The 57671-nt window shown below is 63.8% G+C and carries 48 protein-coding genes and 1 pseudogene (1 of these 49 cut by a window edge); 21 read left to right on the forward strand and 28 right to left on the reverse strand.

Annotated elements, in window-relative coordinates; genetic code table 11:
- Positions 1-136: 136 nt before the first annotated feature.
- On the reverse strand, positions 137-493 hold the full coding sequence (gene queD / locus IN820_RS21245; protein WP_193682880.1) for a 6-carboxytetrahydropterin synthase QueD: 357 nt from the start codon (positions 491-493) through the stop codon (positions 137-139).
- Positions 494-845: 352 nt separating this feature from the next.
- On the opposite strand from queD, the gene IN820_RS21250 reads away from it, so the two are divergent.
- Both IN820_RS21250 and IN820_RS21255 read left to right on the forward strand, forming a co-directional pair.
- On the forward strand, positions 846-2162 hold the full coding sequence (locus tag IN820_RS21250; protein ID WP_193682881.1) for a Na+/H+ antiporter family protein: 1317 nt from the start codon (positions 846-848) through the stop codon (positions 2160-2162).
- Between the two features lie 121 nt (positions 2163-2283).
- Positions 2284-3339, forward strand: a complete 1056-nt coding sequence (locus IN820_RS21255; RefSeq protein WP_193682882.1) for an AI-2E family transporter — start codon at positions 2284-2286, stop codon at positions 3337-3339.
- Positions 3340-3587: 248 nt separating this feature from the next.
- Here IN820_RS21255 and IN820_RS21260 read toward each other — a convergent pair whose 3' ends face one another.
- The 6 genes from IN820_RS21260 to purB all read right to left on the reverse strand — a co-directional run bounded on the left by IN820_RS21260 (position 3588) and on the right by purB (position 10134).
- Positions 3588-5183 carry an isocitrate lyase gene (locus IN820_RS21260; protein ID WP_193682883.1) on the reverse strand — a complete coding sequence of 532 codons (1596 nt, stop codon included), beginning with the start codon at positions 5181-5183 and terminating at the stop codon, positions 3588-3590.
- Positions 5184-5659: 476 nt separating this feature from the next.
- Positions 5660-6469, reverse strand: coding sequence for a secretin N-terminal domain-containing protein (locus tag IN820_RS21265; protein ID WP_193682884.1), 810 nt, complete (start codon positions 6467-6469; stop codon positions 5660-5662).
- Entirely contained in the window at positions 6466-7095 is a 630-nt protein-coding gene (locus IN820_RS21270; RefSeq protein WP_193682885.1) for a DUF7931 domain-containing protein, read from the reverse strand. Before IN820_RS21270 ends, IN820_RS21265 begins: the two co-directional genes overlap by 4 nt.
- 7 nt (positions 7096-7102) lie before the next feature.
- Positions 7103-7528, reverse strand: a complete 426-nt coding sequence (locus tag IN820_RS21275) for a GNAT family N-acetyltransferase (protein ID WP_193682886.1) — start codon at positions 7526-7528, stop codon at positions 7103-7105.
- Positions 7521-8687: a ribosomal protein uL16 3-hydroxylase gene (locus tag IN820_RS21280; protein ID WP_193682887.1), complete on the reverse strand. Its 1167-nt coding sequence runs from the start codon at positions 8685-8687 to the stop codon at positions 7521-7523. Before IN820_RS21280 ends, IN820_RS21275 begins: the two co-directional genes overlap by 8 nt.
- 76 nt (positions 8688-8763) lie before the next feature.
- Positions 8764-10134 carry an adenylosuccinate lyase gene (gene purB / locus IN820_RS21285; RefSeq protein WP_193682888.1) on the reverse strand — a complete coding sequence of 457 codons (1371 nt, stop codon included), beginning with the start codon at positions 10132-10134 and terminating at the stop codon, positions 8764-8766.
- A 272-nt stretch (positions 10135-10406) separates the two neighbouring features.
- On the opposite strand from purB, the gene IN820_RS21290 reads away from it, so the two are divergent.
- From IN820_RS21290 to IN820_RS21300, 3 genes are read left to right on the forward strand one after another with little or no spacing between them, the layout of a single operon-like run.
- Positions 10407-11117: an ABC transporter ATP-binding protein gene (locus tag IN820_RS21290; RefSeq protein WP_193682889.1), complete on the forward strand. Its 711-nt coding sequence runs from the start codon at positions 10407-10409 to the stop codon at positions 11115-11117.
- A 10-nt stretch (positions 11118-11127) separates the two neighbouring features.
- Positions 11128-13491: an ABC transporter permease gene (locus IN820_RS21295; RefSeq protein ID WP_193682890.1), complete on the forward strand. Its 2364-nt coding sequence runs from the start codon at positions 11128-11130 to the stop codon at positions 13489-13491.
- Positions 13492-13498: 7 nt separating this feature from the next.
- Entirely contained in the window at positions 13499-14707 is a 1209-nt protein-coding gene (locus IN820_RS21300) for an efflux RND transporter periplasmic adaptor subunit (RefSeq protein ID WP_193682891.1), read from the forward strand.
- Positions 14708-14723: 16 nt separating this feature from the next.
- On the opposite strand, the gene hflD is transcribed toward IN820_RS21300, so the two are convergent.
- The 4 genes from hflD to IN820_RS21320 form a co-directional block, all read right to left on the reverse strand.
- On the reverse strand, positions 14724-15362 hold the full coding sequence (hflD, locus tag IN820_RS21305; RefSeq protein WP_193682892.1) for a high frequency lysogenization protein HflD: 639 nt from the start codon (positions 15360-15362) through the stop codon (positions 14724-14726).
- The gene (mnmA, locus tag IN820_RS21310; RefSeq protein ID WP_193682893.1) at positions 15359-16486 is read right to left on the reverse strand and encodes a tRNA 2-thiouridine(34) synthase MnmA; all 1128 of its coding nucleotides are present in this window, start codon (positions 16484-16486) and stop codon (positions 15359-15361) included. Before mnmA ends, hflD begins: the two co-directional genes overlap by 4 nt.
- A gap of 69 nt (positions 16487-16555) precedes the next feature.
- On the reverse strand, positions 16556-16996 hold the full coding sequence (locus IN820_RS21315) for an NUDIX hydrolase (RefSeq protein ID WP_193682894.1): 441 nt from the start codon (positions 16994-16996) through the stop codon (positions 16556-16558).
- Between the two features lie 113 nt (positions 16997-17109).
- A complete protein-coding gene (locus IN820_RS21320) occupies positions 17110-19338 on the reverse strand; it encodes an NADP-dependent isocitrate dehydrogenase (RefSeq protein WP_193682895.1) in 2229 nt (742 codons plus the stop codon).
- 353 nt (positions 19339-19691) lie between these two features.
- On the opposite strand from IN820_RS21320, the gene icd reads away from it, so the two are divergent.
- Entirely contained in the window at positions 19692-20948 is a 1257-nt protein-coding gene (icd, locus tag IN820_RS21325; protein ID WP_193682896.1) for an NADP-dependent isocitrate dehydrogenase, read from the forward strand.
- A 61-nt stretch (positions 20949-21009) separates the two neighbouring features.
- Here icd and cspD read toward each other — a convergent pair whose 3' ends face one another.
- Complete coding sequence (cspD, locus tag IN820_RS21330; RefSeq protein ID WP_193682897.1) at positions 21010-21270, reverse strand: cold shock domain-containing protein CspD; 261 nt, start codon at positions 21268-21270, stop codon at positions 21010-21012.
- A 219-nt stretch (positions 21271-21489) separates the two neighbouring features.
- Here cspD and clpS point away from each other — a divergent pair, with 219 nt between their 5' ends.
- Both clpS and clpA read left to right on the forward strand, forming a co-directional pair.
- Positions 21490-21852: an ATP-dependent Clp protease adapter ClpS gene (clpS, locus tag IN820_RS21335; protein ID WP_193683007.1), complete on the forward strand. Its 363-nt coding sequence runs from the start codon at positions 21490-21492 to the stop codon at positions 21850-21852.
- Positions 21853-21881: 29 nt separating this feature from the next.
- Positions 21882-24152, forward strand: coding sequence for an ATP-dependent Clp protease ATP-binding subunit ClpA (clpA, locus tag IN820_RS21340; RefSeq protein ID WP_193682898.1), 2271 nt, complete (start codon positions 21882-21884; stop codon positions 24150-24152).
- A gap of 132 nt (positions 24153-24284) precedes the next feature.
- Here the strand turns inward: clpA and infA are convergent, their stop codons facing one another.
- From infA to trxB, 4 genes are all read right to left on the reverse strand, one after another.
- Positions 24285-24503, reverse strand: a complete 219-nt coding sequence (infA, locus tag IN820_RS21345; protein WP_002553999.1) for a translation initiation factor IF-1 — start codon at positions 24501-24503, stop codon at positions 24285-24287.
- Positions 24504-24603: 100 nt separating this feature from the next.
- On the reverse strand, positions 24604-25311 hold the full coding sequence (locus IN820_RS21350; RefSeq protein ID WP_193682899.1) for an arginyltransferase: 708 nt from the start codon (positions 25309-25311) through the stop codon (positions 24604-24606).
- A gap of 52 nt (positions 25312-25363) precedes the next feature.
- Positions 25364-26044, reverse strand: a complete 681-nt coding sequence (aat, locus tag IN820_RS21355; protein ID WP_193682900.1) for a leucyl/phenylalanyl-tRNA--protein transferase — start codon at positions 26042-26044, stop codon at positions 25364-25366.
- A gap of 48 nt (positions 26045-26092) precedes the next feature.
- A complete protein-coding gene (trxB, locus tag IN820_RS21360) occupies positions 26093-27040 on the reverse strand; it encodes a thioredoxin-disulfide reductase (protein ID WP_193682901.1) in 948 nt (315 codons plus the stop codon).
- Between the two features lie 175 nt (positions 27041-27215).
- Here trxB and ftsK point away from each other — a divergent pair, with 175 nt between their 5' ends.
- The 6 genes from ftsK (at position 27216) to cysG (ending at position 34936) form a co-directional block, all read left to right on the forward strand.
- Positions 27216-29654, forward strand: coding sequence for a DNA translocase FtsK (gene ftsK, locus IN820_RS21365; protein WP_193683008.1), 2439 nt, complete (start codon positions 27216-27218; stop codon positions 29652-29654).
- 17 nt (positions 29655-29671) lie between these two features.
- Positions 29672-30298, forward strand: a complete 627-nt coding sequence (lolA, locus tag IN820_RS21370) for an outer membrane lipoprotein chaperone LolA (protein ID WP_193682902.1) — start codon at positions 29672-29674, stop codon at positions 30296-30298.
- Positions 30299-30368: 70 nt separating this feature from the next.
- Positions 30369-31694, forward strand: coding sequence for a replication-associated recombination protein A (locus tag IN820_RS21375; RefSeq protein WP_193682903.1), 1326 nt, complete (start codon positions 30369-30371; stop codon positions 31692-31694).
- On the forward strand, positions 31691-32065 hold the full coding sequence (gene crcB, locus IN820_RS21380; protein ID WP_193682904.1) for a fluoride efflux transporter CrcB: 375 nt from the start codon (positions 31691-31693) through the stop codon (positions 32063-32065). Before IN820_RS21375 ends, crcB begins: the two co-directional genes overlap by 4 nt.
- Positions 32066-32137: 72 nt before the next feature.
- On the forward strand, positions 32138-33418 hold the full coding sequence (gene serS, locus IN820_RS21385) for a serine--tRNA ligase (RefSeq protein WP_193682905.1): 1281 nt from the start codon (positions 32138-32140) through the stop codon (positions 33416-33418).
- A gap of 123 nt (positions 33419-33541) precedes the next feature.
- Complete coding sequence (gene cysG, locus IN820_RS21390) at positions 33542-34936, forward strand: siroheme synthase CysG (protein ID WP_193682906.1); 1395 nt, start codon at positions 33542-33544, stop codon at positions 34934-34936.
- A 15-nt stretch (positions 34937-34951) separates the two neighbouring features.
- Here cysG and IN820_RS21395 read toward each other — a convergent pair whose 3' ends face one another.
- Both IN820_RS21395 and IN820_RS21400 read right to left on the reverse strand, forming a co-directional pair.
- The gene (locus tag IN820_RS21395; protein WP_193682907.1) at positions 34952-35617 is read right to left on the reverse strand and encodes a response regulator transcription factor; all 666 of its coding nucleotides are present in this window, start codon (positions 35615-35617) and stop codon (positions 34952-34954) included.
- 39 nt (positions 35618-35656) lie between these two features.
- The gene (locus IN820_RS21400) at positions 35657-36220 is read right to left on the reverse strand and encodes a PQQ-dependent catabolism-associated CXXCW motif protein (RefSeq protein WP_193682908.1); all 564 of its coding nucleotides are present in this window, start codon (positions 36218-36220) and stop codon (positions 35657-35659) included.
- Between the two features lie 300 nt (positions 36221-36520).
- Between IN820_RS21400 and IN820_RS21405 the strand changes: the two are divergent.
- The 3 genes and pseudogenes from IN820_RS21405 to IN820_RS21415 form a co-directional block, all read left to right on the forward strand.
- Positions 36521-37204, forward strand: a pseudogene (locus tag IN820_RS21405) (sensor histidine kinase); the annotation flags it as partial.
- Positions 37201-37863 (forward strand): response regulator, encoded by a 663-nt coding sequence (locus IN820_RS21410; RefSeq protein WP_193682910.1) that lies wholly within the window; start codon positions 37201-37203, stop codon positions 37861-37863. The pseudogene IN820_RS21405 and the gene IN820_RS21410, both read left to right, overlap by 4 nt.
- 205 nt (positions 37864-38068) lie before the next feature.
- Positions 38069-39238: an MFS transporter gene (locus IN820_RS21415; RefSeq protein WP_193682911.1), complete on the forward strand. Its 1170-nt coding sequence runs from the start codon at positions 38069-38071 to the stop codon at positions 39236-39238.
- A gap of 38 nt (positions 39239-39276) precedes the next feature.
- On the opposite strand, the gene IN820_RS21420 is transcribed toward IN820_RS21415, so the two are convergent.
- The 4 genes from IN820_RS21420 to exaA form a co-directional block, all read right to left on the reverse strand.
- On the reverse strand, positions 39277-39912 hold the full coding sequence (locus IN820_RS21420) for a 3'-5' exonuclease (RefSeq protein ID WP_193682912.1): 636 nt from the start codon (positions 39910-39912) through the stop codon (positions 39277-39279).
- A gap of 118 nt (positions 39913-40030) precedes the next feature.
- On the reverse strand, positions 40031-41347 hold the full coding sequence (locus IN820_RS21425) for a methyl-accepting chemotaxis protein (protein ID WP_193682913.1): 1317 nt from the start codon (positions 41345-41347) through the stop codon (positions 40031-40033).
- A 150-nt stretch (positions 41348-41497) separates the two neighbouring features.
- Complete coding sequence (locus IN820_RS21430) at positions 41498-42145, reverse strand: pentapeptide repeat-containing protein (RefSeq protein ID WP_193682914.1); 648 nt, start codon at positions 42143-42145, stop codon at positions 41498-41500.
- 161 nt (positions 42146-42306) lie between these two features.
- A complete protein-coding gene (gene exaA / locus IN820_RS21435; RefSeq protein WP_193682915.1) occupies positions 42307-44178 on the reverse strand; it encodes a quinoprotein ethanol dehydrogenase in 1872 nt (623 codons plus the stop codon).
- A gap of 322 nt (positions 44179-44500) precedes the next feature.
- On the opposite strand from exaA, the gene pedF reads away from it, so the two are divergent.
- The 3 genes from pedF (at position 44501) to IN820_RS21450 (ending at position 46737) form a co-directional block, all read left to right on the forward strand.
- Positions 44501-44938 carry a cytochrome c-550 PedF gene (gene pedF / locus IN820_RS21440; RefSeq protein WP_193682916.1) on the forward strand — a complete coding sequence of 146 codons (438 nt, stop codon included), beginning with the start codon at positions 44501-44503 and terminating at the stop codon, positions 44936-44938.
- A 91-nt stretch (positions 44939-45029) separates the two neighbouring features.
- Complete coding sequence (locus IN820_RS21445; protein WP_193682917.1) at positions 45030-45779, forward strand: quinoprotein dehydrogenase-associated SoxYZ-like carrier; 750 nt, start codon at positions 45030-45032, stop codon at positions 45777-45779.
- Between the two features lie 28 nt (positions 45780-45807).
- Positions 45808-46737 carry a quinoprotein relay system zinc metallohydrolase 1 gene (locus IN820_RS21450; RefSeq protein ID WP_193682918.1) on the forward strand — a complete coding sequence of 310 codons (930 nt, stop codon included), beginning with the start codon at positions 45808-45810 and terminating at the stop codon, positions 46735-46737.
- Positions 46738-46871: 134 nt separating this feature from the next.
- Here IN820_RS21450 and IN820_RS21455 read toward each other — a convergent pair whose 3' ends face one another.
- The 6 genes from IN820_RS21455 to IN820_RS21480 all read right to left on the reverse strand — a co-directional run bounded on the left by IN820_RS21455 (position 46872) and on the right by IN820_RS21480 (position 57203).
- Positions 46872-47864 carry a TRAP transporter substrate-binding protein gene (locus IN820_RS21455; RefSeq protein WP_193682919.1) on the reverse strand — a complete coding sequence of 331 codons (993 nt, stop codon included), beginning with the start codon at positions 47862-47864 and terminating at the stop codon, positions 46872-46874.
- A gap of 226 nt (positions 47865-48090) precedes the next feature.
- On the reverse strand, positions 48091-49479 hold the full coding sequence (locus tag IN820_RS21460) for an efflux transporter outer membrane subunit (RefSeq protein WP_193682920.1): 1389 nt from the start codon (positions 49477-49479) through the stop codon (positions 48091-48093).
- Positions 49476-52646 (reverse strand): efflux RND transporter permease subunit, encoded by a 3171-nt coding sequence (locus tag IN820_RS21465; RefSeq protein ID WP_193682921.1) that lies wholly within the window; start codon positions 52644-52646, stop codon positions 49476-49478. The genes IN820_RS21460 and IN820_RS21465 overlap by 4 nt, the downstream gene beginning before the upstream one ends.
- A 151-nt stretch (positions 52647-52797) precedes the next feature.
- Positions 52798-54027: a multidrug efflux RND transporter periplasmic adaptor subunit MexE gene (mexE, locus tag IN820_RS21470; protein ID WP_193682922.1), complete on the reverse strand. Its 1230-nt coding sequence runs from the start codon at positions 54025-54027 to the stop codon at positions 52798-52800.
- A 345-nt stretch (positions 54028-54372) separates the two neighbouring features.
- Positions 54373-55917: a Fic family protein gene (locus IN820_RS21475; protein WP_193682923.1), complete on the reverse strand. Its 1545-nt coding sequence runs from the start codon at positions 55915-55917 to the stop codon at positions 54373-54375.
- A 368-nt stretch (positions 55918-56285) separates the two neighbouring features.
- The gene (locus IN820_RS21480; RefSeq protein WP_235989220.1) at positions 56286-57203 is read right to left on the reverse strand and encodes a LysR substrate-binding domain-containing protein; all 918 of its coding nucleotides are present in this window, start codon (positions 57201-57203) and stop codon (positions 56286-56288) included.
- Between the two features lie 264 nt (positions 57204-57467).
- Between IN820_RS21480 and IN820_RS21485 the strand changes: the two genes are divergently transcribed.
- A protein-coding gene (locus IN820_RS21485) for a zinc-dependent alcohol dehydrogenase family protein (RefSeq protein WP_193682924.1) crosses the window boundary here: on the forward strand, positions 57468-57671 show its 5' portion. 813 nt of this gene lie beyond the right edge of the window; only the first 204 of its 1017 coding nucleotides appear in the window; it begins with the start codon at positions 57468-57470; its stop codon lies beyond the right edge, outside the window.

Raw genomic sequence — 57671 nt, forward strand, 5'->3', positions numbered from 1 at the left:
CGCTGCAGATGCATGACCGAGCGCGGTCGGTGAGCGGCGAAAACGATGTGCCCAGCCGCGGGCTGAAGGGTATGGAATGGAGGCGGGAGAGCGAAGCCGACCTGCCGGAGCGGCTTCGTGCTGCGTTTCGGGTTGCTTAGTTGCCCCGGTACTCGCAGCCGCTCGTACAGGTTTCATGGATACGGATGCGAGATAGCTCCGGGAGCAGAGGCTTGAGCTCTTTCCAGATCCATTTCGCCAGATTCTCGCTGGTCGGGTTTTCCAGGCCGGGCAGGTCATTCAGATAGTTGTGATCGAGCCGCTCATAGAGAGGCTTGAAAATGGCCTTGATCTCGCCGAAGTCGCGAATCCAGCCGGTGTGAGGATCGATTTCTCCGCTGATGTACAGGGCAACGCGGAAAGAGTGGCCATGCAAGCGTGCGCATTTATGTCCTTCCGGGACATTCGGCAGCCGGTGTGCTGACTCGAAAGTGAATTCTTTGAATATTTCCACTGAATGGACTCGCAATTTGGTTTTCTAGAATCAAGGGGTGATTTTACGCTCTTTGCCAGGTCGGTACATCGCGGGAAAGTTTTCCTTTCGATAACCAACTCAGTAGTGTGGCTGCGCAATACAGAGCATTGGTGCATAACGCTAGCGCCCCTGATATGAATGCGAAATGAATGGCAGCTCGGGCCGACGTTCTGACTGTCATCGAAGCGGAATCCATTCATTGCGGGGTCGCCTCCAAAGCCTGCGCATTCTCCCCGAGGATCTATCATCCTGAGCTTTGACACCAAGACGTCCTTGCTGCAGAGTACGGCGCTTTTCAAAGCGGCTTCGGTCCGTTTACATGGGAGTTCAAATGAACGCAGTTGTTGCAGCGGTTGGCATCATGCTGATCCTCAGTCTTTGCCGCGTGCACGTCGTTGTCGCGCTTATTGCTGGCGCCATGGCCGGCGGATTGATTGGTGGGCTGGGAGTTGAAGGGAGCCTGGCTGCTTTCAATAAAGGCCTGGGAGGCGGCGCGACGGTAGCTCTTTCGTACGCGTTGCTGGGGGCATTCGCGGTTGCCATCGGCAAGAGTGGCCTGGCTCATGCTCTGGCGGACAAGGCCCTGGCCTTGGTCGGCAAGCAAGGGGCTCAGGGTGGCGAAGCGGTGAAGTGGATGATGATTGCTCTATTGCTCGCGGTGGCGATTTCTTCTCAGAACATCCTGCCAATCCATATTGCCTTCATCCCGCTTCTGGTACCGCCATTGTTATACGTCTTGTCCAGGTTGAAGATCGATCGACGCTTGATCGCCTGCGTACTGGCCTTCGGACTGATTACGCCCTATATGTTTCTTCCGATAGGGTTCGGCAATATTTTTCTGAATGAAATCCTGTTGGCCAATGTCGCCAAAAGCGGAGTCGATGTCACGGGCATCAGCATCACGCATGCCATGTTCATTCCCGCTCTGGGTATGCTTGCCGGGCTGCTGTTCGCCTTCTACAGCTATCGGAAGCCGCGCGAATATGATCTGGCTTTGATCGAACAGGTCGAGAGGGTCGATACCGGCTACAGTCCTCTTACCCTGCTGGTCGCCGGGTTGGCAGTGGCCGCCGCGTTCGTGATTCAGCTATGGCTGGATTCGATGATCATCGGGGCGCTTTCGGGATTTGTGATCTTCTCGGTGTCGGGTGTGGTGCGCTGGCGCGAGGCGGATGATCTCTTCACCGAAGGGATGAAGATGATGGCCATGATCGGCTTCATCATGATCGCTGCCGCGGGCTTTGCCGAGGTCATGCGCGAAACGGGCGAAGTGAAGATGCTGGTGGATGCGTCGGTCCAGTGGATCGGCAACAGCAAGGCCGTCGGCGCATTGCTGATGCTGCTGGTTGGCTTGCTGGTGACCATGGGTATCGGTTCTTCCTTTTCCACCGTGCCAATCATCGCGGCGATTTTCGTACCGCTCGGCGTGGAACTTGGGTTCAGCCCGTTGGCCATCGTGAGCCTGGTCGGCACTGCAGGTGCCCTGGGTGATGGCGGTTCCCCTGCGTCGGATTCCACGCTTGGCCCGACCGCCGGCCTGAATGTCGATGGTCAGCACAACCACATCTGGGACACCGTCGTGCCGACCTTCTTGCACTACAACCTGCCGTTGCTGGCGTTCGGTTGGCTGGCCGCCATGACCCTTTGAGATCGATCACGTCGTTATCAGGGCGCGGATCGCCCTGATAACGGAACTCCACCTGTTGCTACCCGCACTCGCGCCCCTGATCGTTGACTAAACAGGAGGCAATACAGCGACAGGACGAACGATGGTCAATTCGACGCTTGAGCAGAAGGTCTTTCTTTCGCTGCTGGTTGTGGTTTCGATCGCCTTCGGTTGGATCCTGCTGCCGTTCTATGGAGCGGTGTTCTGGGCGGTGATACTGGCCATCATTTTCGCGCCCTTGCAGCGCTATCTCTACAATCGTTTCAGTCAGCGCCGCAATCTCACGGCGTTGTCCACTCTACTGATCTGCTTGTTGGTGGCGGTTTTGCCGGTGATCCTGATTACCGGAATGCTGGTCCAGGAAGGCACGACGCTCTACAGGCAGATCGAGAGCGGAGAACTGGATATTGGTAGCTGGGTAACCCGCGCCAGAGAGCTTCTGCCGCAATCGCTGCAGCTGCAGCTCGAGCGTTTCGGCCTGGGTAACGTGGAGGCTATGCGAGAGCGCCTGGCCAACAGTGCTCTCGAGGGTAGCCAGTACCTTGCTACCAAGGCATTCAGCTTTGGTCAGGGAACCTTTCAGTTCTTCATCAGCTTCTTTGTGATGCTTTACCTGCTGTTTTTCTTCATACGTGATGGTCGCGAACTGGTTGCCCGCATCAGAAAGGCAATTCCCTTGAGTGATGCGCAAAAGCGGCGGCTGTTCAGCAAGTTCACTCGTGTGGTACGCGCAACGGTAAAGGGCAATATTGTGGTTGCGGCTACCCAAGGGGCGTTGGGTGGCATCATCTTCGCCATTCTGGGGATTTCCGGGGCATTGCTCTGGGGTGTTCTGATGGCGTTCCTGTCCCTGCTGCCGGCGGTAGGCGCAGGACTGATCTGGACGCCCGTCGCGATTTATTTCCTGATGACCGGCGCGATCTGGCAAGGCGTGATTCTCACGCTCTACGGTGTGCTGGTGATCGGCCTGGTCGATAACGTGCTGCGCCCGATCCTGGTCGGCAAGGACACGAAGATGCCGGACTACGTGGTCCTGATCTCGACACTCGGCGGGTTGGCATTGTTCGGGTTGAACGGCTTCGTCATCGGTCCGCTGGTCGCGGCGCTGTTCATATCGACCTGGGGGTTGTTCACTTCGCCCGAAGAACCCGTTGAATAGAGCCGTGTGGCCGGATCTCCTGATGGTCGAGAAGCGAAGCCCAACGCGTCGTGCCAGTGCCTGTTGGGCTTCGCTGCGCTCAGCGCCAACCTACGATCGCCCGAACATCGGCTGTTGCACGTAAAATCCGCGGCAAATACGTCCAACAAGACCCTGCAACAACATATTCCTCCCTTCAAAAAAAGAGCCCCGGCGAATGCCAGGGCTCTTTTGTAACACCGCAGCCGGTTCAGGCTGGGAACCGTTCCTTAGTGGAACTGGTTCATGGTGTTGTCTTTACCGCTTGCCTTCAGAGCAGCCTCACCAGCGAAGTACTCCTTGTGGTTGTCACCGATGTCGGAGCCAGCCATGTTCTGGTGCTTGACGCAGGCGATACCCTGGCGCAATTCCTGACGCTGAACGCCCTTGACGTAGGCGAGCATGCCTTCTTCGGCGAAGTAGCCCTTGGCCAGGTTGTCGGTGGACAGTGCGGCGGTGTGGTAGGTCGGCAGGGTGATCAAGTGGTGGAAGATACCGGCATGAGCCGAACCGTCGCGCTGGAAGGTACGGATCTTTTCGTCGGCGATCTGAGCCAGTTCGGTTTCGTCGTACTCGACGCTCATCAGCTTGGCGCGGTCGTAGGCGGAAACGTCCTTGCCTTCGGCGACGAACGCATCGAATACCTGCTGACGGAAGTTCAGGGTCCAGTTGAAGGACGGGCTGTTGTTGTAGACCAGCTTGGCATTCGGAATGACGTCGCGGATGCGGTCGACCATGGCCTTGATCTGGCCAACGTGCGGCTTCTCGGTTTCGATCCACAGCAGGTCGGCGCCGTTCTGCAGCGAGGTGATGCAGTCCAGCACGCAACGGTCTTCGCCGGTGCCCTTGCGGAACTGGAACAGGTTGGACGGCAGGCGCTTGGGACGCAGCAGTTTGCCTTCGCGCTTGATCACGACGTCGCCGTTGCCCAGCTCGGCTTCGGAGATTTCTTCGCAATCCAGGAAGGAGTTGTACAGGTCGCCCAGGTCGCCCGGCTGCTTGGTCACGGCGATCTGCTTGGTCAGGCCGGCACCCAGGGAGTCGGTACGCGCGACGATCACGCCGTTGTCGATGCCCAGCTCGAGGAAGGCGTAACGAACGGCAGCGATCTTGGCGAGGAAGTCGGCGTGCGGAACGGTCACTTTACCATCCTGGTGGCCGCACTGCTTCTCGTCGGACACCTGGTTCTCGATCTGGATGCAGCAGGCGCCAGCTTCGATCATGCGCTTGGCCAGCAGATAGGTGGCTTCGGGGTTACCGAAGCCGGCGTCGATGTCGGCGATGATCGGGACGATGTGGGTTTCGTAGTTGTCGATCTGGTTCTGGATATCGGCAGCCTTGGCCTGGTCGCCGGCTTCGCGAGCGGCATCCAGCGCGGTGAACAGCAGGTCCAGTTCGCGGGAATCAGCCTGGCGCAGGAAGGTGTACAGCTCCTCGATCAGATCGGAGACGGCAGTCTTCTCGTGCATGGACTGGTCCGGCAGCGGGCCGAACTCGGAGCGCAGTGCAGCGACCATCCAGCCGGACAGGTAGAGGTAGCGCTTGTTGGTGGTCTTCAGGTGCTTCTTGATGGAGATCAGCTTCTGCTGGCCGATAAAACCGTGCCAGCAGCCCAGGGACTGGGTGTAGACGGATGCGTCGGCGTCGTACTCGGCCATGTCCTTGCGCATGATGTCGGCGGTGTACTGAGCGATTTCCAGACCGGTCTTGAAGCGGTTCTGGGCGCGCATGCGAGCCACGGATTCAGGGTTGATAGCGGCCCAGCTGTTGCCGTATTGCTCTTTCAGGGCGGCAACGGCCTTGATGTCGTCTTGATATGCGGACATGTTCAATCCTTCAAAAAATAAGTGTGGTTGAGCACCGACTTTTCCCACCGAAACCTACGTGCTATCGCTGATCAGTGCGGCCAACACGCGGCAGAGCGTCGAAATATCGACTGGGACGAGGATTGAACCTGGAGAGGGGGTGGATACGATCGCCGGGCTGGCTCCGGTTGCTGCACCCTCAGCCGGCATGGTTGCCGTGGGGGCGACTCAACAACGAGAGCAGTCAGTCTGGCTGATGCGCTAATCGCTTCCCCGTCCCTCAGGACGACTCGTTCCAGTCGCAACCTCGTCAGGGCAGTACAGTCACGGAACGGCTCGGCTGGTTGGCTTGAGCGCGCTCCGGAGACCCTTGCCAGGGCCCCTGGTTAGCGGGAGCGGGGCCATGATGCTCTGCTGGAAAAGTGTCGTCAATGGTTTTGTAGTGTTTTTTTCAAGGCACTACATTTTATTCGGATAACCCGCTGACGGGGCGACCATCACTCCAGGACGTCCACTTTCAAACGGATCGAGACATCCTGGCTGCCCTGCGTGGAGTAGCGCCGGAGGGTTCCGCTGTGCTGGGAACTGGCGCTTTCATCGATGCCGCCGAGCGAGATCCATTCGCCGACCCTGCCGCTGACACGGGTGTCGGCACTCTGGATTTCGACGACGCCGGGACGGTTCCGGTCGAGGCGATCGCGGGTGCTGCTGATGGTGATCTGCACGCGGTCGCCGTGTACGGTCGCGGTGGCGTAGAAGCCACGCATGACGTCGCGGTATTGGGTCTGCTGGTAGATCTGGCCGTAGCCGTCTGTGCCCTGGGTGATCAGCGGCACGCTCTGGCCGACCTGGATCAGTGCTGGATAGCCTTCGTTGGCCTGGATCTGCTGGATGCCGCCGTCCCGGCTACTGGTGCTGCGGCGGATGATGCGCACCTGATCGCGCCCGCCCGTTTCACCTCGGCCAACGCCGAACTCGACATCGCCGGCGCGTGCCGAGCCGTCAACCCGGTAGCCGCTGCTGCTGCCGCTAGCCGAGTCCTGGGTATCGACGCTGATCAACAGGCGTTTCGGCTCGGTATCCAGCTGGTCGAGCACCTGGCGCAGCTCGGCGATCAGCGAATCCGGCGCGTTGACGATCAACTGGTTGCCGTAGGCGGTCACCCGGCCCTGATCACCGACCACCGACTCGGCCACCGCAAGCACATCCTCGGCCATGCGGTGATTGAGCGATATGACTTCCGTGGCGGCATGCAGCGGCAGGCAGACGCCGAGAGTGATGGCCAGCAGCAGGGTACGTGAGGTCATAGCAGGAAGCTCCGCAGGTTCGCATCGGACAGGCCATGATCCCAGGCTTTGTCGAATCGTGCCTGGTGCAGGCGCACACCGGCGAAATCCCGATAGAGGGCGTAGCCGATGTATTGGTCCGCCTGGGGACGTGAAAGCAGGCCGCAATCGTCGACAATGATGTAGGCGCCGCCTTCTTCGGGATATGCGGGATTCAGCCTGCGGACATGCAGGTTGCTGGTCAGCCGCCGGGCCAGCTGCAGCAGGCGATGGCCTTCCTTGGTGGCGCGTGCGGGATCGCCCACGAGAATACGCAACTGGTTGCGCGGATGAGCCAGCAGCAGGCGTGTGCAAGCCTGCTGGATACTGCTGTGGTGATACAGCCAGGGCTCGAGATCCGGAGTGTAGATGCACAGGCTCCGCTTCGCCTGCTGCAGCATGGCGAGCGCATGCTGGCGAATCGCCGATGGCTCGCTGAAACGCTGCAGTTCGGTGGCTTCGCCGAGCCGGAGCGGGGCCGGCTCCCAGGGGAGGGGCTGCGGAAGATCGCTTTGCGGATTGTGCACGACAAAACGCCCCGGCGATCGGAAGTCGATGGCCGGGTGTTCGGCGCGTTCGCTTCGTTCGTCCGGGGCGTCATCGTTCATGACGACCTCAGCGGCTCTGGCGCAGCATGTCGACGTGGGGGATGCCGGCTTCGAGGAATTCGTCGCTGACGACCTTGAAGCCCAGGCGTTCATAGAACGCGGTAGCGTGAACCTGGGCAGTCAGTTTCTGCTCCTTCAGGTCGCGCTGTTCCGCTTCGGCAATCACGGCGCGCATCAGTGCATCGCCGACGTTCATGCCGCGCCAGTCGCGCAGCACCGCTACCCGGCCAATCTGGCCGTCGGCCAGCAGCCGCGCGGTGCCGATCGGATAATCGTCTTCCAGGGCGAGGAAATGCACGGCCTCGGCGTCGTCGGCGTCCCACTCCTGCTCCGGGGGCACGGCCTGCTCGGCGATGAAGACGGCTTCCCGGATGCGTCGCAACTCGGCATTGTCCTCTTGCCAGTCGGCGATGCGGACCTGAATGTTATTCATCTGCAAACTCCAGACTTCCTTGTTTGACCAGTTGCCACAGAAGATTACGCCCATCCTCGTCGCTCAGCCATTGGCCAAGGTTTTCGATGTGCAACGCGTCGGCCGAGCAGATCAGTTTCAGCAACTCCCGCAGATGCGCGGGCAGCAGGCGGCTCTGGCCGCTGGCGAACAACAGCAGGCCGATATCCACCTCGCTCCAGGCCAGGCGGGCCGCGGGGTTGCGGACCAGCACGGCGCCGTCTTCGAGGGCGGGAAGGAATTCGCTCTCATCGAGCTCCGGGCCTTCGACACGATCCGGATAGCGCGGCTCGGTCATGAACTGGCCGAACCAGGTGAGCAGCAGGCGTTCGTCACCCATGTGCTCGGCGAGCAGCGTCTTCAGGCGGTCCAGCGCATCGCTCTGGATCTGGAAGGGATCGTCGAGCGGCTGCAGATCGGCGTCGCTGTAGCGTTCCTCGTCCGGCAGGAACTGTGCGAGGAAGTCGGTGAAATGGGTCAGTACCTCGGCCGCGCTCGGCGCGCGGAAGCCGACGGAGTAGGTCATGCAGGCATCCTCGGCGGTGCCGAAGTGGGCCAGGCGCGGCGGCAGGTAGAGCATGTCGCCCGGCTCCAGAACCCATTCGTCGGTGCCCTGGAAGTCCGCCAGGATGCGCAGTTCGTCGTGCGCGAGCATTGGGCTGTCGCTGTCGCACATCTGGCCGATACGCCAGCGCCGCCGTCCATGGGCTTGCAGCAGGAAGACATCGTAGTTGTCGAAATGCGGGCCGACGCCACCGCCCGGCGCGGCATAGCTGATCATCACGTCGTCGATGCGCCAGTTGGGCAGGAAGCGGAAGTGCTCGAGCAACTCGGCAACTTCCGGCACCAGCTGATCCACGGCCTGCACCAGCAGGGTCCAGTCGCGTTCCGGCAGTTGCTGGTAGGTGTCTTCGGCGAAGGGGCCGCGCCGCAACTCCCAGGGGCTGTCGCCGTGCTCGACGACCAGGCGGGATTCGACTTCTTCCTCCAGGGAAAGGCCGGCCAGCTCGTCCGGGGAGATCGGGCTCTGGAAATCCGGGATGGCCTGGCGGATCAGCAGCGGTTTTTTCTGCCAGTAGTCGCGCAGGAATTCCCGCGCACTGATGCCGCCCAGGATTTGAAGTGGAATATCAGAAGTCATGCGTAATACCTTGCTCCGTATACAGAGCTGCAAATAAAAACGCCCGGCACAGCCGGGCGTGCGTACATGAGGTCGATCAGATGCGCTTGGCCTGGGCGACGGCGTTGCCGATGTAGCTGGCCGGAGTCAGCTGGCGCAGTTCGGCCTTGGCTTCGGCCGGGATGTCCAGGCCATCGATGAAAGCCTGCAGGGCATCGGGCGTGATGCCCTTGCCGCGGGTCAGATCCTTGAGTTTTTCGTAGGCGTTTTCCACTGCGTAACGGCGCATCACGGTCTGGATCGGTTCGGCCAGCACTTCCCAGCAATTGTCCAGGTCTTCGGCGATGCGCGCGGCGTTGAGCTCAAGCTTGCCGATGCCCTTGAGGCTGGCTTCATAGGCGATGACGCTGTGAGCGAAGCCGACGCCGAGATTGCGCAGCACGGTGGAATCGGTCAGGTCGCGCTGCCAGCGGGAGATCGGCAGCTTGCTGGCCAGGTGCTGGAACAGCGCGTTGGCGATGCCGAGGTTGCCTTCGGAGTTCTCGAAGTCGATCGGGTTGACCTTGTGCGGCATGGTCGAGGAGCCGATCTCGCCGGCGACGGTCTTCTGCTTGAAGTAGCCGAGGGAGATGTAGCCCCAGACGTCGCGGTCGAAATCGATCAGGATGGTATTGAAGCGCGCGATGGCATCGAACAGTTCGGCGATATAGTCGTGCGGCTCGATCTGGGTGGTATAGGGGTTCCAGGCAAGGCCCAGGTCGCCTTCGATGAACTCCCGGGCGTTGGCTTCCCAGTCGATGTCCGGGTAGGCGGACAGGTGCGCATTGTAGTTGCCGACCGCGCCGTTGATCTTGCCCAGCAGCGGTACAGCCTCGACCTGGGCGATCTGGCGCTGCAGACGGTAGACCACGTTGGCCAGTTCCTTGCCGAGGGTGGTCGGCGATGCCGGCTGGCCGTGGGTGCGCGAAAGCATCGGCACGTCGGCGAACTGCACGGCCAGGGCGCGGATCGAATCGGCCACCTGGCGCATCAACGGCAGCAGCACGCTGTCGCGGCCGTCACGCAGCATCAGCGCATGGGACAGGTTGTTGATGTCCTCGCTGGTGCAGGCGAAATGGATGAATTCGTTGACCTTGGCCAGCTCCGGCAACTGCCTGGCCTGCTCCTTGAGCAGGTACTCCACGGCTTTGACGTCGTGGTTGGTGGTGCGCTCGAATTCCTTGACGCGCTCGGCATGTTCCAGTTGGAAGTTCTCGGCCAGTTGGTTCAGCAGCGCGTTGGCTTCGGCGGAGAAGGGCGCGACTTCCGGGATGCCCGGATGGGCCGCCAGGCGCTGGAGCCAGCGGACTTCGACCTGGACCCGGCAACGGATCAGACCGAATTCGCTGAAGATCGGGCGCAGGGCACTGGTTTTGCCGGCGTAGCGGCCATCGACGGGGGAAACCGCCGTGAGCGAGGAAAGCTGCATAGAGGGCATTCTCGGACAGTCGGGCAACGAAAAGAGGGCGCAGATTATACACGAATGCATCGCCTGAGCCCGGTTCCATGAGCGGGACGTCATTGTCGCATGTGACAGCGGTCGGACGGCTGATTGCTGAGCGCCCGCCGTAGCGGTCATTGACCCCCGCTGGGCGCTGGTAAACACTGCAGGGCATAATCGCCGGCCGACAAATGGTCGCTCGCCAGCGCGTCATTTCGTCCTGAGGGGCTTTTCCGCCAGGTTTCCGGGTACGCATGAGCATGACCACACCTCCGCTGTTCCAGGCGCACGGCCTGACCAAGATCTACGGCGCCGGTGAATCCGAGGTCCGGGCCCTGAATGGCGTCGATCTCGAACTTTTCGCCGGCGAACTGGTGGTATTGCTGGGCGCATCCGGAAGTGGAAAGTCCACCTTGCTGAACATCCTCGGCGGACTCGATGTGCCGACCGAGGGCTCGCTGCACTACGCCGGCGAGGATCTCACCCATGCCGACGAGAAGCGCCTGACCCAGTACCGTCGTGACTCGGTGGGCTTCATCTTCCAGTTCTACAACCTGATCCCCAGTCTCACCGCTCGCGAGAACGTCGCGCTGATCACCGAACTGGCCGAGAATCCCATGAGCCCGGAAGAGGCGCTGACGATGATGGGCCTGGGCGAGCGCCTGGACAATTTCCCGTCGCAACTCTCCGGCGGCGAGCAACAGCGCGTGGCTATCGCCCGAGCCATCGCCAAGCGGCCACAGGTGCTGCTGTGCGACGAGCCGACCGGTGCGCTCGACGTCAAGACCGGCATCGCCGTGCTCGAAGCCATCGAACAGGTCAACCGCAGTACCGGTGCGCTCGTGGTAATCATCACTCACAACGCGGTGATCGCGAGCATGGCGGATCGGGTGATCCGCTTCTCGGATGGCCGGGTGGCGAACATCGAACAGAACAGCCAGCGGCAGCCCGCCGCGGCATTGTCCTGGTAGCCGCCACCGAATGCGTCCGCTCGACCTCAAGCTGGTGCGCGATCTGAGCCGGATGAAGGGCCAGATGATCGCAGTGGCGCTGGTGATGGCTTGCGGGTTGGCGGTGATGGTGATGGCGCGCAGCCTGGTGCTGTCCCTGGGCGGCAGTATCGACGAGTACTACCAGGCACATCGCTTCGCCATGGTGTTCAGCGAGCTGAAACGGGCGCCGAACACCTTGCGTACGCAACTGGAGCGGATTCCCGGCGTCGCGGCGGTGGATACCCGGATAACCGGCGCCTTGCGGCTCGATCTGCCAGCGATGAAAGAGCCTGCCGACGGGGTGATTCATTCGCTGCCGGATGATCGGCCGCAGCAGCTCAACCTCTTGTTTCTGCGCGAAGGTCGGTTGCCGGAAATCGGCGATCGCTACGAGGTGGTCGTCAGCGAGGCGTTTGCCCGGGCTCACGGTTTTCGGCCGGGCGACAGTGTGGAGGCGGTGATCTATGGCGCGCGCGAGCGTCTGCATATCGTCGGGGTGGGGCTGTCACCGGAATTCGTCTACGAGTTGCAGCCGGGGCAGATGATCCCGGATCCCAAGCGCTTCGGGGTGTTCTGGATGAACGAGCGCAAGCTCGCCAGCGCCTTCGACCTCTCCGGGGCCTTCAACAGCGTGGTGGTCGACATCGCGCCGGGTGCCAATGCCCAGGCGGTGATGGCTGCGCTCGATCGTCTCCTGCTGCCCTATGGCGGGCAGGTCGCCTACGATCGCAGCGGCCACGTCGCCAGCAAGCAGATCGCCGATGAGATCAGGCAACTGGTTCAGTTTTCCATCGCGTTTCCGGTGCTGTTTCTGAGTGTCGCCGCCTTCATGACCAGTGCGGCGCTGACCCGGGTGATTCGCCTGCAACGCGAGCAGATCGCACAGCTCAAGGCGTTCGGCTATTCGTCTGCGGCGGTCGGCTGGCATTACCTGAAATTTGCGCTGGTGATCGTGCTGCTCGGCAGCGTTCTGGGCAGCCTGCTCGGTTTGTGGATGGGGCAGTCGATGACCGAGGTGTACAAACGCTTCTTCCAGCTGCCGGGGCTGCCGTTCCGGCCGGACTGGCTGGCGCTGGCGCTCGGTTTTCTGGGCGCCGCAGCGCTGTCCCTGCTGGGCGTCATCGGCGCGGTATGGCAGGCGGTGAGGCTGCCGCCGGCCGAGGCCATGCGTCCGGAGCCGCCCGCGGCGTTTCGCGCGTCGTTGTTCGAACGCCTTGGTCTGCAGCGACTGGCTTCGCCGACGCTACGCATGGCCCTGCGCAATCTCGAGCGCAAGCCGTGGCAGGCGCTGTTCACGGTGTTGGGCTTGACGCTGGCGACGGCCATACCGATCCTGCCCGGTGCCATGAGCGACAGCATCGACTACCTGATGGATTTCCAGTGGAACCAGGCACAGCGCCAGGATGTCACGCTATCGCTCATCGAGCCCGGCTCCGCCTCGGCGCTCAGCGCCATCGGGCAATTGCCCGGGGTGATGCACGTCGAGCCGTTTCGCAGTGTGCCGGCGCGGCTGCGTTTCGAACATCGCGAACGGCGCGTGTCGTTGACCGGGATGGGCCGCGACAGCCAGCTGGGCAGGGTGCTGGATGTGCAGGGACGGGCGGTGGCCATGCCGTTACAAGGCATGCTGCTGTCCGAGAAGCTCGCCGATGTGCTCGGTGTGTCGCCCGGCGACACGGTGCTGGTCGAGGTGCAGGAGGGACGCCGGCCAGTGCTGGAAGTGATGGTCGTTGGCAGCATCACCGACTTCGCCGGACTGGGAGCCTATCTCGATATCGACGTGCTGCGCCGGCACATGCGCGAAGGCGGCACGCTGAGCGGGGCGCACCTGACGGTGGATAAGGCCTATTGGGATGCGTTCCTGGCGAAGGTGAAGGAGGCGCCACGTATCGCCGGTTTGAGCATTTCCGCCAACGTACGCGCCAGCTTCGAGGAAACCACCGGCGAGATGATGGGCATCATGCAGGGCATCTACCTGCTGTTCGCCGTGATCGTTGCCTGTGGTGTCGTCTACAACGGGGCGCGCATCGCCCTGTCCGAACGCAGCCGGGAGCTGGCGACCCTGCGTGTGGTGGGTTTCACGCCACGGGAGGTGACCGGTGTGCTGCTCAGCGAACTCGCGATGTTGACGGTGCTGGCGCTCCCTTTCGGCCTGTATGCAGGCAATCAGCTGACACAACTGATGGTCGAGCTGTCGAGTACCGAGACGGTACGCTTCCCGCTCTTGTTCACCACGCGAACCTATGCCAGCGCGGTGCTGGTCATTCTGCTTTCCTCGGCGCTGTCGTTTATCGTGATCGGCCGCCGCATCCGACAACTGGACTTGCTGGGCGTATTGAAGGCGCGGGATTGAACTGCTCATGAAGAAGAATTCGAAAGGCTGGAAAAGAGGGTTGCCCTGGGGATTCGCCGTATTGCTGCTGGCGCTCTTGGTGGTGAGTTTCTGGCCCAAGCCGATTCCAGTGGAGACCGCTGCTGTTGACGTCGGGCCGCTTACCGTCAGTGTTTTCGAGGAGGGCAAGACGCGTGTACGCCAGCGCTACGTGGTATCGCCACCGATAGCGGGCTTTCTCGAACGCATCCCATTGCGTGCGGGGGCGACGGTAATCGCCGGGCAAACCGTGCTGGCGGTGCTTCACCCCGAGCCGTCCGGTTTTCTCGATCCGCGCAGCAAGGCGCAGGCAGAGGCGGCGCTGCAGGCGGCGCGGCGGCTCAGGCAGCAGCGCCAGGCGGAACTCGAGCGCAGCGAAGTCGTACTCGACCTGGCGCAGAAGCAATTCGCGCGTGCCGATGCGTTGCGCAAGAGCGGTACCGTTACCGAGCAGGCCTGGGATGAGGCGAGCAGCCAGCTGCAGGTGCGCAGACGCGAGGCGAGTGCTGCGCGCTTTGCCCTGGACGTTGCCGGATTCGAGGTCGAGCAGGCGCAGGCTGCACTGATGCAGGCCGTCTCGCCAGCCAGCGAGAGCATGCCGCTGCCACTGGTCGCTCCGGTGAGCGGCCATGTGCTGAATGTATTCGAGGAAAATGCCCGGGTCGTCGCAGCCGGCCAACCACTGCTGGAAGTGGGAGACCTGCAGGACCTGGAGGCCGAGATCGAGCTGCTGTCCAGCGATGCCGTCGGCGTGGCGCCGGGTGCCGAAGTGATCATCGAGCAGTGGGGCGGCGATCGGCCGCTACGCGGCAGGGTCGCGCTGGTCGAGCGGGGCGGCTTCACCAAGGTTTCCGCGCTCGGCGTCGAGGAGCAGCGCGTCAAGGTGCGGGTGGATTTCCTCGAATGGCCGGCCCAGGTGCTGGGCGATCGCTACAGGGTCGAAGCGCGCATCGTCACCTGGCACGGCGATCAGGTACTGCAGGTGCCCACCGGGGCTCTTTTCCGTCGTGGCAATCGCTGGATGGCCTTCCTGGACGACGAGGGGACGGCGCGCTTGCGGGAAGTGGAGATCGGTCGCAGCAACGGTATCCACGCCCAGGTACTGGCAGGTTTGAGCGAAAAGGACCGGGTGATCGTCCATCCGCCGGACAGCATCACCGACGGAGCCGCGGTGGAAGAAGTGAAAACCGCGCGATAGCGCGGTTCGTGGTTGCTCAGCGATCCTCGTCCTGGGTGGGACGCAGTTTCGGATAGAGCGCATCGAGCAGCTTGCGGCGGCCGAAGACCAGCTGCCAGCGGTGCCCGCCGAGCTGGCGCCACAGTCGCGCCGAGCGAATGCCCGCGAGCAGCAGCGCGCGAATCTTGGCGGCATTGTCCGTCTGCTGCAGGTGGCGCATGTCGCCCTGTACCTGGATGCGCTGGCGGAAGGTGCTGAGGGTGTCCTGATACAGGCCGCCGAAGGACGCGACGACATTCTCGTGGGTAATGCCGAAATGCTCGACCTGCTGCTGGATCTGGTCGAGCCGGTTGCCGATCACCTGGAGCATGTCGTCGCGCTTGGCCAGTTGGCGTTCCAGCCCGATCATCGCCAGCGCATAGCGCAGCGGCTCGCGTTGCAGGGTGCTGCTGTCGCGCTCCAGCGCGCCGACCAGCGCCCGGTAGCCGTCGCGCAGGTTGAGGTCGTCGCCGCCGTAGATCTCCAGCGTGGTCTGAGGGTCGCGCACCAGCAGGCTGCCGAGCATGCAGCCGAGCGCAGCGGAGGGCACCTGGCCGGTGCGGGCGATCCGGTCGACCAGCGTTGCGGCCTCGAATACCGCGCCCAGGGCGATCAGTTGCTCGTTCAGCGTGCTCATGGGCGACCCTCGAACCACGGTTCCGCCTGTTCGATCACACCGCCGCCCAGGCAGACCTCGCCATCGTAGAACACGACCGATTGCCCGGGCGTTACCGCGCGCTGTGGCGCGTCGAACAGGACGCGGTAACCGTCAGCGGTCTTCTCCAGGCTGCAGGCCTGATCGCTCTGGCGATAGCGCACCTTGGCGGTCAGCTTCAGTGGCTGGCCGATGTCCAGTGGATTGACCCAATAGATTTCCGAGGCCAGCAGGGCGCGCGAGAAAAGCCATGGGTGATCGTTGCCTTGGCCGACCACCAGCACATTGCGTTGCAGATCCTTGCTCAATACGTACCAGGGTTCATCGCCGGCATCCTTGAGGCCGCCGATGCCCAGGCCCTGGCGCTGGCCGATGGTGTGGTACATCAGGCCATGATGGCGGCCGATCACCTCGCCATCGACGGTTTCGATATCGCCTGGCTGGGCCGGGAGATACTGTTTGAGGAAGTCGCTGAAGCGGCGCTCGCCGATGAAGCAAATGCCCGTGGAGTCCTTCTTCTTCGCCGTGGCCAGGCCGTACTTCTCGGCGATGGCACGCACTTCGGGTTTCTCCAGCTCGCCCACGGGAAACAGCGTCTTGCCCAGCTGCTCACCGCCGACCGCGTGCAGGAAGTAGCTCTGGTCCTTGTTCGGGTCCAGGCCCTTGAGCAGCTCGCTGCGGCCGTCCACGTCGCGGCGGCGCACGTAGTGGCCGGTGGCGATGAGGTCGGCGCCGAGCATCAGGGCGTAATCGAGGAAGGCCTTGAACTTGATCTCGCGGTTGCAAAGGATGTCCGGGTTGGGCGTGCGCCCGGCCTTGTATTCGGCGAGAAAGTGCTCGAAGACGTTATCCCAGTACTCGGCGGCGAAATTGGCGGTATGCAGCTTGATGCCGATCCGGTCGCATACGGCCTGGGCATCCGCCAGGTCTTCCTTGGCGGTGCAGTACTCGGTGCCGTCGTCTTCTTCCCAGTTCTTCATGAACAGGCCTTCGACCTGATAGCCCTGTTCGAGCAGCAGGAGGGCGGAAACGGAAGAGTCCACGCCGCCGGACATGCCGACGATGACACGTGTTTTTTCCGGGGCGGTGAGGATCGAGACAGGCATAGGACTTCGCTGAGGCGGCTGCAAAAGGACGAATTCTAACAGGCTGTCGGCGCCAAGACTAAGCCGCGTTCAATCGCGGATCACCTGCAGCGGGTGCGGCGGGTCGCGAAGGTAATCGTCGATGCAGCGTGGCACCAGTTCGCTGCGCCAGCGTTGCGGCTGCGCGGCCAGTTCCTCGCGGCTCAACCAGACAGCGCGGACGATGCCCGTGTCGAGGGGACGTTGCGGATCGTGGCGTAGCGCCTTGGCGGCGAAACAGACGCGCTGGTAGGTCACGCCGTTGCTCGGCGCGGTATACAGATAGACGCCGACCACGCCGGTGAGCTCGACGTCCCAGCCGGTTTCCTCGAGGGTTTCGCGCACGGCGGCCTGACGCAGGGTCTCGTTGGCTTCCAGGTGCCCGGCGGGCTGGTTGAGCACCAGGCGTTCGGCCTTGAGCTCTTCCACCAGGAGGAAGCGCCCCTGGTCCTCGACCACGGTGGCGACGGTGATATGGGGTTGCCAGTCCATCGGAGTTGCCCTGCTTGCTTTGCGGAAGGTCGCGATGATAGCAGCCGCAGGAGGCCTGAAAACACGAACCCCGGCGCGGGGCCGGGGTTCGAGATGACGCTTCAGGTGTCGACTCAGGCGTTCAGCGCTGCCAGGGCGGCGTTGAAGGTGGCGCTGGGGCGCATCACCTTGCTGGTCAGCTCCGGGTTGGAGCGGTAGTAGCCGCCGATGTCCACCGGCTTGCCCTGGACCGCGGCGAGCTCGGCGACGATGGCCGCTTCCTGCTCGGTCAGGGTCTTGGCCAACGGGGCGAACTGTGCCTTCAGCTCGGCATCCTCGTTCTGGGCGGCCAGGGCCTGGGCCCAATACAGCGACAGGTAGAAGTGGCTGCCGCGGTTGTCCAGCTGGCCGACCTTGCGCGCCGGGGACTTGTTGTTGTCCAGCAGCTTGCCGGTGGCCTGGTCGAGGGTCTTGCCGAGGAGCTTGGCCTTGACGTTGCCGGTCTTGATGCCGGTCTCTTCCAGGGAAACCGCCAGGGCCAGGAATTCACCGAGGGAATCCCAGCGCAGGTAGTTCTCTTCGACCAGTTGCTGCACGTGCTTCGGTGCCGAGCCGCCGGCGCCGGTTTCGTACATGCCGCCGCCCGCCATCAGTGGAACGATGGAAAGCATCTTGGCCGAGGTGCCCAGTTCCATGATCGGGAACAGGTCGGTCAGGTAGTCACGCAGCACGTTGCCGGTCACGGAGATGGTGTCCAGGCCGCGGATCAGGCGCTCCATGCTCAGGCGAATCGCTTCGTTGTAGCCCATGATGCGAATGTCCAGGCCGCTCAGGTCGTGTTCCTGCAGGTAGGCTTCGACCTTCTTCTGCAGCTGCTGATCGTGGGCGCGCTCGGGGTCCAGCCAGAAGATGGCCGGGGTGTTGGACAGGCGGGCGCGGGTCACGGCGAGCTTGACCCAGTCGCGGATCGGGGCGTCCTTGGTCTGGCAGGCACGCCAGATGTCGCCTTTTTCGACTTCGTGCTGCATCAGCACGGTGCCGTCGGCCAGCACGACGCGCATGATGCCGTCGGCCTGCATTTCGAAGGTCTTGTCGTGGGAGCCGTACTCTTCGGCCTTCTGCGCCATCAGGCCGACGTTCGGCACGCTACCCATGGTGACCGGGTCGAAGGCGCCGTTGGTCTTGCAGAAGTTGATCATCTCCTGGTAGATGCGGGCGTAGGTGCTCTCCGGCATCACCGCCTTGGTGTCCTTCTGCTTGCCGTCCTTGCCCCACATCTGGCCGGAGTTGCGGATCATCGCCGGCATGGAGGCGTCGACGATCACGTCGCTCGGGATGTGCAGGTTGGTGATGCCCTTGACCGAGTCGACCATCGCCATTTCCGGGCGCTCGGCGTAGCAGGCGTGGATGTCGTGGAGGATTTCTTCCTGCTGGGAATCCGGCAGGGATTTGATCTTGTCGTAAACGCTGCTCAGGCCGTTGTTCGGGTTGACGCCGATCTCTTCGAACAGCTTGCCCCACTTGTCGAACACGTCCTTGTAATAGACGGTGACGGCATGACCGAAGACGATCGGGTGGGAGATCTTCATCATGGTCGCCTTGACGTGCAGGGACCACATCACACCGGTTTCCTTGCAGTCCTGCAGGGTTTCCTCGAAGAAGGCCCGCAGCTTGTTGCAGCTCATGAACATGCCGTCGAGCACTTCACCTTCCTGCAGGGCGAGCTGCTTCTTGACCTCGACCTGGCCGTCCTTGCCAACGAACTCGATGCGCACGTCGCCAGCCTTGTCCATGGTGATGGATTGTTCGCTGGAGAAGAAATCACCGCCGCGCATGTAGTCGGCGTGGGACTGCGAAGCCTTGCTCCACTTGCCCATGGAATGCGGATGCTTGCGGGCATAGGCCTTCACGGCCGCCGGTGCGCGGCGATCGGAGTTGCCTTCACGCAGCACCGGGTTGACCGCACTGCCGAGGACCTTGCTGTAGCGCGCACGGGTTTCCTTTTCGGCGTCGGTCTGCGGGTCTTCGGGAAAGTTGGGGATGTTGTAGCCGAGGGCTTGCAGTTCGGCGATGGCCGCCTTGAGCTGGGGAACGGAGGCGCTGATGTTCGGCAGCTTGATGATGTTGGCATCCGGCTGGGTGGTCAGCTCGGCCAGCTTGGCCAGGTCGTCGTCCACTCGTTTGTCGGCATCCAGCTGGTCGGCAAAGCTCGCAAGGATGCGCCCTGCAAGAGAGATGTCGCGTGTTTCGACGGCTATGTCGGCTGTGGCTGCGAAGGCTTCTACGATGGGAAGAAGCGAATAGGTGGCCAGGGCGGGAGCTTCGTCGGTGAAGGTATAGATGATCTTCGAAGGGTTGGACATTTAGCGTTAACTCTCTTCTTGCTGAGCGTGCACAGAATCCCGAATGCGCAGGTAGGCGCTCTGGCTTTCCGCCAGAAGCCGGGATTCGCCGCGGTGATGATGGATGCACCATATAGAGTGTCTAGCATTTTGATTCCGATGAGTCCCGGTAAGGGCTCGACGGTTTCAAGAGGCGGGTCTTGTACAAGACAGGCTCGTCCCTTATGACTTATGAGTCATCGGCGCAGTATACCATCGCGTCGGCATCTCGCAGAATGGCCTTGCGCATAAGACGAACGAACATATAGTTACAGCCAATTCGAGTGGGTTACTCTCAAAGACGACGATGTTCAACCACGAAGACGGAGTCCAGCATGGGATACCAAAAGATCCAGGTGCCTGCCAGCGGTGACAAAATCACCGTCAATGCCGATAACACCCTGAATGTTCCCGACAATCCGATCATTCCCTATATCGAGGGCGACGGCATCGGCGTCGACATCAGTCCGGTGATGATCAAGGTCGTGGATGCGGCTGTGCAGAAGGCTTACGGTGGCGCGCGCAAGATCGCCTGGATGGAAGTCTTCGCTGGCGAGAAGGCCACCCAGGTCTACGATCAGGATACCTGGCTGCCGAAGGAAACCCTGGAAGCCGTCCGTGATTACGTGGTGTCCATCAAGGGGCCGCTGACCACGCCGGTGGGCGGCGGCATCCGCTCGCTGAACGTCGCCCTGCGCCAGGAACTGGATCTTTACGTCTGCCAGCGCCCGGTTCGCTGGTTCACCGGGGTGCCGAGCCCGGTCAAGAAGCCGGGTGACGTGGATATGGTGATCTTCCGCGAGAACTCCGAGGACATCTATGCCGGCGTCGAGTGGAAAGCCGGTTCCCCCGAGGCGGAAAAGGTCATCAAGTTCCTCACCGAGGAAATGGGGGTCAAGAAGATCCGCTTCACCGAGAATTGCGGTATCGGCATCAAGCCGGTCTCGCAGGAAGGCACCAAGCGCCTAGTTCGCAAGGCGCTGCAGTACGCGGTGGACAACGATCGCAGCTCCGTGACCATCGTCCACAAGGGCAACATCATGAAGTTCACCGAAGGGGCCTTCAAGGAATGGGGCTATGAGGTCGCACGTGACGAGTTCGGTGCCGAGCTGCTGGATGGCGGCCCGTGGATGCAGTTCAAGAACCCGAATACCGGCAAGAACATCGTGGTCAAGGATGCGATCGCCGACGCCATGCTGCAGCAGATCCTGCTGCGCCCGGCGGAGTACGACGTGATCGCCACGCTCAACCTGAACGGAGACTACCTGTCCGATGCCCTGGCGGCAGAAGTGGGCGGTATCGGTATCGCCCCGGGCGCCAACCTCTCCGACACCGTGGCCATGTTCGAGGCCACCCACGGCACCGCACCGAAGTACGCCGGCCAGGACAAGGTCAATCCGGGCTCGCTGATTCTCTCCGCCGAAATGATGCTGCGGCACATGGGCTGGACCGAAGCGGCCGATCTGATCATCACGGCGACCGAGGGCGCCATCGCGGCGAAAACGGTCACCTACGACTTCGAGCGCCTGATGGACGGCGCGCAGCTGATGTCCTGCTCGCAGTTCGGTGACGCCATGATCAGCCATATGTAACCCGGCTGACGACGATAAAAAGGCCGATCATGCGATCGGCCTTTTTATCGTCTCGCGCAAATCAGGCGTCCACCGCCGAGGCCGTCTGGGATGCTGGGGCTGCAGCTTCGGAGCTGGTCTGCTGCGGCCTGATGTCGGTCGCGTGAAGGCCTTTCGGACCCTGCAGAATATTGAACATGACCGCTTGCCCAGCCTTGAGAGTCCGGTAGCCTTCCATCTGGATGGCCGAATAGTGGGCAAACAGGTCCTCATCGCCGCCATCTGCTACGATGAACCCGTAGCCTTTGGCGTTGTTGAACCACTTGACCTTACCGCTTAGCATGCTGTTATCCCTCTGCAAAGGAGTCCATTACTGGAGTAACATCCATTCCATTCCGCGCTTATGCAGCCCGAGGCCTCATGTTGCGCAACCCGTTTGCCCTTGTAGGCACATACTGTTTGTATCACCGTTTTGCCGATAGTCAAGGCGACTCGTCAGCTGGCTGCGAAGCTGTCCACTTTATATCTGGCCCCGACGCCACGACCTAGAACCGTTATGCGTATGCATGCAATTGCTCAGATTCGACTAACATTCAATCAGGATCGGCCTTTAGGGGACGAGGACGACGCCTCCGGCCTGGCGGTGCAGGAAGCCAAGCCGGAATTGAAGGCACCTCCGATGTACAAAGTTGTCATGTTCAATGATGACTACACGCCCATGGATTTCGTCGTCGAGGTGCTGGAAGGCATTTTCAACCACAGCAGGGAGCAGGCGACCAAAATCATGCTGGCCGTTCATACCGAGGGGCGAGCGGTCTGTGGGATGTATACGCGCGACGTTGCCGAAACCAAAGCGATGCAAGTCAATCAATATGCAAGGGAATGCCAGCACCCGCTGCTTTGTGAGATCGAGAAGGACGGTTAACGCCCGATTGCTGGGGAAGAGGTGAAGCTATGTTGAACCGTGAGCTCGAAGTCACTCTGAATTTGGCTTTCAAAGAGGCACGTACCAAGCGCCATGAATTCATGACGGTCGAACACCTCCTGTTGGCCCTGCTGGACAACGAGGCGGCGGCGACCGTATTGCGTGCCTGTGGCGCCAGCCTGGACAAACTGCGGCACGATCTGCAGGAGTTCATCGATTCCACCACGCCGCTCATCCCACAGCACGATGAGGAACGAGAGACGCAGCCCACCCTGGGCTTCCAGCGTGTCCTGCAGCGTGCGGTGTTCCACGTACAAAGCTCCGGCAAGCGCGAGGTCACCGGAGCCAATGTGCTGGTGGCCATTTTCAGCGAACAGGAAAGCCAGGCCGTGTTTCTGCTCAAACAGCAGAACGTGGCGCGTATCGATGTGGTCAACTACATCGCGCACGGTATTTCCAAGGTCCCTGGGAGCTCCGGTAATCCAGAGGGGGATGCGGAGATGCAGGATGAAGAAGGTGGGGAATCGGGAACCTCGAGCAATCCGCTGGATGCCTACGCCAGCAGCCTGAACGAGTTGGCGCGCCAGGGGCGGATCGATCCGCTGGTGGGGCGCGAGCATGAAGTCGAGCGGGTCGCCCAGATCCTTGCGCGGCGCCGCAAGAACAATCCGCTGCTGGTGGGCGAGGCCGGCGTTGGCAAGACCGCCATCGCCGAAGGGCTGGCGAAGCGGATCGTCGACAATCAGGTTCCGGACCTGCTGGCTGACAGTGTCGTCTACTCGCTGGATCTCGGGGCGCTGCTGGCCGGCACCAAGTACCGCGGCGACTTCGAGAAGCGCTTCAAGGCCTTGCTTGGCGAGTTGCGCAAGCGGCCCCATGCCATTCTGTTCATCGACGAGATCCACACCATCATCGGTGCCGGTGCGGCATCCGGCGGCGTGATGGATGCTTCGAACCTGCTCAAGCCGTTGCTTTCGTCCGGCGAGATCCGCTGTATCGGTTCCACGACATTCCAGGAGTTCCGCGGAATCTTCGAGAAGGATCGTGCCCTGGCGCGGCGCTTCCAGAAGGTGGACGTAAGCGAGCCGTCGGTCGAGGACACCATCGGCATCCTTCGTGGGCTCAAGGGGCGTTTCGAGCAACACCACCACATCGAATACACCGACGAGGCGCTTCGGGCGGCCGCCGAGCTCGCCTCGCGCTACATCAACGATCGGCACATGCCGGACAAGGCGATCGACGTGATCGACGAGGCGGGGGCCTATCAGCGCCTGCAGCCGGAAGAGAAGCGCCTCAAGCGCATCGACGTCGAGCAGGTCGAGAACATCGTGGCGAAGATCGCGCGCATTCCGCCCAAGCACGTCAGCAGTTCGGACAAGGAGCTGCTGCGCAATCTCGAGCGTGATCTCAAGCTCACCGTATTCGGCCAGGACGATGCGATCGATTCGCTGGCCACTGCGATCAAGCTGTCTCGCGCGGGCCTCAAGGCGCCCGACAAACCGGTTGGCTCCTTCCTCTTCGCCGGGCCGACCGGCGTCGGCAAGACCGAGGCGGCACGGCAGCTGGCGCGGGCGCTGGGGGTCGAGCTGGTGCGCTTCGACATGTCCGAATACATGGAGCGGCACACCGTTTCCCGGCTGATCGGCGCGCCTCCGGGCTATGTCGGTTTCGACCAGGGTGGCCTGCTGACCGAGGCGATCACCAAGCAGCCCCATTGCGTGCTGCTGCTCGACGAGATCGAGAAGGCCCACCCGGAAGTGTTCAATCTGCTGCTGCAGGTCATGGACCACGGCACGCTCACCGACAACAACGGGCGCAAGGCCGATTTCCGCAACGTGATCATCATCATGACCACCAATGCGGGGGCGGAAACCGCGGCGCGGGCTTCCATCGGCTTTACCATGCAGGACCATGCTTCGGATGCCATGGAAGTCATCAAGAAGAGCTTCACGCCGGAGTTCCGCAACCGCCTGGACACCATCATCCAATTCGGCCGGCTGAGTCACGAAGTCATCAAGAGCATCGTCGACAAGTTCCTCATCGAACTGCAGACGCAGCTCGAGGACAAGCATGTGACGCTGGAGGTATCGGATGCCGCGCGCAGCTGGCTGGCCGAGCATGGCTACGATGCGCAGATGGGGGCGCGGCCGATGGCCAGGCTGATCCAGGACAAGATCAAGCGGCCATTGGCGGAAGAGATCCTGTTCGGTGAGCTGGCCGAGCATGGCGGTGTGGTGCATATCGATGTTCGAGACGGCGAGCCGTTCTTCGAATTCGAAACCGCGGCCGAGCTGGCCTGATCGCCTTCTTGGACCAAGCGCCCGGCAATAGCCGGGCGTTTTCTTTCGCCTGCCGATAATGCGCTGATCAAGGTGTTTGCCGGGCGCAACAAAAAAGCCCGGTAAAAACCGGGCGTTTTTCTCGCGACTCGCTTAGCGGGCGCGGTAGGTGATGCGACCCTTGCTCAGATCGTAGGGGGTCAGCTCCACGCGAACCTTGTCACCGGTGAGAATCCGGATGTAGTTCTTGCGCATCTTTCCGGAGATGTGCGCAGTAACGACGTGCCCGTTTTCCAACTCCACGCGAAACATGGTGTTAGGCAGGGTGTCGACGACAGTACCTTCCATTTCGAAGCTGTCTTCTTTCGACATTCAGTAAAGTCCTCGGTGTCCAAATGAGTGGCCCGGCACAAGCCTGCGCGGGCAAAAGCGGCAAGCATTGTGCCCGAAATGGGTCGGCGAGCCAAGGACTTCAGCTGAGCGTCACCCAGCGCTGGTTGACCAACAGCTCGATTGGGCGATATTCGGTCTTGTAGTTCATCTTTCGGCAGTTCTTGATCCAGTAGCCGAGATAGACGGCCTTGAGGCCGAGGCGAGCGGCCTCGTCGATCTGCCAGAGAATGGCATAGCGGCCCAGGCTGCGGCGCTCTTCATCCGGATCGTAGAAGGTGTAGACCGCGGAAAGCCCGTTGGGCAGCACGTCGGTCACCGCGACGGCGACCAGTCGGCCATCGAGGCGGAATTCATAGAAGCGACAGAAGGGCAGGTCGCGAACCAGGAAGGTGTTGAACTGGTCGCGGCTCGGGGGATACATGTCGCCGTCGGCGTGGCGCCGTTCGATGTAGGTGGCGTAGAGCGCATAGAGCTCTTCGCTGAAACCAGGGCGCACGCCGCGAACCTGCAGGTCGGCATTGCGCTTGATAATGCGTTTCTGTTGGCGGCTGAGACTTCGCGCATTTACCGGGATGCGCGCCGGAATGCACGCCGAGCAGCGCTGGCAGTGCGGACGGTAGAGGTGGTCGCCACTGCGCCGGAAGCCCATCTCCGACAATTCCGCATATACCTGAACATCCATCGGCTGGCTGGGGTCGAGAAACAGCGTCGTGGCCTGTTCATCGGGCAGGTAGCTGCACGCATGCGGCTGGGTGGCGTAGAACTTGAGGCGAGCCAGTGAAGTCATGGTCAACTCTCAGAAATCATGAGCTCAGTGTAGGTCAGCTTGCTGCAGCGGACTAGGCGCCCCAGATGGCCGTGCTGGGCTGATCCAGATGTTCGGCTAGCGCGCGGGCGAATGCATCGCGGGAGATGCTGCGGGCACCGAAGCTTTCCAGGTGGCGTGTAGGCATCTGGCAATCGACCAGCGCAAAGCCCCAGTCGCGCAGATGCTCGACCAGCGTCACGAATCCGACCTTGGACGCATCGGTGGCTCGGCTGAACATCGATTCGCCGAAAAATAGCCTACCCATCGCCAGGCCGTAGAGTCCTCCGACGAGATGCTCGTCTGCCCAGACTTCCACCGAATGCGCCACGCCCATTTCATGCAGTCTGAGGTAGGCCTGCTGCATCGGCGTGGTGATCCAGGTTCCGTCGGTGTAGCTGCGCGGGCCGGCACATCCCTCGATCACGTCGACGAAGGCGCGGTCGAAGGTGACTGTATAGCTGTTCTGGCGCAGCCGCTTGCGCAGGCTGCGCGCGACGTGCATTTCGTCCGGATAGAGCACGGTGCGCGGATCGGGCGACCACCAGAGCAGCGGCTGGCCGTCCTGGTACCAGGGAAAGCAGCCATGGCGATACGCTGCCAGCAGGCGCTCGGGGCTCAGGTCGCCACCGGCCGCCAGCAGGCCGTTGGGCTCGCGTAGTGCCTTGTCGAGGGGTGGAAAGGTGAGCTCGTCGCGTTTCAGCCAGGTCAGCATATCGCTGCGCGGAGTAGGGTAGGGCGGGTGCGTGCACCCGCCGACCGATCAATTGTCGAGGTATTTTTCGGCGTCCAGCGCGGCCATGCAGCCGGCGCCGGCGGAGGTGATCGCCTGGCGGTAGACGTGGTCGGCCACGTCGCCGGCGGCGAACACGCCGGGAATGCTGGTGCAGGTCGCATCGCCTTCGCCGTCACCCCTGATCTTCAGGTAGCCGTCCTTCATCTCGAGCTGTCCCTGGAACAGGTCGGTGTTCGGCTTGTGGCCGATGGCGATGAACACGCCGGCCAGATCGAGCCGGGTCTCTTCGCCGGAAAGCGTGCTTTTCAGGCGTACCCCGGTCACGCCGCTGGCGTCGCCCAGGACTTCCTCGAGGGTATGGTTCCAGTGCAGGCGAATATTGCCGTTGGTCGCCTTGTCCATGATCTTGTCCTGCAGGATCTTCTCCGAACGCAACTTGTCGCGGCGGTGGATCAGGTGCACTTCCCTGGCGATATTGGACAGATAGAGCGCTTCCTCGACGGCAGTGTTGCCGCCGCCGACCACCGCGACCACCTGGTTGCGATAGAAGAAGCCATCGCAGGTGGCGCAGGCGGATACGCCGCGGCCGGCGAAGGCGTCTTCCGAGGGCAGGCCCAGGTACTGCGCCGAGGCGCCGGTGGCGATGATCAGCGCGTCGCAGCTATAGGTGCCGCTGTCGCCCTTGAGGATGAAGGGGCGCTGCTGCAACTCTGCGGTATGGATGTGATCGAAGACGATCTCGGTATCGAAGCGCTCGGCGTGCTTCTGCATGCGCACCATCAGGTCGGGGCCGGTCAGGCCTTCGACGTCGCCGGGCCAGTTGTCGACCTCGGTGGTGGTCGTCAACTGGCCACCGGGCTGGATGCCGGTGATCATCAGCGGCTTCAGATTGGCGCGGGCGGCGTATACCGCAGCGGTATAACCGGCCGGGCCCGAGCCGAGGATGATCAGACGTGAATGCTTGACTTCACTCATAAAAAGCCCTCATAAGCCTTTGTTGCAAATAGAGAAGCGTGCTCCAGTCGAGCCGCGCTGCGAAATCGGGCGTTTATGCTACACCGAAGCATCGACAAAAGCCCGAGCCGCCGCGGAACCGGCATGCCATCGAATCGACAAACCCGTACAATGCCAGAATTCCGGCTGACTACGGATCAAGCGCCGCAGGCGCAGGAAAGAAAGCGTTTTGAAGAATTCCTCATCTACCGCGCCGGCGTCCGTCTGGCGACAACAATTGCACTATCGCCTCAAGGAAGGCGCGTTGATAGCGCTCGGTGCGCTCTGCGCCTATCTCTGGATGGCCCTGCTGACCTACGATCCGTCCGATCCGGGCTGGACGCACACCAGCAACGTCGAGCAGGTCCGCAACGCCGCGGGCCGCGCCGGTGCCTGGTTCGCCGATATCCTGTTCATGGCCCTGGGCTACTTCGCCTACCTGTTTCCCCTGTTGCTGGGCATCAAGACCTGGCAGGTGTTCCGTGCGCGGCATCAGCCCTGGGCATGGAATGGCTGGCTGTTCTCCTGGCGCCTGATCGGCCTGGTGTTCCTGGTGCTGTCCGGCTCTGCGCTGGCATACATCCACTTCCAGGCTGCCGACGGCCTGCCGGCGTCCTCCGGTGGCGCGCTCGGCGAGAGCCTCGGTCAGCTGGCGGTACTGTCGCTGAACGTGCAGGGCAGTACGCTGACACTGCTGGCATTCTTCCTCTTCGGACTGACGGTGTTCACCGACCTGTCCTGGTTCAAGGTGATGGACATCACCGGCAAGATCACCCTGGATCTGATCGAGCTGATCCAGAGCTTCTTCAGCCGCTGGTGGAATGCCCGCGCCGAGCGCAAGCAAATGATCGCCCAGTTGCGCGAGGTCGATGAGGTGGTCAGCGAGGTGGCGGCGCCGATGGTGCGCGACCGCCGCGAACAGGCCAAGGTCAAGGAGCGTCTCATCGAGCGCGAGGAAGCCCTGGCCAGGCACATGAGCGACCGCGACAAGCGTGTCGCGCCGGTGATCGCGCCGCCGCCACCGCCGAAAGCTGCCGAGCCGAGCAAGCGCGTGCTCAAGGAAAAACAGGCCAATCTGTTCGTCGATCCGCTGATCGAGGGCAGCCTGCCGCCGATTTCCCTGCTCGATGCCGCCGAGAAGCAGCAGAAGCAGTATTCGCCCGAATCCCTGGAGGCCATGTCGCGCTTGCTGGAGATCAAGCTCAAGGAGTTCGGCGTCGAGGTCCTGGTCGAATCGGTGCATCCGGGGCCGGTGATCACCCGTTTCGAGATCCAGCCGGCGGCGGGCGTCAAGGTCAGCCGCATCTCCAACCTGGCCAAGGACCTGGCGCGTTCGCTGGCGGTGATCAGCGTGCGCGTGGTCGAGGTGATTCCGGGCAAGACCACCGTCGGCATCGAGATTCCCAACGAGGACCGGCAGATCGTGCGCTTCTCCGAAGTGCTGTCGTCGGCGCCCTACGACGATGCCAAGTCGCCGGTCACCCTCGCGCTGGGCCACGACATCGGCGGCAAGCCGGTGATCGCCGACCTGGCGAAGATGCCGCACCTGCTGGTGGCGGGGACCACCGGTTCCGGTAAGTCGGTGGGGGTCAACGCGATGATCCTGTCGATCCTGTTCAAATCGACGCCGGAAGAGGCGCGGCTGATCATGATCGACCCGAAGATGCTCGAACTGTCGATTTACGAGGGGATTCCGCACCTGCTCTGCCCGGTGGTCACCGACATGAAGGAGGCGGCCAACGCGCTGCGCTGGAGCGTCGCCGAGATGGAGCGGCGCTACAAGCTGATGGCGGCCATGGGCGTGCGCAACCTGGCCGGCTTCAACCGCAAAGTCAAGGAAGCCGAGGAGGCGGGCACGCCGCTCACCGATCCGCTGTTCCGCCGCGAGAGCATGGACGACCAGCCACCGCCGCTGAAAGCCCTGCCGACCATCGTCGTGGTGGTGGACGAGTTCGCCGACATGATGATGATCGTCGGCAAGAAGGTCGAAGAGCTGATCGCCCGCATCGCGCAGAAGGCGCGGGCGGCGGGTATCCACCTGATCCTCGCCACCCAGCGGCCGTCGGTGGACGTGATCACCGGCCTGATCAAGGCCAATATCCCGACGCGCATGGCATTTCAGGTGTCGAGCAAGATCGACTCGCGGACCATCCTCGACCAGGGCGGCGCCGAACAGCTGCTCGGCCATGGCGACATGCTCTACCTGCCGCCGGGCACCGGCCTGCCGATCCGCGTGCATGGCGCCTTCGTCTCCGATGACGAGGTGCACCGCGTGGTCGAAGCCTGGAAGGCGCGTGGCGCGCCCGACTACATCGAAGACATCCTCGCCGGCGTGGAAGAGGCCGGCAGCGGCTTCGATGGCGGCGGTGGCGAAGGCGGCGGCGAGGGCAGCGAAGAAGATCCGCTGTACGACGAGGCGGTGCGCTTCGTCACCGAAAGTCGCCGCGCATCGATTTCCGCCGTGCAGCGCAAGCTGAAGATCGGCTACAACCGCGCCGCGCGGATGATCGAGGCCATGGAAATGGCCGGCGTGGTGACATCCATGAACACCAATGGCTCGCGCGAAGTCATCGCGCCGCCGCCTATGCGCGATTGAATCGCTTCGAGGGCTACATGCAATTGATCCGTTTGCTGTGTGCATCCGTCCTGATGGTCGCCCTGGCCCCGGCGCAGGCCGACCAGGCCGCGTCCACCCAACGCCTGACCGGCCTGCTCAACCAGGCCGAAACCCTGACCGGCCGCTTCTCGCAGCTTTCGCTCGATGGCAGCGGCACCCAGCTGCAGGAAACCTCCGGCGAGCTGGCGCTCAAGCGTCCGGGTCAGTTCCGCTGGCACACCGATGCGCCGATGGAGCAACTGCTGGTGTCCAACGGCGAGAAGGTCTGGCTGTATGACCCGGACCTGGAGCAGGTCACCATCCAGCAGCTCGACCAGCGTCTGACCCATACGCCGGCGCTGCTGCTCTCCGGCGACGTTTCCACCATCAGCGAAAACTTCGAGGTGTCGCACAAGGAAGCCGGCGATGTGGTGGACTTCACCCTCAAGCCCAAGGCCAAGGACACGCTGTTCGACAACCTGCGGCTGTCCTTCCGTGGCGGGGTGATCAACGACATGCAACTGATCGACAGCGTCGGGCAGCGCACCAACATCCTGTTCATGGGGGTGAAGATGAACCAGCCGCTGAAGGCCGATCTGTTCACCTTCGAGATTCCCGAGGGCACCGACGTCATCGCCGAGTGATCGTCGTCTGCCATTCGTTTCAGGCGGCCTGCGTAGCTGCGGGCCGCTGCAATTGAGGTAACCGTCCGCGATGGACCTGTTCAGCCGCGAACCCGTCGCCCAGCCGCTCGCCGCGCGGTTGCGTGCAGCCAGCCTCGACGAATACGTCGGGCAGGAGCATCTGCTCGCCCGCGGCAAGCCGCTGCGCGAGGCGCTGGAGCAGGGTGCGCTGCATTCGATGGTGTTCTGGGGCCCGCCCGGGGTCGGCAAGACCACCCTGGCGCGGCTGCTGGCCAAGGTCTCCGATGCGCATTTCGAGACGGTTTCCGCGGTGCTCGCCGGGGTCAAGGAGATCCGCCAGGCGGTGGAAATCGCCAAGCAGCAGGCGGCACAATATGGCCGGCGCACCATTCTGTTCGTCGATGAGGTGCATCGCTTCAACAAGTCGCAGCAGGATGCCTTCCTGCCCTATGTCGAGGACGGCACGCTGATCTTCATCGGTGCCACCACCGAGAACCCTTCCTTCGAGCTCAACAACGCGCTGCTCTCGCGGGCGCGCGTCTATGTGCTGAAAAGCCTGGACGAAGCCGCCTTGCGCAAGCTGGTGGCGCGGGCGCTGAACGACCCCAAGGGCCTCGGCGATCTGCACCTCGAACTGCCGGAGGAGAGCTTCCAGATGCTGCTGGCGGCGGCCGACGGCGATGGCCGCCGGCTGCTCAACCTGCTGGAGAATGCCTCCGACCTGGCCGAAGAGGGCGGTACCATCAGTACCGATCTGCTGCAGGACCTGCTGGGTGACAGCCGCCGCCGTTTCGACAAGGGCGGCGAAGCCTTCTACGATCAGATCTCGGCGCTGCACAAGTCGGTGCGCGGCTCCAATCCCGATGCGGCGCTGTACTGGTTCGCGCGCATGCTCGATGGCGGTTGCGACCCGCTGTACATTGCCCGTCGCGTCGTGCGCATGGCCAGCGAAGAGATCGGCAACGCCGACCCGCGCGCATTGCCGCTGTGCCTGAATGCCTGGGACGTGCAGGAGCGCCTGGGCAGCCCGGAAGGAGAACTGGCGGTGGCGCAGGCCATCGTCTACCTGGCCTGTGCGCCGAAGAGCAATGCGGTCTACACCGCGTTCAAGGCGGCCATGCGCGACGCCGCGGAAAATGGTTCGCAGGAAGTGCCGCTGCACCTGCGTAACGCGCCGACCAAGCTGATGAAAGAGCTCGGCTACGGCAACGAATATCGCTACGCCCATGACGAGCCGGATGCCTATGCCGCAGGCGAGGACTACTTCCCCGAGGCCATGCAGCCGCGCCGCTATTACCATCCGGCTCCGCGCGGGCTGGAAAGCAAGATCCGCGACAAGCTGGAACATCTCGCTCGGCTCGATCGTGAAAGCCCGATACAACGGAGAAAGGAATGATCCGCATGGCCTTCGCCGTCGCCTGTGGCGGCGTGATCGGAACGCTGTTGCGCTTTGCCCTGGCTACATGGGTTAGCGCCCAGTGGCCCAGGCATTTCTATCTGGCCACACTGGCGGTCAACCTGCTCGGTTGCTTGCTGATCGGCTATCTCTACGCGACCTTTCTCGCCAGACCGGATATCTCGCCGGAGCTGCGCGGCGCGCTGATTATCGGTTTCCTTGGCGCCCTGACGACCTTTTCCAGCTTCTCGCTGGACGCAATGCGGCTGCTCGAAAGCGGTCAGTTGGCCACCGCTTTTGCCTATGTCGGCAGTAGCGTGCTCGGCGGTCTGCTGGCGGCCTGGGCTGGCCTCGCGCTCGCCAGGTTATGAACCACCGCGCGTTCACAGTAAACTTCGCTCCCTCTTCGCCCTTCATCCAAGCTTTCACAGACGAGACCCACCATGCTTGATTCGAAACTGGTACGCACTCAGCTACAGGACGTGGCGGCCCGCCTGGCCACCCGCGGCTACCAGCTGGACGTGGCGCGCATCGAGGCGCTGGAAGCCCAGCGCAAGACCGTGCAGACCCGCACCGAACAACTCCAGGCCGAGCGCAACGCGCGCTCCAAGTCCATCGGCCAGGCCAAGCAGCGCGGCGAAGACATCGCGCCGCTGCTCGCCGATGTGGATCGCATGGGCTCGGAGCTCGAATCTGGCAAGCAGGAGCTGGAACGCATCCAGACCGAGCTGGACCAGCTGATGCTGAGCATTCCCAACCTGCCGCACGAGTCGGTGCCGGTCGGCGCGGATGAGGACGAGAACGTCGAGGTCCGCCGCTGGGGCACGCCGAAGGCCTTCGACTTCGCCGTGCAGGACCACGTTGCCCTCGGCGAACAGCACGGCTGGCTCGACTTCGAGACCGCGGCCAAGCTGTCCGGCGCCCGTTTCGCCCTGATGCGCGGGCCGATCGCGCGCCTGCATCGGGCGCTGGCACAGTTCATGATCGACCTGCACACCCGCGAGCACGGCTACGAAGAGGTCTACACGCCCTATCTGGTGCAGGCGCCGGCGCTGCAGGGCACCGGCCAATTGCCGAAGTTCGAGGAAGATCTGTTCAAGATCAGCCGCGAAGGCGAAGCCGATTTCTACCTGATACCGACCGCCGAAGTGTCGCTGACCAATATCGTCGCCGGCGAGATTCTCGATGCCCGGCAGCTGCCGCTGAAATTCGTCGCCCACACGCCGTGCTTTCGCAGCGAGGCCGGTGCGTCGGGCCGCGACACGCGCGGCATGATCCGCCAGCACCAGTTCGACAAGGTCGAGATGGTGCAGATCGTCGAGCCGGCCAAGTCCTTCGAGGCGCTGGAAGCGCTGACCGGCAATGCCGAGAAGGTGCTGCAGCTGCTCGAATTGCCGTACCGCGTGCTGTCGCTGTGTACCGGCGACATGGGCTTCGGCGCGACCAAGACCTATGACCTGGAAGTCTGGGTACCGAGTCAGGACAAGTACCGCGAGATTTCTTCCTGCTCCAACTGCGGCGACTTCCAGGCGCGGCGCATGCAGGCGCGCTATCGCAACCCCGAGACCGGCAAGCCGGAGCTGGTGCACACCCTCAACGGTTCCGGGCTCGCGGTCGGGCGGACGCTGGTCGCGGTACTGGAGAATTATCAGCAGGCCGACGGCCGCATTCTGGTGCCCGAGGTATTGAAGCCTTACATGGGTGGTATCGAAGTCATCGGCTAAGGTTGCGGCGCGCTGCGTCATTCGCGGTCCGGCATCAGACCGGATCCTTGATCTTCGACAAGGGGTATCGCAGGCGTAGTGGCTGTGATGCCTGTACCTCCAACGACTCGCCAGGATTCGCCCATGGAATACCTTCCGCTGTTCCACAACCTCAAGGGCCGCACGGTGCTGATCGTCGGCGGCGGCGAGATCGCCTTGCGCAAGGCTCGCCTGCTGAGCGAGGCCGGAGCGCGGTTGCGGGTGGTAGCACCAAGCATCGAGGCTCAACTGGCCGAACTGGTAGAGGCAGGGAGCGGTGAATGCCTGGATCGGGGCTACGATCCGCAGGACATGCAGGGATGCGTGCTGGCCATCGCCGCCACCGATGACGAACCGCTGAACGCCTTGGTGTCGCAACACGCCAATGCGCTGGGCATTCCGGTGAACGTGGTCGACTCGCCGCAGCTGTGCAGTGTGATCTTTCCGGCGATCGTCGACCGTTCGCCGCTGGTCATCGCGGTGTCCAGCGGCGGCGACGCGCCGGTATTGGCGCGCTTGATCCGAGCACGTATCGAGACCTGGATTCCGGCGGCCTACGGGCAACTGGCGGGGCTGGCCAAGCAGTTTCGCGCCCAGGTCAAGGCGAAGTTTTCCAACGTCCAGCAACGTCGGGTGTTCTGGGAGGAAACCTTCCAGGGGCCGATCGCCGAGCAGGCGCTGGCGGGACGTACGGCCGAGGCCGAACGGCTGCTCGCCGAAAAGCTCGCGGGTGCGGCGCCGCGTGCGCTGGGCGAGGTCTACCTGGTCGGGGCAGGCCCCGGTGATCCTGATCTGCTGACCTTCCGCGCCTTGCGCCTGATGCAGCAGGCCGATGTGGTGCTCTACGACCGCCTGGTCGCTCCGGCGATCATCGACTTGTGCCGGCGCGATGCCGACCGCATCTATGTCGGCAAGCGGCGCGCGGAACACGCCGTACCGCAGGAGCAGATCAACCAGAAGCTGGTGGAGCTGGCCAGGCAGGGCAAACGCGTGCTGCGGCTGAAGGGCGGCGATCCGTTCATCTTCGGTCGCGGTGGCGAGGAGATCGAGGAACTGGCGGCCAACGGCGTACCGTTCCAGGTCGTCCCCGGCATCACCGCTGCCAGCGGTTGCGCCGCCTATGCGGGTATTCCGCTGACCCATCGTGACCATGCCCAGTCGGTGCGCTTCGTCACCGGCCATCTCAAGGACGGCACTTGCGATCTGCCCTGGGCGGAACTGGCGGCACCGGGGCAGACGCTGGTGTTCTACATGGGGCTGGTGGGGCTGCCGGTGATCTGCCAGCAGCTGATTGCCCATGGTCGTTCGGCTGAAACCCCGGCGGCGCTGGTGCAGCAGGGCACCACCAGCAATCAGCGGGTCTTCACGGGCACGCTGGGTACGCTGGCCGAGCTCATCGCGCAACAAAATGTGCAGGCGCCGACGCTGCTGATCGTCGGCGAGGTGGTGCAGTTGCGCGAGAAGCTGGCCTGGTTCGAGGGCGCCCGGGCGAGCGACTAGCGCGGACGGCGCTGTTCAGCGGCGCAGGTAGGCGGTGAAGTCGATATCGCCAGCCGAGAGGATGGCCTGAACGCGGTTGTGTACGTTGAGCTTGCGCAGGATCGCCGAGACGTGGGCCTTGACCGTGGTCTCGGCGATGTCGAGGTTATAGGCGATCTGCTTGTTGGACTCGCCCTTGGTCATGCGCTCCAGCACCAGCAGCTGCTTGCGGGTCAGTGCCTGCAGCAGTTCCGGCGGTATCGACGGCTCGTTGTGATGGCAATGGCGGCTGGCGCTCTTCTGGCTGCGGATGATGTCCGAGGGCAGGTAGACGTTGCCGTTGAGGATCTGCTCGATGGCCTCGGTCATCTGCGCCCGTGGCGAGGATTTGGTGATGAAGCCCACCGCGCCGTAGGTGATCGCCTGCAGCACGACCTGCTTGTCCTGTTCGGCGGAGACGATCACCACCGGAATGGTCGGTGCCTCGTTGCGCAGGTTGATCAGGCCGTTCAGGCCGTGCATGCCGGGCATGTTGAGGTCGAGCAGGACCAGATCGAGGTCGTCGTGTTCGAGCGTCAGGGCAAGCGCGCTTTCGAGGTCGGCGGTTTCCAGGATCTCGCTGTCGGGAAAGCCGTCGCGGATGACGTTGTGGATGGCTTCGCGAAACAGCGGATGGTCGTCGGCAATCAAGATCTTGTACAAGGCCGGTCACCTCTTTGTTGTGATTATGGTGGGGCATGCTCATTCGGTGCTGCGCAAGGGCTGCGGAGTTGCAGGGTGCAAGGGCAGGCCGGCCTGTTCCCAGCCGTCGATTCCGTCGCGATACCAGTACAGCTGCGTGTAGCCCAGCGCATGGGCGCGTCTGGCGGCATTCCAGCCCAGCCAGCAGTCGGAGCGGCAGTAGAATACCAGCGGCCGGCCGGGGTCGCCCTGGCTGATACGCGCCAGGTTGCGGGCGAAGTAGCTTGCCCATTCGGGCTGCAGATTGCCATCGCCGGTATTGGCCAGCCACAGGCTGCCGGGCAGATTGGCGTGCGCTTCGTTGTCGATGAAGCGGCCGGCCAGCCACTGGCAGCGATAGACGTCCACCAGGACCGCTTGCGGCTCACGCTTCAGCAGGGCCTGCAGCGCCACCGTATCCAGCGTCTGCGCGCCTTCGACCGTCGGCGGCGTAGGGCTGCGGTACTGCGTCTGGCGATAGCCTTCGGCGGAGAACAACCCGGCATCCTCCGTGGTCGCCACTGCCGTGTTCATGGATAGCCATGGCAGCGCGACGATCAGCAATGGCAGTAGCGACCTGAGCATCATCCTGACCCTTGGTACTTCGGTGGACCGATTACAGATCAACGGGCCTGTCTTTGAAATCCTACGATGGACGGGAAAACCAGTACCAAAGTAGTAAAAGGTGCGGGCCGAATGGCGCGGCGGCCTGAAGCCGAGCGCCGCCAGGGAAGGGAGAATACGCGGAAAGTAGCGTTCCGACGGTACCAAGGTAGTAGGCCGGCGGCCGGCGCCAGCCCCTAGCATGTGACTGCCCGATAACGATAACGAGGCCTTCCCATGCCCAGTTGCAAAGCATTGCCGCTGCGCCGACCGACCGAGCGCTTCGAGCACATGGCCGGCGCCCTCGCGCAGGCGTGGGCCGAAAACGAGCGGCTCGGCCAGGCGCTGCTCGCCTTGCAGGAGCGCGAACGCACCCAGCTGGCCCAAGCCCTGCACGACGGCCTCGGCCAGTGCATCGCCGGCATTCGCGCCCAGGCCTGCCTGCTCAAGCTGGTGATGGAACAGCCGCAGCAGGTCGCCAGCACCGCGGCTTGTCTCGACGACAACTGCCGGCAGTTGCAGGACGGCTTCAGCCGCCTGACCCGCGAGCTGTACCCCGTGATGCTCGAGCATATGGAGCTGGACGAGGCCGTCCGCCTGCTCGGCGAGCAATGGCAGGCGGCCCAGGGCATCGCCTGCGAGCTGTACCTGGATTCGCACCTGCCGGCGTTGCCGCTGCCGATCAAGACACACCTCTACCGCCTGTTGCAGGAAGCGCTGACCAATGTGGCCCGCCATGCCCAGGCCAGCATGGTACGCGTCCGGCTGCAGCGGCGTGGCGCGCGGCTGCGCCTGCTGCTGCGCGACAACGGCCGGGGCTCGCATGCGCACCGCCCCGGTATCGGCCTGCGCTCGATGGCCGAACGTGCGCGCAGCCTGGGCGGCGAACTGTACCTGAGCCAACGGCCCGGCAACGGCTGGGCGATCTATCTGGATATTCCCCTCACGGAGGCACTGGCTCCATGAAGATTCTCCTGGTGGACGACCATGCCGTGGTGCGTCAGGGCTATGCCAGCCTGCTGCGTGCGCTGCTGCCCGAGGTGCGGGTGAGCGAGGCCTGCGATGGCGAGCAGGCGCTGGAAAAGACCCAGAACGACATTCCCAACCTGGTGATCATGGACATAGGCCTGCCAGGCATCAGCGGCCTGGAAACGACGCGACGATTGTTGCGGCGCCTGCCGCAACTGCCGGTACTGTTCTTCAGCATGCACGACGAGTTGCCGTTGGTGCGACAGGCGCTGGATGCCGGGGCCGCGGGATACATCACCAAGAGCTCGTCGCCGCAGGTGTTGCTGGAGGCGGTGCGGCGCATCCTTTCCGGCTACGCCTATATCGAACAGCCACTGGCCACCGAACTGGCGCGCAACCCCAGCCACGGCGGCGCGCAGGACCCGCGCCTGCACGGCATGACCCAGCGCGAGTTCGAAATCTTCGTGATGCTGGCCAAGGGCACGCCGGCCCGGCAGATCGCCGAGCAGCTGTGCATCAGCGGCAAGACCGTGTCCAACTACCTGACCCTGCTGAAGAACAAGCTACAGGTCAGTTCCCAGGCCGAGCTGGTGCACCTGGCGATCGATACCGGCGTGCTGCGCGTCGGAGCTAAACTGGCGTTCGAGGTTTCCTGAGCCGGCTCGCCGAAAACGCCCAACACCGTCCCGCAAGCCGATCAGTGCATCCGGCCGCGAGTCAAAATCACATGCGACATCGCGTATGCTGGCGAGCTCATGGCCCATGTTCAGGGCCCCCGGAGGGAGCCCGGATGAGCCACGTCGTTGCAGGAGTTCTGGTCGTCGCGAAGCAAACAGCGGCATCGGGCGAGGGGCAATGAGCATGTCGCCACGCTTGCGCATCATCCTCGCGCTCGGCAGCGCACAGACCCTGGCCTGGGGCTCGACCTACTATCTGCCGGCGATCCTCGCCGAGCCGATGGCGCACGACCTCGGCATCACCAGCGGTAACGTCTTCGCGGCGTTTTCCCTGGCGCTGGTCGTCACCGCCGTTCTCGGCCCGCTCTCCGGGAAGCGGATCGACCGTCACGGCGGTCGCGACGTGCTGGCGGTTTCCAATATCGTCTTCGCCGCCGGGCTGGCCACGCTGGGTCTGGCGACCGGCCCGCTGATGCTCTGGCTCGGCTGGCTGGTGATCGGCATCGGCATGGCGCTGGGGTTGTACGAGTCCGCCTTCTCGACCCTCGCCGGTATCTACGGTCGCGACGCGCGCGGGGCGATCACCGGGATCACGCTGCTGGCCGGCTTCGCCAGTACCGTCTGCTGGCCGATCAGTGGCTGGCTGGACGCGCACCATGGCTGGCGCGTGACCTGCCTGTTCTGGGCCGCGGCGCATATCCTGCTCGGTTTGCCGCTCAACCGGCTGATGATTCCGGTCGGCATCCAGCCCGCTCCCGAGACCGCAGGCAAACCGCAGAGCAGAGAACGCACGGGTTCCGGCCTGACCATGGCCCTGCTGGCCTTCGTATTCGCCGCCACCTGGTTCACCAGCACCGCGATGGCCGCGCACCTGCCGCGACTGTTGCAGGAATCCGGGCTTACGGCGGCCGCCGCCATCGGCGTCGCGGCACTGGTAGGGCCGGCCCAGGTCGGCGCACGCTGCCTGGAGTTCGTCCTGCTGCAGCGCTTTCATCCCCTGGTCTCGGCGCGGCTTGCCGCGATCGCGCATCCTGTCGGTGCGGCGGGGGTGATGCTGGTCGGCGCTCCGGCCACCACGGCGTTCGCGCTGCTACATGGTGGCGGCAACGGCATCCTGACCATCGCCAAGGGCACCTTGCCGCTGGTGATCTTCGGGCCGCAGGGCTATGGCCTGCGCCAGGGGCTGCTGATGGTCCCGGCGCGCTTCGCCCAGGCGCTGTCGCCATTCGTGTTCGCACTGCTGATCGACGATTTCGGTATCGACGCCCTGTGGCTCTCGGCCACGCTGGGCGTATTGGCCTATGCAGCGCTGTCGCTACTGCAGTGGACGGTGCGGGGGCTCGGCCGAACGTAGCCGACGCTCTTTGCGGCATCCGCCGCACCCGCTCAGGGTTAGGGCTGCACTGCATGAAGCAGCATCTCGCGCTGCGCGGCGCTCAGCCCGAGAAATACCTGCAACGCGCCATAGGCATCGTTTGCGGCATACAGCCGTTGCGCCTCGCCAAGGGTCGCATCGGCCCAGTTCGAGGTGGCCAGGCGCCGCGACTTGCGCAGACGCGCGTGCAACACGGCCGCGACCGCACCGCGCAGGCCGACCTGGCCCTTCCTGCCGTGATAACGCAGCGCCGTGCCGAGGTCGATATAGGGGTGCAATTCGATGCCCAGCCTGTTCCGCAGTCGGCTGCGGTCCGATTTCAACCCAAAGCCGATCTTCACCACATCCGGCGCGTGCAGCACCTCGCGGGCCGCGTCCAGGCAGCCCGGCAGGCCGACCTGAAACAGGTAGGCCTGGTCGGTTGTTGCGAACTGGATCAGGTGCGGGCCGCTGGACACTTCGCCGATCTTGAAGGTCGGCTTGGATTCGGTATCGAAACCGATGCAGGGGCATACGCGGATGCTGGCGACGGCCGCGGCGAACTCGGCTGCGCTGGCAGGCATGACGATGCGATCGCTTGTCAGCCCCTGGAATGGCGGCAGAGCATCGATGTCCTGGTGCTGAGCGATATGGGTGGCTGGCTTCTGGCTCAATCGGTGCGCCTCGCAGAGCCAGAGCTTCCGGCTCCAGTGCAGGCCGGGAGCGTCATGCCACCGCTAGCCGGCTCGCATGGCACGCTGCCGCTGGCGACTGCCGGATTGCCGCAGACCATCATGTCTTCAACTGGCTGGCGAATTGTCCGACGGCACGGACCACACGCTTGGCACCGTCCTGGATCTCGACGATCACCGCGCCGGCCTGGTTGGCGAACTCCTGCCCCTGTTCGGCCTGCTCGCGGCTGGCCGACATGCTGTGCACGGCGGCCTGCGCCAGATCCTGGTTCTTCTGCACGACGCCAACGATTTCTTCGGCTGCCTTGCTGGTGCGGGCAGCCAGTTGGCGTACTTCATCGGCCACCACGGCGAAACCACGTCCCTGGTCGCCCGCCCTGGCCGCTTCGATGGCAGCGTTGAGCGCAAGCAGATTGGTCTGATCGGCGATGCCGCTGATGGTCTTGAGGATTGCGCTGATCAGCTGCGATTGCTGGTCCAGTGCCTCGATGCCTTGCGAAGCCTCCTGCACCTGCTCAGCGATGCGATGCATCACGTCGACTGTCTCCTGGACCACCTGCGCGCCGCGCTGGGCGCTGAGATCGGTACGCTGCGAGGTGTCGTAGGCAATGGTCGCGGCCTCGGCGACGGCCAGTTCACGGTTGACCTGATCAGTGATGACGGTTGCGAACTTGATGATTTTGTACAACTTGCCGTGGGCATCGTAGACCGGGTTGTAGGAGGCTTCCAGCCAGACGGTCCTGCCCTGTGCATCGATGCGCTTGAAGCGCTCGGCAATATACTCGCCGCGGTTGAGCCTGGCCCAGAACTCCTGGTACGCGGGCGATTCGCTCTCCTCGCGCTCACAGAATATGCGGTGGTGCTTGCCCTGGATCTGCTCGAGGCGATAACCCATGCTATCGAGAAATCCTTGGTTGGCCTTGAGCATATGCCCATCGAGGTCGAACTCGATTACCGCCGTCGAGCGCAACAGCGCTTTGACCAAGCTTTCGTACTCGCGGGACTTCTCGATAGTGCGGGTCAGGTTGGTGGCACACAGAACGAACTGCTGCAGCGTACCGTCCGAGTTCTTGATCGGTTGCCAGATCGAGCGTAGCCAGGCTTCCTTGCCATCGGCCCGCAGCATCCGGAATGCACCATTGGTGTGCTCGCCGCGCTGCATGGCGGTCTTCAGGCGAGCATAATTCGGCTCGGTCCTGAACTCCTGACTGAAGAAGCCGTCGACTGGGCGGCCGACTATGTCGTCCCGGCGATAGCCCATTTCGCTGAGAAACAGCTCATTGGCGTACTGGATGCTTCCTTGCTGGTCCAACTCCAGAATCATCATTTCCCTGTAAAACGAGTCCCTGATCTGCCGGTTGATCGCTACTTCCTCGCGCAGCTCCGCCAGTTCCCGTTTGAGGTGCTTGTTGAACATCGTATTGGCATCCATTGTGGGGCAAGATTCGTCCAGTATCTGGATCGGCGCCAGAAGCCAATTCGTTAGTCAGTGATGCAGAAGTTTATTCGATTGCCTTGATAGATTGGATCAATGAATGCGGTCAGGATACCGTCAGCCCGGAAGAATTCACTTTTCCCAGTCATGCGGGCAGTCGGTGCAACCCTCCATGTTGGTTCCCTGGAAGGTCGCATAATGTCGCCGCGCGCCGGTGAGGGTGGCATTGGCCAGGTTGGCGTCGTTGAGCTTGGCTTCCTGCAGGTTGGCGTCGGTCAGGTCGGCGCCCTCGAGGTCGGCCTTGCTCAGCCAGGTCATTTCCAGGTCGGCGGCGCGCAGCGTGCTGTCGTGCAGCTTGGCGCCGCTCATGCGGGCGAATTCGAGGTAGGCGGCGGTGAGGTCGGCGCCCTTGAACTGCGCGGCCTGGGCGAACAGGCCCCAGCCCTGGATGGCGACCAGCCGGGCATCGGTGAAGTTCGCCAGGCGCAGGTTGGCCTGTTGCAGGCTGGCGCGGTTGAGGGTGGCGCCGGTGAGGTTGGCTTTCTCCAGGTTGGCCAGGTCGAGGTTGGCGTGGCGCAGGTTGGCGCCGGAAAGATCGGCCCCCGCGAGGTCGATCTTGCGCAGGTCCAGGTTGCTGAGATCGGCCCCGCGCAGGTCGGCGTTGGCGCAGCGGCTTTCCGGCTGGATGGCGCAGCCGTTGATGACCAGCGGCTGGTCATCGGCGGCGAAGGCCGGGGCAGCAATGAATAACAAGGGAAGGAGCAGGCTGGACGGTTTCATGATGAGGCCCATGCTTTTTTTGGGTGCGCTTCGCGCACCGGATTCTTGAGGGATTCGGGTCTGGTGCGCGAAGCGCACCCGGAGAACGGGAATGGCCCGATACCGCGAACAGACAGGTATCGGACGGTCGTGCCCGCGACAGGGCGGGCACGACCGAGACCTCAACGCTTGGCGGTCTTGTTTTCCCATTCCGGCAGCTTGAATACCCAGAACGAGCCGCCCTGGGCGACCGGTTTGGTCAGCACGGCCATGTCGCCGCCCCACAGCGGCACCGCGCCGCCATAACCGACGGTCACGCCGATGTACTGCTCGCCGTCCTGTTCCCAGGTGATCGGCGGGGAGATGATTCCGCTGCCGGTCTGGAATTTCCACAGCTCGTCGCCGGTCTTGGCGTCGAAGGCCTTGAAGTAGCCGTCGCTGGTGCCGGTGAAGACGAGGTTGCCCTTGGTCGCGAGCACGCCGGCCCACAGCGGCAGCTTCTCCTTGTGCTCCCACTCCACCTTGCCGGTGGTGGGGTTCATGGCGCGCAGGATGCCGACGTGGTCGTCATACATGCGCTTGATGCGGAAACCCTGGCCGAGGTAGGCCGAGCCTTTCTTGTAGCTGACTTCCTCGGTCCAGTAGTCCTCCTTCCAGTGGTTGGCCGGCACGTAGAACAGCCCGGTGTCCTGGCTGTAGGCCATGGGGTTCCAGTTCTTGCCGCCGAGGAAGGGCGGGGAGACCTCGACCGATTTGCCGTGCTTCTCGCCTGGCTCGGGCTTGGGCGGGCGCTGGCCTTCGTTCTCCACCGGGCGGCCGGTTTCGAGGTCGATGTGGCTGGCCCAGGTGATGCCGTCGACGAAGGGGAAGGCGTTCTGCAGCTTGCCGTCCTTGCGGTCGACCACGTAGAAGAAGCCGTTGCGGTCGGCGTGGGCGGTGGCCTTGACGGTCTTGCCGTGCTTGTCCTTGTAGTCGAACAGCACCAGTTCGTTGTTGCCGGAGAAATCCCAGGCATCGTTCGGGGTGTGCTGGTAGAACCATTTCACTTCGCCGGTGCTCGGGTCGACGCCCACCTGGCCGGAGGTGTAGAGGCTGTCGTAGTCCTGCGGATTGCCGTCCTTCGAGGTGCGCGCCCAGCCGTTCCACGGGGCCGGGTTGCCCGCGCCGACGATGATGGTGTTGGTTTCGGCATCGAAGCTGGCGCTCTGCCATGGCGCGCCGCCGCCCTGGCTCCAGGCTTCGACCTTGCCGGTGGGGGAGTTCGCGTCGTCCGGCCAGGAGGGCGCCTTGATGTCACCGGTCGGGGTGCTGTCCTTGCCGTTGAGGCGACCCATGTGGCCTTCGACGAAGGGCCGCATCCAGATTTCCTCGCCGGTGTCCGGGTCGCGAGCGAAGAGCTTGCCGACCACGCCGAATTCGTCACCGGAGCTGCCGTGGATCAGCAGCACCTTGCCGCTCTTGCCGTCCTTCACGAGGGTCGGCGCGCCGGTCATGGTGTAGCCGGCGCCGTGATCGCCGAACTTCTTGTTCCAGACGACCTTGCCGGTGTCCTTGTTCAGCGCCACGACGCGGGCGTCGAGGGTGCCGAAGTAAATCTTGTCGCCATAGATGGCGGCACCACGGTTGACCACGTCGCAGCAGGGACGGATGTCGTCGGGCAGGCGGTGGGCGTAGCTCCACAGGCGTTTGCCGGTCTTGGCATCCAGGGCGAAGACACGCGAATAGGAGCCGGTCACGTAGATCACGCCATCGTGGATGAGGGCCTGGGATTCCTGGCCGCGCTGCTTCTCGTCGCCGAAGGAAAACGACCAGGCCGGGGTCAGCTTGAACACATTGCTGTCATTGACCTGCACCAGCGGGCTCCAGCGCTGGGCGTTGGTGCCCAGGCCGTACTGCAGGACGTTGTGGGTGGACGTGTGGTCGTTGGCGATGTCTTCCCAACTGACCGGCTTGGCCTGGGCGGCGCCAGTCGATGCGAGGGCGCCTGCCAGTGTCAGGCATTGCACGGCGATGGCGAGCGGGCGTTTGCTGGCGGGGTGCGATCTTGTTGTCATGGTTGCGATTCCCTTGGTCGATTCGGACGAGGCCACCGTCTGCCGGTGGCCTGGCGATTCGATTATCGAAAGCGCGGTGTCGGCGCCGATACGGAAATGCTCCCGCGAATGCCGGGAAAACTTCCCAAACGCCCGGTGATTTGGCCTTGCTACCGGAGTGCCGTCCGGCGTGCTGCCAAAGGTGGTGGCAACAGCCAGTACCAAGGGAGGAGACGCTGGCATCCAAAGCAGGATTCTGCCGATCCGGCCCCGCCGCGAACATGACCACCATGCGCTCCGCTGGGAGCTGCCTTGCACGGTTCACGAATGAAGGGTGGTAGTCATGAATAACAAGATCCATATGCGCGCACTGCTTACCGCAGGCTTCCTCGCCATATCCGGCCTGGCCCTGGCCCACGGCGACATTGTGCCCCAGGCCGTGGAAACCAAGGGCCTGCCTCCGCTCGGCGAAGAATGGGCGGAGGAAAACCCCTACCGCGCCCCGAGCGAGCACCACGACCTGGCGGTGGAGATCGGTTCGTCCGCCTATAACCAGAACTGCGCCCGATGCCATGGGCTGGAAGCCATCTCCGGCGGCATCGCCCCGGATCTGCGCGAACTGGAGGCCAGCCACGACGGTGACGAGTGGTTCAAGGAACGCGTGATCAATGGCGCGGTGCGCGACGGCGCGGTGTACATGCCACGCATGGCCGACACCCTCAGCCAGGAGGCGCTGTGGGCGATCCGAACCTATATCGAATCCGAGGCGGCCAAGCAGTGATGGCCCAGGGACTGTAGCGCATTCGAACAGGCGGACGCGGCCTGTGAAACCCACCGGGTAGGCCATGCCGCTCCGCTGCCGGGGAGGCGACATGAACATGCGAATCCTGCTGGTATTGCTGCTGGTCATTCGGGTCGATGGCCTGTTCGCGGCCGATGCCGATCCGCTGCAATCGGTCATGTGGGACTACCACCACAAGGGCTTGCTCGATGGCGAGCCGTACGTGTTCGATGAGCGCGTAAAGGTGCAGGCGCCGCCATTCGCCGAGGATGCGCGCCAGGTGCCGGTGCATATCGATGCCAGGGCGCTGGGCGAGGATGTGGTGCGCATCGAGGCCTGGGCCGATCTCAACCCGATCCCACGGGTGTTCACCTTCGTGCCCGGTGAGCAGGTGCTGCCGCTGGTGGCCATCCGTATCCGCGTGGAGCAGGCGACGCCGATCCGCGCGGCGGTGCTGACTCGTGATGGCGTCTGGCACGTGGGGTCGGCCAAGGTCGATGCGGCCGGCGGCGGCTGCACCGCGCCGAGCGTGGTGCGGGCGCAACCGGGCTGGGAGGATCGTCTGGGCCAGGTCATCGGCGGACGTTTTCCCCGGGGCGAGGGCAGCCGGCTGCGGCTGCAGGTATCGCACCCGATGGACAACGGCCTGGTCGGCGGCATTCCGGAATTTTTCCTCAACCAGGCCGAATTGCGTGATGCCGAAGGCACGGTGCTGGCGTCGCTGGAGCTGTATCCCGCCGTCAGCGAAAACCCGAGCCTGAGCCTGGAACTGAAAGGTCGCCAGGACACCCGCCTGTGGCTGCGCGACAACAACGGCAACGAGTTCGAGGCGGCGCTGTAGCCGTTCCAGTCCAGCAAGAGGAAACGCCATGCGCCTGCCCATCCTGATCATCGCGCTCTGCCTGGCGTTGCCGCTGCAGGCCGAGCTGCGCTACCCGCTGCAGCCGCGGCAGATCGCCGAGAACGTCTGGCTGCTGGAGGGCTCGACCGACAACTTCGGCCCGCACAACGGCGGCAATATCGTCAACACCGGCTTCATCGTGACCGATGCCGGCGTGGTGGTGATCGACAGCGGGCCGTCCCGGCGCTATGGCGAGACCATGCGCACGGCCATCGCCGATGTGACCGGGCAGCCCGTCGCCAGGGTGCTGCTCACCCATCATCATCCCGACCACGTGCTCGGCAACCAGGCCTTCGCCGACGTGCCCATCGCCGCCCTGGCCGGCACTACGGAGTTGCTGCGCGAGCAGGGCGATGCCATGGCCGAGAACATGTACCGCCTGGTCGGCGACTGGATGCGCGGGACCGAAGTGCAACTGCCGTCCGAAATCCTCGCGCCCGGCGTGCTGGACATCGGCGGGCGCAGGTTGCGGCTGCTGGCGCTGCGCGGACATACGGGGGCCGATCTGGCGGTGCTCGATGAACGCAGCGGCGTGCTGTTCGCCGGCGACCTGCTGTTCCATCAGCGCGCCCTGACCACCCCCAACAGCCCGGGGCTGGATGTCTGGCTGGCGGATCTCGATACCCTGGAAGCGCTGCCGTGGAAGTTGCTGGTGCCCGGCCACGGCCCGGTCGCCGGCGACGCGGCGCCGTTCGTGCAGATGCGCGATTATCTCGGCTGGCTCGATGGCCTGCTGCGTGGCGCGGCGGCCACTGGCGAGGACATGAACGAAGTCATCCAGAGTTCCATCCCCGAACGTTTCGACGGTGTCAGCCTGACGCGCTACGAGCTGATTCGCAGCGTCAGCCACCTCTATCCCGGATACGAGGCCAGGCAGCTGCAGCGGGTGGACGAGTAGGAGCGGTTCCGCGGTGCGCCATCAGTCGTAGGAGCCCGGGGGACGCCGAGTCCTTGCTGGCGATGCCGTTAAGCCGACAATCGCCAGCGAGCTGGCTCCTACAAAAGGCGCTCTGTGCCGGTATTAGAGCCCTTTCAGTTGCGCTGCTTGCGGTTGACGGTTTCCGCCGCCTTGATGATGTCCGCGCCGATCACCGACTCGAACTGCTGCCAGACCGGACGCATCGCTTCGCGCCAGGCCTCGCGTTCTTCCTGGGTCAGGGTGATCACTTCCGAGGTGCCGGACTGGCGGATGCGCTCGCGGTCGGCCTGGTTCAACTGCTCGGCTTCGAGGTTCACCATGTAGCTCACCTCGTCGAGGATGGCTTCCAGCTCGAAGCGGATCTTGTGCGGCATACCCATCCAGAAACGCGTGTTGCTCACCACCATGTAGTCCAGCACGCCATGGTTGGTTTCGGTGATGTAGGGCTGCACGGTGTGCATTTTCTTGCTGTAGATGTTCGACCAGGGGTTTTCCGCACCCTGGACGGTGCCGGTCTTGAGCGCGTCGTACACCTCGGCGAAGGCCAGCTTCCTGGTCGTCGCCCCCACTGCATCGAATTGCGCCTCGAGCACCGCCGAAGGCTGGATGCGGAAGCTCAGGCCCGAGGCGTCGCGCGGCATGCGCAAGGCGCGGGTGGCGGAAAGCTGCTTCATGCCATTGTGCCAGTAGGCCAGGCCGGTGAGGTTCTTGTCTTCCATCGAGCGCAGCAATTGACGGCCCTTGGCGCGCTTCTGGAAACGGTTGACCGCGTCGAGGTCGTCGAACAGGAACGGCAGGTCGAATACCTGCACCTGCTTGGTGTATTGCTCGAACTTCGCCAGCGAGGGGGCCAGCAACTGCACGTCGTCGTTGCGCAGGGCTTCGAGCTCGTCGGCATCGCCGAACAGGGTCGAGTTCGGATAGACCTCGACGCTGACCTGGCCGGGCAGCCGTTCCTCGGCCAGGCGCTTGAACATCAACGCACCCTTGCCCTTGGGCGTGTCTTCGGCCACCACGTGAGAGAACTTGATAACGATGGGCTCGGCCTGGACCCATGCGCTGGCGGCCGCCAGCACGAGCCCGGCAAGGGTAATGATCGGCTTCATGAAAGACTCTTTATTCTGGTTGGTTGGCTGTGCGTCCGTCCCGGCTGAGCAGCCACCGGGCGTGGTCAGGCTTTCAGCCGTCCGTTATGCCAAAGATGGATGACGTTCGAAAGCGCTTTGCATGACCAACACGGCGGTAACGGGATCAGGTCACATTTTTGCCGGCCACAGGCGGGCGTCTGGCGGAGTCTCGGACGCCAGACGCGCGCAGCGCATAACCGCGTGTTCAGCTTTCGGCTTGCCAGCCACCGCCGAGTGCCTTGTACAGCGCGACCACGCCGCGATACAGCTCCACTTCCGCCTGTGCCTGGGCATCCTCGGCGGCCAGCCGCTCGCGCTCGGCGTCCAGCAGCACGAGGAAGTCCACCGTGCCTTCGCGGTAGCGGATTTCCGCCTGTTGCGCGGCCGCGCGGCTGGCCGTGGACTGGCGCAGCAGCGACAACAGACGTTCCTGGGCGCGGGCGTAATCGCTGAAGGCGTTTTCCGATTCCTCCAGCGCCAGCAGCACCTGGTGCTCATAGCTCGCCAGCGCGCCGTCGGCATCGGCTTCGGCACCGCGCAGGCGGGCGCGCACGCTGCCCAGGTCGAACGCCGCCCAACTGATGCTCGGCGCCACACCCCAGGCCTCGGCCGCGCTGGAGCCGATCTGCGAGCCACGCCCGGCGATGAAGCCGAGAAAGCCGGACAGGCTCACCCGCGGGAACAGGTCGGCGGTCGCCACGCCGACATTGGCGGTCGCCGCGGCCAGCTGGCGCTCGGCAGCACGGATGTCCGGCCGGCGGCGCAGCAGCTCGCTGGGGTCGCCGATCGGCAATGCCTTGGCGATGGCCGGCAGTTCGCGCGGCGACAGGTCCACGGCGAGCCGGTCGGCGCGCTGGCCGAGCAGGGTGGCGATGCGGTTGCGCGCGCGGGCCTGCTGCGCCTGCAGCTGCGGCAGGCTGGCCTCGGTGGCGGCCAGCCGCGCGTCGGCGCGCAGCACGTCCAGCTCGCTGCCCATGCCGGCGTCGCGCAGTTGCTCGGTCAGTTCGTGGGAATCGCGCTGATTCGCCAGGTTGTCGCGGGCGATACGTTCGCGCAACTGGGCGCCGCGTAGCTGGCCATAGGCATCGACCAACTCGGCGATCAGGCTGACCTGCAACTGGTAGAGCTCGGCCTCGGCGGCCTCGGCCTGGGCTTCGCTGGCTTCCAGGCGGCGCTGAATACGGCCGAACAGGTCCAGTTCCCAGGCCATGTCCAGACCCAGGTCGTAGCGCTCGGCGTTGATCCGCCGCTCGCTGAAGCCGGGCTGTTGCGCCTTGCCGATATCGGCGCTGGCGCCCGCGGTGACCGTGGGGAAACGATCATTGGCGTCGTCGTCGCGAATCGAGCGGGCCGCACGCAACCTGGCGAAGGCAATGCGCAGCTCGCGGTTCTCCGCCAGGGCTTCGCCGACCAGCATATCCAGCGTCGGGTCTTCGAATTGGTGCCACCAGGCGGACTCGAATCGCGAGCGGTCGTAGTCGCTGTCCTCGGCATGGGCGATGCGCGCCGGCTCGGGCTGGGGTGTCCGGTAATCCGGGCCGACCGCACAGCCGGCGATGGCCAGGGCGAGCAGGGAAAGGGCGAAGAACTTCATGCATGAATCTCCTTGAACAGCGCCTTGCGCGCTTCGCGCTTCTCGACGAAGGCACGAATCACCAGATAGAACACCGGCGTCAGCAGCAACCCGAAGAAGGTCACCCCGAGCATCCCGGAAAACACCGCGACGCCCATGGCGTGGCGCATCTCGGCGCCGGCGCCGGTGGACAGCACCAGCGGCACCACACCCATGATGAAGGCGAAACTGGTCATCAGGATCGGCCGCAGGCGCAGCCGGCAGGCCTCCAGCACCGCGGTGAGACGATCCATGCCTTCTTCCTGTTTGTCCTTGGCGAACTCCACCAGCAGGATGGCGTTCTTGCAGGCCAGCCCCACCAGTACGATCAGGCCGATCTGGGTGAACACGTTGTTGTCGCTGCCGGCCAGGATCACCCCGGCGATCGCCGAGAGCAGCGTCATCGGCACGATCAGGATCACCGCCAGCGGCAGGCTCCAGCTCTCGTACTGCGCGGCCAGCACCAGGAAGGCCAGCAGCACGCAGAGCGGGAAGACGAACATCGCGGTGTTGCCGGCGAGAATCTGCTGGTAGGTCAGTTCGGTCCATTCGTAGCTCATGCCGTTGGGCAGCTCGGCCTGGAGCAGGCGCTCCATGGCCGCCTCGGCCTGCCCGGAGCTGTAGCCCGGCGCGGCGGCGCCGTTGATCTCGGCGGTGAGGAAGCCGTTGTAGTGCATCACCCGATCGGGACCGGCGCTGTCGCTGACCTTGACGAAGGTCGACAGCGGGACCATCTCGCCGCGGTCGTTGCGCACCTTCAACTGGCCGATCTGCTCGGGCGCCAGGCGGAATTTCTGATCGGCCTGGACGTTGACCTGATAGGTACGGCCGAAGCGGTTGAAGTCGTTGGCGTACAGCGAGCCGAGGTAGACCTGCATGGTGTCGAAGATCTGGTCGATGGCCACGCCATGGGTCTTGGCCTTTTCGCGGTCGATGTCGGCGTCCACCTGCGGCACGTTGACCTGATAGCTGGTGAACAGCCCGGCCAGCTCCGGATAGTCCGCGCTCTTGGCGATGACGTTCTGCACCTCGCTGTAGAGCGCCTCGTAGCCCAGGCTGCCGCGATCCTGCACCTGCACGCGGAAGCCGCCGATGGTGCCCAGGCCTTGTACCGGTGGTGGCGGGAAGATTGCGAGATAGGCTTCCTGAATACCCGCGAACTGGCCGTTAAGCTCGCCGGCAATGGCCCCGGCTGACATGCTTTCGTCCTTGCGCTGGTCGAAGTCCTTCAGCGCAACGAAGACGATGCCGCTGTTCGGGCTGTTGGTGAAACCGTTGATCGACAGGCCCGGAAAGGCAATGGTGTTTTCGACGCCGGGGTGCTGGCCGGCGATTTCCGACATTTGCTTGATCACCGCCTCGGTGCGGTCGAGGGTGGCGGCGTCCGGCAACTGGGCGAAGGCGACCAGGTATTGCTTGTCCTGTGGCGGGACGAAACCGGTCGGCGTGCTGGCAAAGCCCAGGTAGCCGAGGGCGACCAGCCCCACGTACACCACCAGGGCGATACCGCTGCCGCGCAGGATGCGCCGCACGACGCCGACGTAGCCATGGCTGGCACGGTCGAAGACGCGGTTGAACGGACGGAACAGCCAGCCACCGAACAACCGGTCGAGCAGGCGCGAGAAGGCGTCCTTCGGCGCGTCGTGGGCCTTGAGCAGGGTGGCCGCCAGCGCCGGCGACAGGGTCAGCGAGTTGAACGCCGAGATCACCGTGGAGATGGCGATGGTCAGCGCGAACTGTTGGTAGAACTGCCCGGTGAGGCCGGAGATGAAAGCGGTGGGGATGAACACCGCGCAGAGCACCAGGGCGGTGGCGACGATCGGCCCGGTGACTTCCTTCATCGCCTGGCGGGTGGCCTCCACCGGCGACTTGCCGAGGCCGATGTTGCGCTCGACGTTCTCCACCACGACGATGGCGTCGTCCACCACGATGCCGATGGCCAGCACCAGGCCGAACAGCGACAGCGCATTGAGCGAGAAGCCGAGCAGATGCATCACCGCGAAGGTGCCGATCAACGATACCGGCACCGCCGCCAACGGGATGATCGAGGCGCGCCAGGTCTGCAGGAACAGGATCACCACCAGCACCACCAGCACGATGGCTTCGAGCAGGGTGTGCACCACCGCCTCGATGGAGCCGCGCACGAAGATGGTCGGGTCGTAGACGATCTCGTAGTCCACGCCCTGGGGGAACTCCTGTTTCAGCTCGGCCATGCGCTCGCGCACCAGGTCGGAGATGGCGATGGCATTCGAACCCGGGCGCTGGAAGATCGGGATCGCCACCGCCGGCTGGTTGTTCAGCAGCGAACGCAGGGCGTACTGGCTGGAGCCCAGTTCGATGCGCGCGATGTCCTTCAGGCGGGTGATCTCGCCGTCCGCGCCGGCGCGCACCACGATGTTCTCGAATTCTTCCTCGTCGATCAGCCGACCCTGGGTATTGATCGACAGCTGGAAGTCGGTGGCGCCCGGTGCTGGCGGCGCACCCAGGGCACCGGCGGCGACCTGGCGGTTCTGTTCGCGGATGGCGTTGACCACGTCGCTGGCGGTGAGGTTGCGCGAGGCGACCTTGTTCGGGTCGAGCCAGACGCGCAGCGAATAGTCGCCCAGGCCGAACAGCTGCACGTCGCCGACGCCGTCCAGCCGCGCCAGCTCGTCCTTGACGTTGAGCGCGGCGTAGTTGGACAGGTAGAGCATGTCGTAGCGTTCGTCCGGCGACGTCAGGTGCACCACCATGGTCAGGTCCGGCGAGGCCTTGTCCACCGTCACGCCGAGGCGCTGCACCTCGGTGGGCAGGGTCGGCATGGTGCGGGTCACGCGGTTCTGCACCTGCACCTGGGCGTTGTCCAGATCGGTGCCGAGGGCGAAGGTGATGGTCAGCGTGAGCTTGCCGTCGGCGGTGGCCTGGGACGACATGTAGAGCATGCCCTCGACACCGGTGATGGCCTGTTCCAATGGCGAGGCGACGGTTTCACCGATCACCTTGGGATTGGCGCCGGGGAATTCGGCGCGCACCACCACGGTGGGCGGGACGACTTCCGGGTATTCGCTGATCGGCAGCTGGAACAGCGAGATGGCGCCGCCGATGAGGATCACCAGCGACAGTACGGCGGCGAAGATCGGCCGCTTGATGAAGAATTGCGAGAAATTCATGGCGCACTCCGGGGGAGGGCGCAACGCAGGCGCCCTGGCGGATCGGTCGGGGTGGCGCGCAGGGCGCGCCGGGATTCAGGACAGCGGTCAGCAGGTTGTTAACGCCGCGATGGCAACGCAGGTAGCTTTTCAACAGCCTGCTGGGTGGCACTCAACCGTTCGGGCGCTGGGCCAGGGCGCGCTCGACGACCTGCGGCTGCAGCGCCTCGCTGATCGCGCGGTTCTGCCGTTTCAGCGCGGCCAGGGTGTCGGCATCGGCCATCGGCACCGATTCCGGCTGCACCGGGCTGCCCGGACGCACCCGCTGCAGGCCGTTGACCACGATGGTCTCGCCCCTGGCCAGGCCACCGCGGACGATGCGCAGGCCTTCGAGCTTCGGCCCCAGCTCGATGGGGCGATAGGCCACGGTGCCGTCATCGGCCAGTACCAGCACGAACTTCTTGCCCAGGTCGGTGCCGACCGCGACGTCCTTGATCAGCACCGCATCGTAGGTCGCGCTGCCGACCAGCCTGAGCCGCGCATAGAGCCCCGGGGTGAAGCGGCCGTCGCGGTTGTCGAACACGGCGCGGCCGCGAATGGTGCCGGTGCGCGGGTCGACCTGGTTGTCGATGAAATTCATATGCCCCAGGTGCGGATGGCCGTCCTCGCTGGACAGGCCGAGATACACCGGCGTCGTCTCGCCACGCGAGCCCTCGCGGGCCAGCTCGCGGTACTTGAGGTAGGTGCGCTCGTCGGCCTCGAAGTAGGCGTAGACCCTGTCGGTGGAGACCAGCGTGGTCAGCAGCGCCTCACCGGCGTTGACCAGGTTGCCGGCGGTGATCAGCGCCCGCCCGGCGCGGCCGTCGATCGGCGCGGTGACGCGGGTGAAGGAGAGGTCCAGCTGCGCCTTGTCGAGCTGCGCCTGGATCGCCGCGACCGCCGATCGCGCCTCGCTGGCGGCACTGACGCGGGCATCGGCCAGTTCGGCGGAAATCGCGTTCTTCTGCCGCAAGCGCTCGCCGCGCTGGGCTTCGCTGGTGGTGCGCTGCTGGGTGGCGCGGGCCTGCTGCAGCTGCGCCTGCAGGCGCTTGACCTCGGCTTCGAAGGGCCGTGGGTCGATCTGGAACAGCAGGTCGCCCTTCTTCACCAGGGCGCCTTCCTCGAAGGCCACCTGGTCGATGAACCCGGATACCCGCGGACGGATCTCCACCGACTCCGGCGCTTCCAGGCGGCCGGTGAGCTCGTCCCACTCGGTCACCTGCTGCTCGATGACCTCGGCGACGCTGACGGCGGGCGGCGGCGTCCCCGACTGGGTGGCCTCCGGTGCCTTGCCGCAGGCGGCCATGATGACGGCCGCCAGGGCGATAAGGGGAAAACGCAAGGCGTTGAGGGAACGTTCCATGCTTGACTCCGCAACTCGGATTAATCGATGGCGGGAGTCTGCGTGGTCGAGCCGCGCAGCAGAAATCGAACAAGCCGAAGGTGACTATCATTGGCGATGATGGTTGCGCGCTCGGCATCACGTGCACGCGAGGCCATTCGCCGAACTTTGTGGTTGGGTTGACGTAGGTTGGGTCGGGGCGCGCAGCCTGAGCGCAGCGAAGCCCAACGCGCGCGGTGTCCGGCAATGCATTCGTCATTATTCCGACGATGGGCGCGTCCCGTTGGGCTTCGCCGTGAGGCGGCTCAACCCAGGGTCATACCGCGTTCGGTCAGGACATGAATTTTGAAAGGCAGACGTCGGAGATCATTTTTCGCGGGTCCTTACGTCTCGTTCTTCGAATGCGTCGCGCACGGCTTCCACGACACGTTCCGCCCGGTGAGCATCGTCCAGTTGCGGATACGCTTTCTTCAACTTGCCGGATACCTGCCAGCCGTTTTCCTTGAGGGAACGAATGATGCGGTTCGCGTCCTGATCCGGCATTTCCAGCACTTCTTTGAGTCGCTCCTGGGCGCGTTGGAAAATGACCAGCACGCGGGCCTCATCGGCCATCTCGGTACGGACCGTATGCGCCACGACCTGGGCCGTGTACAGGACATGTTCGGTCAGATCGGGATAGCGCCATGCGAATTGCGCGTCGTCGTAGTCATCGAAGGCCAGGTTGCTCGGGGTGCCGTCCTCGTAGACGACGAGTTCGCTAAACCGATAGGACGCTGCGTAACGTTGCATGAAGGGCCGCGAAAATACCTCCAGCGTGCGATCGTAGCGCGCCCGGAAATCGATCGAACTGGTGATGGTGGCCGACACCGGCAGGATCACACCGTCAGGCACCGCCTTATCGCGGATCAGGGTGTCGTTGATCAGGAAGCGATGGATCCGACCGTTGCCGTCCCGCATGGGGTGGATATACACAAAGGCGAAAGCGATTGCTGCTGCCCGAGCCAGCGGCTCGGCGCCCCGGGTTGCCAGCTCGAATGCTTTCAGGCCATCGAGCAGCTGCGGTAGCGCCTCGGATGGCGGCGCAATATAGTGCACGATGTCCTCGCGCATGGTCGCCTGTCCGACGAAGACTGGCGAGCGCCGCAGGCCCAGTCCGAAGGCATCATGCCCCAGAATACCGGCTTGCAGCATGTGCAGGCTGTCGTTGCTCGACGGATTCTCGATATGGCCGCAGTACTTGGCGATCACATGGGCAAACCGCTGAATCCTGTCGGCCTGGTCCGCCTCTTTCTCGATAAGAAAGCTCGCACGCGACTCCTTGAACGTCAGCCAACTGGCCATGCGCATCAGGATGTCGGCGCCAAAGGTCTGGTTCAGCTCGCGCAGTGCCGCGTCCAGGTCAAATTGCAATGCTTCCTGTACGGCTTCGGTACGGCGGATCAGGGGGGAGAATGCCGGCACGCCGGGAAGATTATTGTTGATGCGCCAGCGCCGTATCCGCAGTGGCTCGACACGGGTCAGGTACTGCTGCGATGAGACGGCATCGACATAGCCGCCATTGCTGACATCCGGCACATCCAGACGCCGCCCGGTCAGCCACTCGTAGAGGAATCCGGTGCGACGGGCATATTGCCCAAAGGGCGCTTGCCGGCACCAGGCTTCGATCGGCTCCGGGCCGACAACCGCAAACAGCCGGGCGAAAAACTCGAGGTGAATGTCTTCGTACTTGAGCCCAAACTCGAAATGCCCCGCGAAGTCGTCCGCCGGCTGGTAGCTGGCGGGATACTTGTTCTGGACATGTCCGTTGCTCTCGCGGCTCCTTCGTGTCGTGCCGATCACCGACTCGACGCGCAGAGGTTGTGCAAGCGCGATACCGTAGCGATCGGCGAGTGCCTTGAAACCTGCTTGCATTGTCGAATCCCCTAACGAGAGCCGAAAAATGATAACCAAAAGGGGATGGTGCGCGAAAACAATAATCCGATAAGCGCGAAAACGCTAACGTTCACGCAAATTTGCTAACGGGCCAGCTGCTGTCGCCGAAAACGATAAAGGCTGGGACTCCGGTGGGCACTTGCCCTGGAGCCAATGTCATGGAAGCTCACGCCTTGGTGGCACTTGAAGCGCTGGGTCTGCAACTGCCGAGCAGGGTGTCCAAGGTTGGGCCTATGCCCTGTAGGTACGCGTTAGGTACGTGTCACCAAGTCCGGAGTGACATGGCGCAACAGCGCCTCGACGGGAGCAAGCGTATAGGGCTGTGCTCGCCTTGCCGCCCAAAGTCGTCAAAGGCTGTCCGGGTCGCCGACGAACATCTGGATGCGCGAGCGCAGCCAGCGCTCGGCGGGATCGTTGTCCTGGGCGCCGCGCCAGGCCATCGAGAGTTCGAAGTCCTGGCTGGTCTCGAACGGCAGCGGCTCGGCGCGCACGCCGCCGTTGGCGGCGAGGGCGGCGGCCGCGTAGTCGGGCACCGTGGCGATGATGTCGGTACCGGCGAGCAGGGCGGCCAGGCCGTTGAACTGCGGCACCGCCAGCACCACCTTGCGCTTGCAGCCGTGCAGCGCCAGTTCCTCGTCGATGTAGCCGTTGAGGTCGCCGGCGAAGGAGACCATCGCATGCGGCCGGGCGCAGTAGTCCTCCATGCTCAGCCGGCCGGGAATGGAATCGGCGCGCAGCAGCATCGGCTTCGGACGGCGCAACACCTTGCGCTTGGCATTGGCCGGCAGCTCCTCGGTATAGCAGACGCCCACGGAAATCTCGCCCGAGGCCAGCAACCCCGGCATCAGCAGGTAGTTGGCGCGGCGCACCACCAGCACCACGTCCGGCGCTTCGGCGCGCAGGCGGCGCAGCAGCGGTGGCAGCAGGGCGAATTCCACTTCATCGGTCAGGCCGATGCGAAACACCTGCGTGCTGGTCGCCGGATCGAACGTCGAGGCGCGGCTGACCGCCGTGGAGATCGAGTCGAGCGCCGGCGACAGCAGCTGCGCGATTTCCTGCGCGCGGGCGGTGGGCTCCATGCTGCGCCCGGTGCGCACGAACAGCGGGTCGTCGAACAGCGTGCGCAACCGCGCCAGGGCGGCGCTGATCGCCGGCTGGCCGAGGAACAGCTTTTCCGCGGCGCGGGTGACGCTGCGCTCGTGCATGAGCGTTTCGAAGACGATCAGCAGATTGAGGTCGACACGGCGAAGGTCGTTGCGATTCATGCCTGGTTCACTTCGGGCCTGCGGCCGGGCGGAAGAACGGCCGGCTCTGGAAGGTGGTCTGCATTCTAGACAGCTTCGCCTGCCGGCGGCATGCCCAATCCCGCTTTCGAAATACACAAACCTGCAATGCGCCCGGCGCGGATACATACGGGTGCCCATCATTCCCGTGCATGGCAACTATCGACCGGAATCCGCGCTGCTGGCTGGAGTTGTGACGATACTGACGATAGAGTCCATTTCACAGTAGTAAGGCGAGGAGTCGCCATGTCCCGCATCATCCGTTTTCACCAGTTCGGCCCGGCCGACGTGTTGCGCTATGAAGAACGCACGATACCCGTTCCCGGGCCCGGTGAGGTGCTCATCGGCGTACGCGCCATCGGCGTCAGCTGGAACGACGTGCTCTGGCGACAGGACCTGGCGCCGCGCCACGCGCGCTTGCCGGCAGGTCTCGGCAGCGAGGTGGCCGGC

Source organism: Pseudomonas lopnurensis (assembly GCF_015070855.1).
GTDB classification, from domain to species: Bacteria; Pseudomonadota; Gammaproteobacteria; order Pseudomonadales; family Pseudomonadaceae; genus Stutzerimonas; species Stutzerimonas lopnurensis.

Bases quoted from the DNA above. Each gene is read 5' to 3' on its own strand.
- exaA (WP_193682915.1), bottom strand. From the start codon at position 44,178: ATGACAACAAGATCGCACCCCGCCAGCAAACGCCCGCTCGCCATCGCC.
- IN820_RS21320 (WP_193682895.1), bottom strand. From the start codon at position 19,338: ATGTCCAACCCTTCGAAGATCATCTATACCTTCACCGACGAAGCTCCC.
- hflD (WP_193682892.1), bottom strand. From the start codon at position 15,362: ATGAGCACGCTGAACGAGCAACTGATCGCCCTGGGCGCGGTATTCGAG.
- IN820_RS21300 (WP_193682891.1), top strand. From the start codon at position 13,499: ATGAAGAAGAATTCGAAAGGCTGGAAAAGAGGGTTGCCCTGGGGATTC.
- IN820_RS21290 (WP_193682889.1), top strand. From the start codon at position 10,407: ATGACCACACCTCCGCTGTTCCAGGCGCACGGCCTGACCAAGATCTAC.
- infA (WP_002553999.1), bottom strand. From the start codon at position 24,503: ATGTCGAAAGAAGACAGCTTCGAAATGGAAGGTACTGTCGTCGACACC.
- IN820_RS21375 (WP_193682903.1), top strand. From the start codon at position 30,369: ATGGACCTGTTCAGCCGCGAACCCGTCGCCCAGCCGCTCGCCGCGCGG.
- purB (WP_193682888.1), bottom strand. From the start codon at position 10,134: ATGCAGCTTTCCTCGCTCACGGCGGTTTCCCCCGTCGATGGCCGCTAC.
- mexE (WP_193682922.1), bottom strand. From the start codon at position 54,027: ATGGAACGTTCCCTCAACGCCTTGCGTTTTCCCCTTATCGCCCTGGCG.
- aat (WP_193682900.1), bottom strand. From the start codon at position 26,044: ATGCTGACCTGGCTGAAACGCGACGAGCTCACCTTTCCACCCCTCGAC.
- IN820_RS21315 (WP_193682894.1), bottom strand. From the start codon at position 16,996: ATGGACTGGCAACCCCATATCACCGTCGCCACCGTGGTCGAGGACCAG.
- IN820_RS21280 (WP_193682887.1), bottom strand. From the start codon at position 8,687: ATGACTTCTGATATTCCACTTCAAATCCTGGGCGGCATCAGTGCGCGG.
- pedF (WP_193682916.1), top strand. From the start codon at position 44,501: ATGAATAACAAGATCCATATGCGCGCACTGCTTACCGCAGGCTTCCTC.
- icd (WP_193682896.1), top strand. From the start codon at position 19,692: ATGGGATACCAAAAGATCCAGGTGCCTGCCAGCGGTGACAAAATCACC.
- IN820_RS21465 (WP_193682921.1), bottom strand. From the start codon at position 52,646: ATGAATTTCTCGCAATTCTTCATCAAGCGGCCGATCTTCGCCGCCGTA.
- crcB (WP_193682904.1), top strand. From the start codon at position 31,691: ATGATCCGCATGGCCTTCGCCGTCGCCTGTGGCGGCGTGATCGGAACG.
- IN820_RS21415 (WP_193682911.1), top strand. From the start codon at position 38,069: ATGTCGCCACGCTTGCGCATCATCCTCGCGCTCGGCAGCGCACAGACC.
- cysG (WP_193682906.1), top strand. From the start codon at position 33,542: ATGGAATACCTTCCGCTGTTCCACAACCTCAAGGGCCGCACGGTGCTG.
- IN820_RS21460 (WP_193682920.1), bottom strand. From the start codon at position 49,479: ATGAAGTTCTTCGCCCTTTCCCTGCTCGCCCTGGCCATCGCCGGCTGT.
- IN820_RS21410 (WP_193682910.1), top strand. From the start codon at position 37,201: ATGAAGATTCTCCTGGTGGACGACCATGCCGTGGTGCGTCAGGGCTAT.
- IN820_RS21400 (WP_193682908.1), bottom strand. From the start codon at position 36,220: ATGCTCAGGTCGCTACTGCCATTGCTGATCGTCGCGCTGCCATGGCTA.
- IN820_RS21255 (WP_193682882.1), top strand. From the start codon at position 2,284: ATGGTCAATTCGACGCTTGAGCAGAAGGTCTTTCTTTCGCTGCTGGTT.
- IN820_RS21430 (WP_193682914.1), bottom strand. From the start codon at position 42,145: ATGAAACCGTCCAGCCTGCTCCTTCCCTTGTTATTCATTGCTGCCCCG.
- IN820_RS21450 (WP_193682918.1), top strand. From the start codon at position 45,808: ATGCGCCTGCCCATCCTGATCATCGCGCTCTGCCTGGCGTTGCCGCTG.
- lolA (WP_193682902.1), top strand. From the start codon at position 29,672: ATGCAATTGATCCGTTTGCTGTGTGCATCCGTCCTGATGGTCGCCCTG.
- trxB (WP_193682901.1), bottom strand. From the start codon at position 27,040: ATGAGTGAAGTCAAGCATTCACGTCTGATCATCCTCGGCTCGGGCCCG.
- clpA (WP_193682898.1), top strand. From the start codon at position 21,882: ATGTTGAACCGTGAGCTCGAAGTCACTCTGAATTTGGCTTTCAAAGAG.
- IN820_RS21270 (WP_193682885.1), bottom strand. From the start codon at position 7,095: ATGAACGATGACGCCCCGGACGAACGAAGCGAACGCGCCGAACACCCG.
- IN820_RS21480 (WP_235989220.1), bottom strand. From the start codon at position 57,203: ATGAATCGCAACGACCTTCGCCGTGTCGACCTCAATCTGCTGATCGTC.
- serS (WP_193682905.1), top strand. From the start codon at position 32,138: ATGCTTGATTCGAAACTGGTACGCACTCAGCTACAGGACGTGGCGGCC.
- IN820_RS21445 (WP_193682917.1), top strand. From the start codon at position 45,030: ATGAACATGCGAATCCTGCTGGTATTGCTGCTGGTCATTCGGGTCGAT.
- IN820_RS21425 (WP_193682913.1), bottom strand. From the start codon at position 41,347: ATGTTCAACAAGCACCTCAAACGGGAACTGGCGGAGCTGCGCGAGGAA.
- IN820_RS21275 (WP_193682886.1), bottom strand. From the start codon at position 7,528: ATGAATAACATTCAGGTCCGCATCGCCGACTGGCAAGAGGACAATGCC.
- clpS (WP_193683007.1), top strand. From the start codon at position 21,490: ATGCATGCAATTGCTCAGATTCGACTAACATTCAATCAGGATCGGCCT.
- IN820_RS21295 (WP_193682890.1), top strand. From the start codon at position 11,128: ATGCGTCCGCTCGACCTCAAGCTGGTGCGCGATCTGAGCCGGATGAAG.
- IN820_RS21250 (WP_193682881.1), top strand. From the start codon at position 846: ATGAACGCAGTTGTTGCAGCGGTTGGCATCATGCTGATCCTCAGTCTT.
- IN820_RS21260 (WP_193682883.1), bottom strand. From the start codon at position 5,183: ATGTCCGCATATCAAGACGACATCAAGGCCGTTGCCGCCCTGAAAGAG.
- IN820_RS21265 (WP_193682884.1), bottom strand. From the start codon at position 6,469: ATGACCTCACGTACCCTGCTGCTGGCCATCACTCTCGGCGTCTGCCTG.
- IN820_RS21350 (WP_193682899.1), bottom strand. From the start codon at position 25,311: ATGACTTCACTGGCTCGCCTCAAGTTCTACGCCACCCAGCCGCATGCG.
- IN820_RS21475 (WP_193682923.1), bottom strand. From the start codon at position 55,917: ATGCAAGCAGGTTTCAAGGCACTCGCCGATCGCTACGGTATCGCGCTT.
- cspD (WP_193682897.1), bottom strand. From the start codon at position 21,270: ATGCTAAGCGGTAAGGTCAAGTGGTTCAACAACGCCAAAGGCTACGGG.
- mnmA (WP_193682893.1), bottom strand. From the start codon at position 16,486: ATGCCTGTCTCGATCCTCACCGCCCCGGAAAAAACACGTGTCATCGTC.
- IN820_RS21455 (WP_193682919.1), bottom strand. From the start codon at position 47,864: ATGAAGCCGATCATTACCCTTGCCGGGCTCGTGCTGGCGGCCGCCAGC.